The organism is Streptomyces sp. NPDC047130 (assembly GCF_040643475.1).
Taxonomy (GTDB): Bacteria; Actinomycetota; Actinomycetes; order Streptomycetales; family Streptomycetaceae; genus Streptomyces.
Genome location: NZ_JBEYUK010000001.1, coordinates 1 through 41,189, shown reverse-complemented (window position 1 = coordinate 41,189; position 41,189 = coordinate 1). Strand labels below are relative to the sequence as shown.

Sequence of the window (41,189 nt, the reverse complement as noted above, 5' to 3'; positions counted from 1 at the left end):
TCCGGAGGCGCGGACGGCTGCGGCGGGGCGGCGCGATCCGGTGGCGTGGCGGGCACCGAGGGCTCGGGCGGCGCGTCGGACCCGTGCGGCGCCTTCGGGACGGGAGGGGTGGTCGGAGGCTGGGGCTGCCCGGGCGACGCGGCGGAGGCCGGGCGCTGGGTCGGCTCGGCCGGGGGGCTGGACCCCGCCGCCTCGGGGGACGCGGCGGACCCTGGCGGCTGCGGCGGCTCCGGAGGCGTGGTCGCACCTGGCGGCTGCGGCGGCTCCGGAGGCGTGGTCGCACCTGGCGGCTGCGGCGGCTCCGGGGGCGTGGTCGCGGCCGGGGCCGGTGGGGTGGAGGGGGCGCCCGGGGGCGGCGGGCCGGGGGGCGGCCCCGCGGTCACCGGCGCGGCACAGCGCGAGCAGAAGCGTGCCCCGTCGGGCCCCGAGGTACGGCAGCTCGGGCAGAACGTAGCCATGGGCACCACCCATCCTGGAGGACCGGACTGCCCCTTCGGACACCGGGACGTACCCCGTCGGTTCCCCAACATCCGCGTCGGACAACGGCGTTGGCCGACCCCTCAGACCCGCTTGAAACCCCGGTGCAGGGCCACGATGCCACCCGTGAGGTTCCGCCAGGCGACCTCGCCCCAGCCGGCCTTGACCAGGCGGGAGGCCAGTGCCGGCTGGTCGGGCCACTCCTGGATCGACTCGGCCAGGTAGACGTACGCGTCCGGGTTGGAGGACACTGTCCGGGCCACCGGCGGGAGCGCCTTCATCAGGTACTCCATGTACACCGTGCGGAACGGGGCCCACACGGGCCGGCTGAACTCGCTGATGACCACGCGCCCGCCGGGCCTGGTCACCCGGAACATCTCGGCGAGCGCCGCGTCGGTGTCGTGCACGTTGCGCAGGCCGAAGGAGATGGTGACGGCGTCGAAGGTGTCGTCCCGGAACGGCAGCTTCGTGGCGTCCCCCGCGGTGAACGGCATCCACGGGTGGCGTTCCTTGCCGACCCGCAGCATGCCGAGGGAGAAGTCGCACGGCACCACGTAGGCGCCGGCCTCCGCGAACGGCTGCGAGGAGGTGGCCGTGCCGGCGGCGAGGTCGAGCACCTTCTGCCCCGGCCGGGCGTCCACCGCCTTGGCGACCTCCTTGCGCCAGAGCCGGGCCTGGCCCAGGGACAGCACGTCGTTGGTGAGGTCGTACCGCTTCGCCACGCCGTCGAACATCGAGGCGACTTCGTGCGGCTGCTTGTCCAGGGATGCGCGGGTCACGCCGCCCATTGTTGCAGCCGCCCTCCCGCCCGGGACCGACGCCCCGTCGGTCAGCGGCGGCGGAAGAGCAGGCGGCCGCGGAGGACGGTGGCGACGCAGGTGGCCGCGCCCCGCTCGGCGAGGGCGGCCTCGTCGGGGACGTCGAAGACCGCGAAGGTGGCGTCCGCGCCGTCGACGGCGAAGGACGGGCCGTACGCCTCGGCGGGGGCCCGCCCGGCGAGCGGGTCGAGCGAGGGCGGCCCCGCGGCTGGGGCGAGGCGTTCCCCGGTGACAGGGACGGTGACGAGGCCCACCCGGTCGACGGCGTCCAGCGCCCCCGGCCGCCGGAGGGCGCCGGCGACGGCCACCGTGCCGTGGGCCAGCATCCGCTGCACGCCGCGCCGGGCGCTCGCGGACCACCGGGCCTCGGTCGTCCCGAGGGCGGCGAGCCGTTCCCCGGCCAGCGGCGCCGTCCCCAGCTCGTCCGCCTCGCGCGGGTCCGGGTGGTAGGTGCTCTCCAGCAGCTCGGGCCCGTGGGGGTTGACCAGGCCGGGCGTGATGATCCCGGGCCAACACCGCACCCGGGCGCCCGGGCCGGCCGCCACGACCTCCTCGTACGGCCCGACTCGGGCGACCGTGCCGCCCCGCACCAGCACCGCGCCCCGGGGGACGGGCGGCCGCCGGTCCCCCGTCACCAGGAGCTCGGCGGCGTGGATGGTCAGCACCGTGGCGTCGTCCCTCAGCCCGCGTCGACGATCTGCAGCTCCGGGTGGGCGATGCCGCGCTCGATGGCCGTGGAGGAGATGTGCGAGGTGACGCGGTCGCCGTCGCCCGGGTCGTTCGCCGGGTCGTCGTGCACCACGAGGTGCTCGTAGGTGGTGGCGCGCTGCGCGGGGACGCGGTCGGCGGCGCGGATCAGGTCGATGATCTCCTGCCGGTTGGAGCGGTGGCGGGCGCCGGCCGAGGAGACCACGTTCTCCTCCAGCATGATCGAGCCCAGGTCGTCCGCGCCGTAGTGCAGCGAGAGCTGCCCGGCCTCCTTGCCGGTGGTCAGCCAGGAGCCCTGGATGTGGGTGACGTTGTCCAGGAAGAGGCGGGCCACGGCGATCATCCGGAGGTACTCGAAGAGCGTCGCCTGGGTGCGGCCCTTCAGGTGGTTGTTCTCCGGCTGGTAGGTGTACGGGATGAAGGCGCGGAAGCCGCCGGTGCGGTCCTGCACCTCGCGGATCATCCGCAGGTGCTCGATCCGCTCGGCGTAGGTCTCGCCGGTGCCCATCAGCATGGTCGTCGTCGACTCGACGCCGAGGCGGTGCGCGGTCTCCATGATCTCCAGCCAGCGCTCGCCGCTCTCCTTCAGCGGGGCGATCGCCTTGCGCGGCCGCGCGGGCAGCAGCTCGGCGCCGGCGCCGGCGAAGGAGTCCAGGCCGGCCCGGTGGATCCGGGTGATGGCCTCCTCGACGGAGACCTTGGAGATCCGGGCCATGTGCTCGACCTCGGAGGCGCCCAGGCTGTGGATGACCAGCTGCGGGAAGGCGTCCTTGATGGCCTTGAAGTGCGACTCGTAGTACTCGACGCCGTAGTCGGGGTGGTGCCCGCCCTGGAACATGATCTGGGTGCCGCCCAGCTCGACCGTCTCCGCGCAGCGGCGCAGGATGTCGTCGAGGTCGCGGGTCCAGCCCTTCTTGGTGTCCTTCGGGGCCGCGTAGAAGGCGCAGAACTTGCACGCGGTGACGCACACGTTCGTGTAGTTGATGTTCCGCTCGATGATGTACGTCGCGATGTGCTCGACACCGGCGAACTTCCGGCGGCGGACGGCGTCGGCGGCCTGGCCGAGGGCGTGCAGCGGGGCGTCCCTGAGGAGGGCGACCGCCTCCTCGGGAGTGATCCGCCCACCGTCGGCGGCACGGTCGAGCACAGACTGAAGTTCGGCCTTCTCGGTCACCGATGCGTCCCTTTCGTCAAGGGTTTGGACGGACCGCATCAGCCTACGCCAGCCCCCCGACCGCCCCACCGGAGCCTCTGGACACTCCTGCGCCACCTCCCGCCTCGTGCGCGTCGCCACTGTTCAGCGCGCCGGCCGTCCGACGGGGGGGGGAAGGTCAGGCCGCCCGGGCGGCGGCGAGGAGGGTGAGGTGGGTGCCCAGGAGGAGGGAGGGGCCGAAGGCGAACTCCGTGCGGCGGCCGGCGCGGCGGAGGGCGACCAGGGCGAGCCCCTGGAGGCCGCCGAGGAGGACGCCGAGGAAGGCGCCCAGGATCACGGCGCCCCCGCCGTACCAGCCGAGGACGGCGCCGGCGGTGAGGGCCAGCTTGACGTCGCCGAAGCCCATGCCCGCCGGGCTGACCAGGTGGAGCACCAGGTAGCCGCCGGCCAGCGCGAGGGCGCCGAGCACCGCGCCGGTCCACCGGCCCGCGTGCCCGGGCAGGAGCGCGGCGCCCCCCAGCAGCACGAGGGCGGCCCCGGCCAGCGGCAGCGTCAGCACGTCGGGCAGGCGGTGGACCCGGAGGTCGACGGCGGCCAGCAGCACGCCCACGGGGGTCAGCAGCAGCCAGACGAGGAGTTCCGGGCGCGGCCCGGTCGCGGCGGCGAGGGCCGCGCTCAGAGCGGCCGTCACCAGGGGCAGCGCCACCCCGCCTCCGCCGTACGGCCCGGCGCAGCCACCGCACCGGGCGGTGCCGAGCCAGCCGGCCAGCGCGTGCCCGTCGGGGCAGTCGGCCCGCCACGGCCGCCCCGGCTCCACCGCCAGCCGGTACGCGGGCCTCGCCAGCGTCAGCCCCGCCACCGCCCCCCACCCCGCCGCCACCAGCACCAGCAGCCACAGCTCGGTCGTCACCCACCCAGCCTAGGCCGGGAACCGGACGGGGAGGGGCCCCGGCGGGAGGCAAGGAGTCTCCGGGTTCCGGGCCGCGAGCCGCGGGCCGGGTCGTTTCCCTACGTCTCCAGCAGCTGGACCCGTACGTCGGCCGGGAAGCCTGTGGTGGGGCCGACGCGGCGGGCGAACTCCGCGACGGCGCCGAGCTGTTCGGGGCCGAAGCGGAAGTCGAGGGTGGTGAAGTACCGCTCCAGGAGCTCGGCGTCGAACGCCTCCCAGCGGGCGGCCTGCTCGGCGACCTTGGTGACCTCCTCCAGGGAGAGGTCGCGGGAGGCGAGGAAGGCCTCGTGGACGCGGCGGGTGAGCTCCGGCTCGCGCTCGAGGTAGTCGCGCCGCGCGGCCCAGACGGCGAAGACGAACGGCAGGCCCGTCCACTCCTTCCACAGCGCGCCCAGGTCGTGCACGGCCAGACCGAGCCGCGGCGCGTCGTGCAGGCTGGCCCGCAGCGCCGCGTCGCCGATCAGGACGGCGGCGTCCGCCTCCTGCATCATCGCGCCCAGGTCCGGCGGGCAGGTGAAGTACTCGGGGGTGACGCCGAAACGCTCCTGCAGCAGGAGCTGGGCCAGCCGCACCGAGGTCCGGGAGGTGGAGCCCAGGGCGACCCGGGCGCCGTCGAGCTGCTCCAGCGGGAGCTGGGAGACGATCACGCACGACATCACGGGACCGTCGCAGCCGACCGCGATGTCCGGGAAGGCGACCAGTTCGTCGGCGTTCTTGAGGAATTCGACGAGGGTGACCGGGCCGATGTCCAGGTCGCCCGCGACCAGTTTCTCGCTGAGCTTCTCCGGGGTGTCCTTGGTCAGCTCCAGATTGAGGAGCGTGCCTGTTCTCGCGAGCCCCCAGTAGAGGGGCAGGCAGTTCAGGAACTGGATGTGGCCGACGCGCGGCCGGATGCGAGAATTGTCCACATCGCGAGACTAGACCCCGTCCGGCGCAACCCGGCGCTCAGGGTGCGCCCGCGCGCGCCCGCGTACCTCGTGCCCGCGGCACGACCGGCACCACCCCCCGGTCACCCGCACGGCCCAACCCAACCGTCAACCCCGATCTGCGAGTTTTATGCACACGGGTGACGTGATCTTGCCCTCTCTTGCGTCCGGGCCCTCGCGTGCTAGGCTCGCAGCAAGTTGCAGTTTGGTTTCCCTTGCAGTACAGAGCCTGCGGAGCATGTGACCGCGGGCTCTCGTCGTTTTCAGACTTGTGCAGTTGTTTCGGACACTTGCAGGTTCTGGAGCAGGGCAACCCTTTGGGCCCAAGGAGGGCTTATGGCTACCGGAACCGTGAAGTGGTTCAACGCCGAAAAGGGCTTTGGCTTCATCGCCCAGGAAGGCGGAGGCCCCGACGTCTTCGTCCACTACTCCGCGATCAACGCGAGCGGCTTCCGCTCCCTCGAGGAGAACCAGGCGGTGACCTTCGACGTGACCCAGGGTCCGAAGGGCCCGCAGGCGGAGAACGTCACCCCGCAGTAAGCCTCCGGCTCGAAGAGAGCCCGATGCTCTGCTCCGGTTGAGTTGATTCCGGAACGAGTGCAGTACCCAAGGAGCCCCCTGCCGGCTTTCGCCGGCGTCCGGGGGCTCCTGCCTTTTTCCGGCTGCCGCCGTTGACGCGCCGCCGCCGTCCCCGCGCCGGCCGCCGCCGTGGCGGCGCTCAGGCCCGTTCGAGGATGGCCGTGACGCCCTGGCCGCCGGCCGCGCAGACGGAGATCAGGCCGCGGCCCGGCCCGTCCCGCTCGGCCAGCAGCTTGGCCAGCGTGGCGACCACCCGGGCGCCGGTCGCGGCGAAGGGGTGACCGGTGGCCAGCGAGGACCCGGCCACGTTCAGCCGGTCGCGGTCCACCGGGGCCAGGCCCCGCTTCTCCCAGGCCGCCAGCGTGGCCAGCACCTGGGAGGCGAAGGCCTCGTGGATCTCGATCAGGTCGAAGTCCTCGATGCCCAGCCCGGCCCGCTCCAGCATCCGCGGCACCGCGTGGGCCGGGGCCATCAGCAGGCCGTCCTCGCCGTCGGCGACGTCCCCGTGCACGAAGTCCACGGCGGCCGTCTCGTAGGCCGTCAGGTAGGCCAGCGGCTTCAGTCCGCGCGCCTCGGCCCACTCCTCGCTCGCCAGCAGCACGGTGGCCGCGCCGTCGGTGAGCGGCGTGGAGTTGCCCGCCGTCATGGTGGGCTCCGGCCCGTCCAGCCCGAAGACCGGCTTGAGGGTCGCCAGCTTCTCCACCGTGGAGCCGGGCCGCAGGTTCTGGTCGCGGGCCAGGCCCCGGAAGGGCACCACCAGGTCCTGGAAGAAGCCCCGCTCGTAGGCCGCGGCCAGCTTGCGGTGACTCGCCGCGGCCAGTTCGTCCTGCGCCTCACGGGTGATGCCCCAGGCCCGCGCGGTGACCGCCGCGTGCTCGCCCATGGACAGGCGGGTGCGGGGCTCGGCGTTGCGCGGGATGTCGGGGACCAGGTGGGAGGGGCGCACCTTGGACAGCGCCTTGAGCCGGGCGCCGGTGGACCTCGCCCGGCGGGCCTCCAGCAGGATCCTCCGCAGCCGGTCGTTGAGCCGCAGCGGGGCGTCGCTGGCGGTGTCGGCGCCGCCGGCCACACCGGACTCCAGCTGGCCCAGCATGATCTTGTTGGCCACGGCGACGACGGCCTGGAGGCCGGTGCCGCACGCCTGCTGGATGTCGTAGGCGGGGGTCCTGGGGTCCAGCCGGGAGCCCAGCACGGTCTCCCGGGCCAGGTTGAAGTCGCGGCTGTGCTTGAGGACCGCCCCGGCCACGAACTCGCCGACGGCGCCGGGCTCCTGGAGGTCGTACCGCTCGACCAGCCCGTCCAGGGCGGCCGTCAGCATGTCCTGGTTGGAGGCGGTCGCGTAGGGGCCGTCGGAGCGGGCGAACGGAATACGCGTACCACCGACGACGGCGACCCGCCGGGTCGCCGGGGGCTGCAGGGAATCGGTCATCTTGGCCTGCTCCTTACCTCGAGCCTGGTGCCGCCCGGGCATCGGCGGCGCTCACGCACCGGTCCAGCGACCGGGGCTTACCCATCGAGCCTTACCATCGGTAACGTTACTCCAGAGTAAGCCGAAGTAAGCCACAGCGAGCCGTCGCGGGCCTCAGCACGCCACGGCAAGCCGCCCTCGTTCGTCGAGCACCTGCCTGGGAGCCCCCACATGGCCGACCGCTATCAGAGCTTCACCCGGACCGCGCCCGGCCGCTTCCTCAGCAAGCGGCTGGGGCTGCCGCAGCCCGCCCCGTTGCGCCGGTGGTCGGCCGAGCGGCCCGTCCTCGACGGCCCGCTGCTGCACCTGACGGCCGGGAAGTCCGCCCTCGACCTCTCCCCCGTGCTCGCCCGCACCGGACCGGAGGTGCGCACCGAGGGCGCCGAACGGCCCGCCGCGGTGGTGGTCGACGCCACCGGCGTGCGGACCGTGGAGGCGCTGGCCGGGGTGCACGGCGCGCTGCACCCGGTGGTGCGCGGCGTCGCCGAGTCCGGCCGGGTGGTCGTCCTCGGGGCGCCGCTCGACGCGGGCGACCACCACCAGGCAGCGGTCCAGCAGGGCCTGGAGGGCTTCGTCCGCTCGCTCGGCAAGGAGATCGGCCGGGGCCGGACGGTCAACCTGGTCCGCCTGACCGACGCCGCCTCGGCCGAGTCCACGCTGCGCTTCCTGCTCTCACCGAAGTCCGCGTTCGTGGACGGCCAGGTGATCGAGGTCGACGAGGCCGAGGTGACCGCTCCCGAAGACTGGGACCGTCCGCTGGCCGGGAGGACGGCGGTGGTCACCGGCGCCTCCCGGGGCATCGGCGCGGCCGTGGCCGAGACGCTCGCCCGGGACGGCGCCCACGTGGTCGTGCTGGACGTGCCGCAGGCCGAGGAGGAGGCCCGCGCGCTCGCCGGGCGGCTGGGCGGCACCGCCCTGGGCCTGGACATCACCGCCGTGGACGCCGCGGACCGGATCGCCTCGGTCCTGCCGGACGGGCGGCTGGACGTGCTGGTCCACAACGCCGGGATCACCCGCGACCGCCGCCTGGTCAACATGCCCGCGGACCGCTGGAGTTCGGTGCTCGACGTCAACCTGGCCAGCGTGCTGCACACCACCGACACGCTGCTGGCGCAGGGGCTGATCCCGCGCGGCGGCCGGATCACCGCCACCGCCTCCATCGCGGGCATCGCCGGCAACTCGGGGCAGACGAACTACGCCGCCAGCAAGGCGGGCGTCATCGGCATGGTCCGGTCGCTGGCCCCGCGGGCGCTCGCCGAGCACGGGGTCACCGTGAACGCGGTGGCGCCGGGGTTCATCGAGACGAAGATGACGGCGGCGGTCCCCCTGATGATCCGCGAGGCGGGCCGGCGGATGAACTCCCTGGTCCAGGGCGGGCTCCCGGTGGACGTCGCCGAGACCCACGCCTGGTTCGCCGGCCCCGCCTCCGGCGGCGTCAACGGGCAGGTCGTGCGGGTCTGCGGCCAGAGCCTGCTGGGGGCGTGAGGACATGACCGACGCGATCGTGCTCACCCGGCCGCCCGCGCTGGCGCCGCTGCTGCTGCGGGGCGCGCTGCTCTCCCCCACCAAGCGGCCCCGCCCCGACGCCCCGTTCCCGCGGACCCGGCTGGTGCAGCCCTCGGTGCGGGCGGACGCGGGGCGGCTCGGCGCCTACCGGCGGATCTGCGGGTTCGAGGACGACGGGACGCTGCCGGTGACCTACCCGCACGTCCTGGGCTTCGCCGCCACCATGCGGCTGATGAGCGGGCGGGCGTTCCCGCTGCCGGTGCTGGGGCTGGTGCACACGTCGATCGGGATCACGCGGCACGGCGCGATGCCGGCGGACCGGCCGTACGAGATCGCGGTCGAGGTGGAGGGGCTCGCCCCGCACCGGCGGGGCACGGAGGCGACGGTCCTCACCCGGGCGCGGGACGCCGGGGAGCTGGTGTGGGAGTCCCGCAGCACGTACCTGGCGCGGCACCGGGTCCCGCCGGGCGCGGCGGGCTCCGACGGCGGGGAGCGGAGGGCGGAACCGGACGGGACGGAACAGCGGGCGGAACCGGAGGGGACGGAGCAGCGGGCGCGGGAGCGGGCGGAGCCGGAGGAGCTGCCGGCGACGGCGGAGTGGCGGCTGCCCGGTGACCTCGGCCGGCGGTACGGGGCCGCCTCCGGGGACCGGAACCCGATCCACCTCTCGGCGGCGACGGCGCGGCTGTTCGGCTTCCCGCGGGCGATAGCGCACGGCATGTGGACGGTGGCGCGGTGTCTCGCGGCGTACGGGGTGCCGGAGGGGGCGGTGGTGGGCGCCCGCTTCAAGGCGCCGGTGCTGCTGCCGGCCACCGTCCACTACGCCGAGGCGGGCCCGCGCTTCCAGCTCCGCTCGTCCGGCCACCTCCACGTCGAGGGCGACGTCGCCCCGTCCTGACCCCCGCCGCCCTGACCCGCCCGCGCCCCGCCCCGGCCCCCGCCGGCCGTCAGGGCGGGGGCGGGGTCCAGGGGCGGCCGGTGGTGAGGTTGCCGAGGCCGGCCCAGGCGAAGTTCATCAGCGTCGCGGCCGCCTGCCGGGCCGACACCCCCTCCGTCGCGTTGGCCCAGGCCGCCATCGACTCCGCCGCCCCCACCAGCGCCTCCGCGAGCCCGGCCACCTCCCGTTCCGGGAGGTCCGGGTCGCGGTGCGCGGCCCGCGCCCCCACCGCGATCAGGTGGGTCACCAGCGCGACCAGTTCCTCGCGCATCGCCGCCACCTCCGCCGCGAACGGCTCCCCGTGCGTCCGGGCCTGGACGTGCAGGACCGCCCACCCGTCGGGGTGTTCCGCGGTGTGCCGGAAGAACGCGTGGAGTCCCGCCCAGAGTTGGCGGTCGGCGGGCAGCGAGGCGTCGGCGACGCCCGCCCGGACCGCGTCCGAGAGCGCCTTGGCCTCGCGGCGGATGCACGCGGTGAACAGGTCTTCCTTGGACTTGAGGTAGAGGTACACCAACGGCTTGGAGACGCCCGCCAGTTCGGCGACCTCGTCCATGGACGCGCCGCGGTAGCCGCGGCGGCCGAACACCCGGACGGCGGCGTCCATCATCTGTCGTTCGCGCTCCGCCCGCGGCAGGCGACGGGTCCGCACCGCTCCTCCAACCATGCGGCCACCCTATGACGCCTGCCGCCGGGCGGACCCCCTCGTTCACGACGGGGCCCCGGCGGAAGGATCCGCCGGGGCCCCGAAGACGTGCGCGACGCGGCGTCAGCCCACGGTGACCTTCTCGCGGTCCCCGGTGGCCGGCTCGGCGAGCGCGTGGCGGAGCTTCTCGCCCTCGATGTCGAGGTCCGGCAGCGCCCGGTCCAGCCACTTCGGCAGCCACCACGCGCCGCGGCCCATCAGCGACATGACCGCCGGCACCAGCGTCATGCGGACGACGAACGCGTCGATCACCACGCCGACGGCGAGGGCGAAGCCGATGGACTTGATGATCGGGTCGTGGGCGAAGACGAAGCCCGCGAACACGGCGATCATGATCAACGCGGCCGCCGTCACCACCCGCGCGTTGTGGCCGAGGCCGTTGACCGTGGCCTGGCGCGGGCTGTCCCCGTGGACGAAGTCCTCCCGCATGCGGGACACCAGGAACACCTCGTAGTCCATGGCGAGGCCGAACAGGATGCCGATGAGGATGATCGGCAGGAAGCTGACCAGCGGGCCCGGCGTGTCCACGCCCACCAGGTCGGCGAGGTGGCCCTCCTGGAACACCGCCGTGGTCAGGCCGAAGGTGGCGCCGACGGTCAGCAGGAAGCCGAGGGCGGCCTTCAGCGGCACCAGGACCGAGCGGAACACCAGCATCAGCAGCAGGACCGAGAGGCCGACCACCAGCAGCAGGTAGACCGGGAGCGCGTCCGCCAGCTTCTCGGAGATGTCGATGCCGATGGCGGTCATGCCGGTCAGCGCCACGTCGGCGCCCTGGACGTCGGCCACCTTCCCGCGGATGGCGTGGACGGTGTCCTCGGTGGCCGGGTCGGTCGGGCCGGTGGTCGGGATCACCGCGACCAGCGCGGTCGTGCCGTCCTGGTTGAACTGCGGCGGCGCGACGGCCGCGACGCCCTTGACGTCCGGGATCAGCGCGGCGACGTCCTGGACGGCGGCCTTGGTGGCGTTCGGGGTGTCGGCGGAGACGACGGCCATCAGGCGGCCGTTGAAGCCGGGGCCGAAGCCCTCCGCGGTGAGGTCGTACGCCTGCCGCTCGGTGGTCTCCACGGCGGCGGTGCCGGCGTCCGGGAGCGCCAGGTGCATGTCGCGGGCGGGCAGGGACAGCACGCCCAGGCCGGCGATGCCGACCAGCAGGATCGGGATGCGCAGCTTCAGCACCAGGCGGCCCCAGGTGTACCCGAAGCCCTCCTTGACCTCCGCCTCGCCCTTCTCGGCGACCGTGCTGCGCAGCTTGCGCGGCAGGATCCTGTCGCCGGCGAAGGCCAGCACCGCCGGGAGCAGGGTGAGCGCCACCAGCACCGCGACCGCGACGGTGGCCGCCGCGGCCAGGCCCATGGCGGACAGGAACGGGATGCCGACGACGGACAGGCCGGCCAGGGCGATGACCACCGTGGCGCCGGCGAAGACCACCGCGGAGCCGGCCGTGCCGATGGCCCGCCCGGCCGCCTCGCGGCGTTCCACGCCCTCGACCAGGAACTGGCGGTAGCGGGAGGTGATGAAGAGGGAGTAGTCGATGCCGACGGCCAGGCCCAGCATCAGCGCCAGCACCGGGCTGGTGCTGTTGAGCTCCACGAAGCCGGTGAGGGCGTACAGCCCGGCCATGCCGACGCCCACGCCCACCAGGGCGTTGAGCAGCGTCATGCCGGCGGCGACCAGCGAGCCGAAGGTGATCACCAGGACGACGGCGGCGACCGCCACGCCGATCGCCTCGGTGGACCCGATCTCCGGCGGGGTCTGGGCGAGTTCGCCGCCCACCTCGACCCGGACCGAGCCGCCCTCGCCGTCGTACTCCTCGGGCAGCTCGGCGTAGGCGTCGCGCTGCTTGTCGGTGATGTCGGCGATCTCGTCCTTGAACTGGACCTGGACCAGCGCGTACCGCCCGTCGGGCGAGACGGACTGCATCTGGAAGGGGTCCATCGCGGCGACCACGCCGGGTATGCCCGCCGCGTCCTTCACGACGGGCGCGACGTCGGCCGGGGTGAGCTTCTGCTCGGAGGTGATCACCACCGTGCCGGTCGCGCCGGCGGCCTGCGGGAACTGCTTCTGCAGCGCGTCCATCGCACGCTGGGACTCGGTCCCCGGCATCCGGAACGCGTTGGTGGTGGTGCCCATGAAGGCCGCCGCCGCACCGCCCATCAGGGCGAGCAGCAGCAGCCATACGGCCACCACCAGGCCGCGGCGCCCGAAGCACGCGCGGCCCAACCGGTAGAGCAAGGTCGCCATGGGAGTGGGGCCCTTCTTCTAGTTCTTCCCGAGCTGTGGATCGTTGTCGTGAGCGGCGCCCGGACCGGCGCCCTGACGGGCGTCCTGGTCGAGGGCGGCCCGGCCGGTGTCCCGGCCGAGGGTCCGCAGCGCGCCGGTGAGCAGCGCCTCGCGGAGGACGCGGTCGTCGTAGGGCAGGTCGCCCGCACCCGTGGCGAAGACGCCGCCGAGGGCCATCGCCGCGGCGATGCGGTCGCGGGGATCGGTGGAACGCCCCGCCACGGCGTCGACCAGCCGCTCCCTGATCCCGTCGATGGTCTCGACGCCCAGGTCGGGCAGCGTGGACACGTCGGCGAGGTTGTCGAAGAGCAGCTTGATCTCGCGGCGGAACCGCAGGGTGATGTCGACGAAGGAGTGGACCGCGGTGAGCGCGGCCTCGTCGCCGTCCATCTCCCTCAGCCGGTCGTCGAGCGCGAAGACCTCGCACCCCACCGGCATCAGCAGCTCGGTGAGGATCGCCTCCTTGTTGCTGAAGTGGTAGAGCAACGACGCCTTGGAGCAGCCCACGTCGGCGGCGATGTCCGCGAGGGACGTGCCGCGGAAGCCGCGGGAGACGAACAGGCGCAGGGCGGAGGCGAGCAGGCGCTCGTGCAGACCGCTGGACGGGCGTGCCATGGCACCACGCTAACTGTCCGAACGGTCAGATCTGACCGTTCGGACAGGCGACACGGTGTGTGTTCGGTCACGGAAGCACACGGGAAGGCCCGAAGTGGACCGGAATGCGCCGAAGATGCCGATAGGCCCCCTCCGCCCGGTCGGGCGGAGGGGGCCTGTCGGCTGCTCGTCCGCCCGGCCGGCGGTGGAGGTGGACGTGGCCGGTGCGGCGGGGCGGGTGGGTCAGACGGTGGCGGGCACCGGCTCGGGAGCCCGGTCGCGGACCTCCGGCTCGTCGCCCTCGAGCGGGGACGCGGAGGCGGTGCGGTAGGCGTCGCGGTCCAGGATGTTCTCCCGCGCGGCGACCAGGACCGGGACGACCGCCTGGCCGGCCACGTTGGTGGCGGTGCGGATCATGTCCAGGATCGGGTCGATGGCCAGCAGCAGACCCACGCCCTCCAGGGGCAGACCCAGCGTGGAGAGGGTCAGGGTCAGCATCACGGTGGCGCCGGTGAGGCCCGCGGTGGCGGCGGAGCCGACGACCGCGACGAACGCGATCAGCAGGTACTCCTGGATGCCGAGCTGGACGTCGAAGATCTGCGCCACGAAGATCGCGGCCAGCGCCGGGTAGATGGCGGCGCAGCCGTCCATCTTCGTGGTGGCGCCGAACGGCACCGCGAAGGAGGTGTACTCACGCGGGACGCCCAGGCGCTCGACGACCTTGACGGTCAGCGGCATGGTGCCGACCGAGGAGCGCGAGACGAAGGCCAGCTGGATGGCCGGCCAGGCGCCCTTGAAGAACTGGATCGGGCTGACCTTGGCGACGGTGGCGAGCAGCAGCGGGTAGACGCCGAACATCACCAGCGCGCAGCCGATGTAGACGTCGGCGGTGAAGGTCGCGTACTTGCCGATGAGGTCCCAGCCGTAGGTGGCGATGGCGCGGCCGATGAGGCCGACGGTGCCGATCGGGGCGAGCAGGATGACCCACCACAGCGCCTTCTGGAGCAGCTCCAGCACCGACTCGCTGAAGGAGAGGACGGGCTGCGCCTTCTCCCCGATGGCCAGGGCGGCGATGCCGGCGACGGCGGCCATGAAGACGATCTGGAGCACGTTCAGCTCGGTGAACGGCGTGATGACGTCGGTCGGGATGATGCCCGTCAGGAAGTCGATCCAGCTGCCCTGGCTCTCCGGCTTGGCGCCGTCCTTCGGGGTCAGGCCGGTGCCGGCGCCCGGGTTGGTGATCAGGCCGATGGCGAGGCCGATCACCACGGCTATCAGCGAGGTGATCAGGAACCAGAGCAGGGTGCGGGAGGCCAGCCGGGCGGCGTTGTTGACCTTCCGGAGGTTGGTGATGGACACCAGGATCGCGAAGAAGACGAGCGGGGCGACGGCCAGCTTCAGCAGCTGGACGAACGTTCCGCCGATCTTGTCGAGCGTGGTGACCAGCCAGGTGAGGTCCTGGCTGCGGGCCAGCCAGCCCAGCAGGACGCCGAGGACCAGGCCGGCGATGATCTGGGCCCAGAAGGGCACCCGGAGCGAGCGCTTGGGCCTGCTCACGGTTTTCGTGTTCTCGGACACGGACACGGACACACTCCGACGGGGAACGCGCGGGGGCGCGGGGGGACGAGACGTGCGAGGGCGGCGCCCCGGAATCGGTCAGCAGCGCCGCGGAAGGGATCGAGCGTGTGGAACGGGCTCAGACGAGAGCCGGACACGCCGCGACCGTGCGGCGGCAGAGGTCCACATGCAGGCGCGCCACCAGCGCGAGGCGCTGAGGCGTGAAGGGCGCGGCTGCTGACGTCATGCGAATACGTTAACAGCAATGCTTTGGGAACCCCAAAGCCTTTCTTTGTGAGGCAGGACGCTCTTTCACCCCATAAATGGCAAGTGCCCCGACTCCTTGGGGGGATCGAGGCACCGAGGGGGAGTGCGGAAGCGGGTCAGTCCTCCTGGGCGCGGTTGCGCTCCAGGTTGACCTTGGCGCGCTCCATCCGCTCGACGATCCGCACCGAGGCGCGGTCGCGCTCGCCGCGCAGCACCACGAAGCTGATCGGGGCGGAGAGCACCAGCGCCAGCAGGATGATCCACATGCCGTTGGCGTCACCGACGGCGCTCGGCAGGAGACCGGCGTAGACACCGCCCCAGACGACCACGAAGCAGCCCACGAAGATGCCGAGGCGCATCAGTGTGTAGCGGAGCATCTCAAACCCACTCTTCCGTCCAACGAGCCCGACACAAAGGCACTGCCGTCCAGTGAAACACGACGGCGGACGGATCTTGTGCGCGGGGCGGGGGGACCGAAGTGCTAGGTCAGCGGCAGGTACATGGTGATGTCGTCGCGGTCGTCGCCCGGCCCGACCCGGATGGCGCCGGGGACGCGGCCGACCTCCTTGTAGCCGCAGGAGGCGTAGAAGTGCTCCAGCCCGAGGCCGCCGCGGCAGCCCAGCCTGATGGCCTCGATGCCGTCCAGGCCGCGGGCGGCGTCGGCGAGGGCGGCCATCAGGTCGCGGCCGTACCCCTTGCCCTGGTGTCCGGGGTGGACCATCACGGTGTAGGCCATGACCCAGTGCCGCATCAGCCGGTGGCTGTTGAAGGCGAGGAAGCCGGTGGCCAGCACGCGGCCCCCGGCGTCCCGGCCGACCAGCAGCCGGGCGGTGCCGTCGGCGACCTGGGTGAGCTGCTTGACCAGCGCCGGGCGGATGTCGTCACGGGTCACCGTGGGCACGAACCCGACGGCGCCGCCGGCGTTGGTCACGTCCACCCAGAGGTCGAGGATGCCGTCGCGGAGGTCCGGGGTGACGGCCGGGTCGAACGTGAAAGTAAGGGTCATGAGGCGACCTTACTTATTACCGTTCGCGCTCCTCAAGACGATTCCACAGGGCGGACACCGGGGCGGGAACCGGCAGCCGTTCCGGCCCGCGGCGGCGGTGCCGCCGTCTCCGCCGCGGGTCCGGCGAGGCGGGTCAGGACTCCTCGGGGAGCTCTCCGACGCGGTTCTCCCACTTGGTGGAGAGCACGATGGTGGTGCGGGTGCGGGACACCCCGTGAGTGCCGGAGAGCCGCCGGATGATGCGCTCCAGGCCGTCGACGTCCTTCGCGCGGGCCTTCAGCATGTAGCTGTCGTCGCCGGCGATGAACCAGCAGTCCTCGATCTCGGGCAGCTCCTTGAGCCGCTGGGCGACGTCCTCGTGGTCGGCGGCGTCGGAGAGCGAGATGCCGATCAGCGCGGTGACGCCGAGGCCGAGCGAGGCCGCGTCGACGGTGGCGCGGTAGCCGGTGATGACCCCGGCCGCCTCCAGCCGGTTGATGCGGTCGGTGACGCTGGGCCCCGACAGACCGACGAGGCGTCCCAGTTCCGCGTAGGAGGCCCGCCCGTTCTCCCTGAGAGCCTGGATGAGCTGCCTGTCCACGGCGTCCATGCGATCGATTGCCTTCCGGTGAGGTGTTCCTGCGCGAATGTGATCGATGACGTGTGCCCGGTGACGTGACCGGTAGTGCGGGGGGGGGTGGGGCGGCCGGCGGCGCCCCGGCGGGGGCGGGGGCCGGGGGCCGGCCCCGTGGCCGACGGGGGTACGGCGGTCAGCTCCCGGCGGACCTCGCCTCGCCGAGGCCGCCCTTCCACCGCCGGTAGAGCGTGTGCGGGACGCCCGCCGCGTCGAGCACCCGGCCGGCGACGAAGTCCACGAGGTCCTGGATGTGGGTGGCTCCCGCGTAGAAGGCCGGGGAGGCCGGGACGACGCTCGCCCCGGCGTCGTCCAGTGTGACCAGGTGCCGCAGCGTCTGTCCGTTGAGCGGCGTCTCGCGCACGGAGACCACCAGCGGGCGGCGCTCCTTGAGCGTCACGCTCGCGGCGCGCTGCAGCAGGTCCTTGGAGAGGCCCAGCGCCACACCGGCCACGCAGGCGGTGGAGGCGGGCACGATCAGCATCCCGCGGGCCGGATAGGAGCCGGACGAGGGGCCCGCGGCGAGGTCGCCGGCGGTCCAGTACCGGATGTCGCCCGGCGGCGGCGCGAAGGTGCCGGGCTTTCCGTCGGCGCCCCTGGCCAGCCAGGCGGACAGGTCGTCCTGCCAGTGGGCGTCGCGGAACGCGATCCCGGTCTCGTCCAGCAGGGTCAGCCGGGCCGCGCGGCTGACCACCAGGTCGACGCTCTCCCCGGCCTCGATCAGCCCGCGCAGTACCGCGGCCGCGTATGGCGTACCGGATGCCCCGGAGACCCCCACGATCCAAGGAGTCCGCCGCTTTTCCCCTGCGTTCACACCCTGAGCCTACCGGCGGGGCCCGACAGGTCCGGCAGGGGCGGGGCCGCGTCCGCCGGCCCGGGGCTACTCCCGCGCGGTGAACGTCCGGTGCGCCAGGTGCCGCACGTCCGGGTCCGGGTGACGGCGGAGCGTGCGCAGCAGGTCGCGCCACTCCTCGGGCCACTGCCCCCGCAGGCCGCCTTCGGTGGTGAGGGTGACGGCGAGGAGACCGGTGACGGTGCGGCCGTCGCCGGCCAGCCGTCGGACCGCCTCGGCCGCCCCCTCGCCGGCTTCCCCGGCGGTCCCGGGCCTCGCCGGGCGGTGGCGGGCCAGCTCGCCGGCGACCGTGACGGCCGCCTGCACGCCGAGGGGCTCCAGGGCGTCCGCCAGCTCCGACAGGGCGGCGAGGAGGACGTCCGGCCGGGCCGTGAGGTCGACCCGCCGGGAGACCAGCTGGGCGTGCTCGAACGCCAGCAGCGGCTCCTGGGCGAACAGGTCGGTGAGGGTTCGCGTGATGCCGTCGTGCCGTCCCGTCGTCCCCCACAGGCGCCGCAGCCGCTGCAGGGCGGGCAGGTCGCTCCGCTCCAGCGCCTCGTGGCCGCCCTCGGGGGTGTGCAGCAGGGAGAGCAGCCTGGTCACCGTCGTGTGGAGGACGCTGCCCTCCGCCGCCCCGCCCAGCGGGTGCGGCAGCTCCGACGCGGCGATCCCGAACAGGGCGTCCGCCGCGAACGACCAGGCGGAGATGCCCATGACGGAGCGGGCGCCGCCCACCAGGTCGCACACGGTGCGCGACAGCCGGTCGGCCATCGCCGCGTCGTGGCGCACCCAGGCGGCGAGGGTGTCGGCCGCCGAAGGAGGAAGGTCCAGGCCCGTCGTCAGGTGGGTGTCGTACGCCTCGCCCAGCAGGACGGCGAAACGCCGGCGGTGCTCCTCGGCGAACTCCCACGGCCGGAGGGCGAACAGTTCGCTCCGCACCCCCCACTCCGCGTCCCGTCCGCTGTCGGCCAGCACCTCCCAGGCGGACGCCTCACCGGCCAGCGCGGGGAGGACGCGGACGATCGCGGCGCGCACGTCCGCCTGGCTGTCCTCGGCGCCGAACGCCCCGGCCAGCAGCTCCCCCGCCTGCCCGGGCGGCAGGAACCGGGCGGCCAGGCGGGCCGCCTCCTTGCGGGAGGTCACCTTGGCGGGGCGCTGCCCGGTCAGGACCGCGCCCAGCGACGGTCCCAGGGCCGAGGGCGCGGTGAACCGGGCGGCACGCGCGGCGGCGTACACGGCCACCCGCGCGCGGTCGGTGCCGGCCTGCTCCAGCAGCACGGGCAGGGCGTCCTCGGGGCGGTCGGTCCAGGGCAGCGCGGCCAGCGCGGCCTCGGCGAGCACCACCTCCGGATCGTCGACGTGCCGCAGCGCGAGGCGGGCGCCCAGCTCCGGCAGGGGCGCGGCGGCGCGGATCACCGCGGCCCGCTCGTCCAGCGGGAGTGCGGGGTCGGCCGCGGTCCGCTCGGCCAGGCGGGCGGCGGCCCGTTGCCGGCGGGGCAGCCAGCGGCCGCCGTGGGCGAGGTCCGGCAGCGGGCGGCGGGCGTCCGGCGTCAGGAAGCGCCCGTACGGCGGCTCCTCGCCGAGCAGGACGTCCAGCAGGTCGGTGCGGCGGCGGGACAGCACCGCGAGCACGGGCGGCAGGACGGCGGCGGAGGGCTCCCGCCGCAGGAGCGCCTCGACCCGTCCGTCGCGGGTGCGCGGGTCGGCGAGCCACAGTTCGACGGCGGTGCGGAAGGTGTCGTCGTCACCGCGTTCCAGGGCGGTGACCAGGCGGTCCTGCAGCTCGGGCATCCGCCGGGCGCGGGGGCCGAGGGCGGCGGCGAGGCCGAGCAGCAGCCCGAAGTCGGCGCGGTCGGCGGCCGCGTCGAGCCAGGGGCGGAGCGTGTCCAGCACCTCGTGTTCCTGGCCGCGGCGGAGCACGCGGTGCAGGGGGCCGAAGTCGGGCGCGCCGGTGCGGCCGGTGAGCCGCTCCAGCGTGGCGAGCGCCCAGCCGCGGAGGGCGTCGGCGGCGCGCGGGGGCTCCCCCGCGGAGCGGGCTTCCGCGGCGCGCGGGGGCTCCGCGGCGGAGCGGGCTTCCGCGGCGCGCGGGGGCTCCGCGGCGGAGCGGGCTTCCGCGGCGCGCGGGGCGTCCGGCGTGGCAGGGGCGGTGGGGCCGGGGGCTGTGGCTGAGGCGGGGGCTGTGGCGTGGGTGTCGGCTGAGGCGGTGGCGGGGGCTGTGGCGTGGGCGGCGAGCACCCGGGTGGCCAGCAGCCGGAGCGCGTCCCGGGTGCCCGCGGAGGCGTCCCGGGCCTGGAGGGCGTCGGTCGCGATCGTCCGCAGCAGGGGCGCGTGGGCGGCGGTGAACACCGTGGGCCGGGCGTCGGCCAGCGCCTCCAGGGCCGCGCGCCGCACCGGATCCTGGTCGTTGCGGAGCCGGCTGCCCATGACCGTCAGCAGCTCGGTGACCGCGGCCTCGCCGCCGTCCAGGGTGGCGGCGCGCACGAACGGCGGCCAGGCCAGCTCCCGGTCGCCCGCCTCGCGGCGGCGCACGGCCGCCAGCAACTCCTCGCGGGCCTCGTCGTAGGCGCCGTGGGCGAGGGTGTCCAGGGTCTCCCACCAGAGGTCGTCCGGGTCGAACAGCGCGGCCAGTCGGCGTACCTCGGCGTGACGACGCTCACGGGGCAGCAGCGGGAGCACGTCGAGGCCCTCCCATGCGCTGCCCCCGCCGCTGCCCCCGCCCCGGGCCTCGTCGAGGAACGCCGGCCGGGCGGCCGGCGGCAGGGCCGTCAGCAGCGGCCGGATCCTGGTGGAGCGGTGCGCCCAGTGGCGGGCGAGCGCCACCAGGGACGCCCGTTCGGCCCGCACCAGCTTCCGCAGCACGCCGGGCGGGAGGGCCGGTTCCCCCCTCTCCGGCTCGCGCTCCGGGGCGACCAGCCACCGGGCGAGGCGGTCGGCGTCGGCGGTGACCAGCGCGGGGAACACGGGATGCAGCGCCACCGGGATGCTCGCCGGGCCGTGGCGCTCCAGCAGATCCATCACCCGGCCGGGACGTGCCGCGGCGAGTGCGGTCAGGGTGGGGGCGTGCTCCCGCCACCAGTTCTCGCGCTCCCTGCCGGCGCTCCGGTGGCCCGGCTCCGCGGCGAGGTGGTCCAGCACGGCGTCGGGGTGGCGGCGGGCCAGCGCCGGCCAGCTCCGCACGGCGTGCGCCAGGGCGGGAAGGTGCCGGGCGACAAAGGGGGTGGAGCAGCCTCGCAGCAGGCGGGCGGCCTCGTGGTCGCCCCACTCCTGGCGCAGGCGCGGCAGCAGGCGTTCGGCGAGCCCGGTGCGGGGGCCGGAGACGATCAGCGCGGCGAGGCGGTGGCGGAGCGCGTCCGGGGCGTCCCGGTAGGCCGCCTCGACGGCCTCGTCCGGCACCGGGAGGGTGCGGGCGGCGCGGTGCGCGTACCGGGCGACCACCTCGTCGGGGTCGGCGAGGCGTGCGGTCAGGAACGCCGCGTCCCGCCCGGCGAACGCGGCCAGCGCGGCCAGGCGGCGCTCGTAGGCGCCGCGGGCGTCGAGCTCGGTCAGCAGCTCGGCCAGTGCGCCGTCCCCCTGGCGGGCGAGGTCCCGGGCGGTGGTCGCGGTGAGGCGGAGGCCGGCCGGGAAGGACAACGGTTCCAGCGCTTCGAGCAACTGGTCGGCGGAGCTGGGCATGGGCGTGATTGTGTCCCGCCCGGTCGGGCGGGGCGAACGGATTTCGATCCGGTGCGCGGATCCGGGAACCGGACAAGGGGCGCAAAGCGTTCTGGGAGCAGGCGGTCCACCAGATCCACGACAGGGACGGGGGAGCCATGGCGGCCATCGACGGCGGTACGGGTACGGGACCCGGTGCGACGGTGTCGCGCGGGGGCCGGGCGCGGCTCGCCGGGAAGCTGATGCTGGGCTGGGTGGCCCTGCTGTGGGCGCTGGAGGTGGCCGACGTCCTGGCGGGGAACTCCCTGGACCGTTTCGGGGTGATGCCGCGGGATCCCGGCGAGCTGGTGGACGTCGTGCCCTCGGCGTTCGTCCACTTCGGTTTCGCCCATGTCGCCGCCAACACGGTCCCGCTGCTGGTGCTCGGCTTCCTCGCCGCCCTCGGCGGAATACGGCGGTTCCTCGCGGTGTGCGCGCTGATCGTGGTGGCCGACGGGGTCGGCGTGTGGCTCATATCCCCGGCCGGGGTGAACACGGCGGGGGTCTCCGGCGTGATCTTCGGCCTGTTCGGCTTCCTGCTGGTCTCCGGCTTCGTGGAGCGGCGGCCGCTGGGCGTCCTGGTCGCGGTGCTGATCACCGCGGTCTGGGGCGGTTCCGTCCTGGCCGGGCTCTCGCCGAACCAGACGGGCGTGAGCTGGCAGGGCCACCTGATCGGCCTGCTGGCCGGTGTCGCCGCCGCCTTCCTCCTGGCCCGCCGCCGACCCGTCGACGGGTGACCCCACGGGGCGCACCGGTCAGGGCGCCCCGCCTGCCCCGAGTGCCGCGGCGGGCGTCGGCCCCCGCTCCGTCCGGCCGCCGAGCGTCAACGCGTGCGGCCGCACACCGACAGGCCGAGCGGCGCGCGCCCTGCGCAGGGCGGTCACCGCCGGGCGGCCCCGCCCAGCCGCCGGGCGTCGGGAGGGGCGGCCACGCAGCACCACGTCGAGCAGCGCGCGCCCGTACCGGGTGGTGCCGACACCCGACCGTCGGGCGGACGACCGTGAGGCAGCCGCCGAACCCCGGCCCCGCCCGCCGGGCCGCCAGGCGGCAAGCACCCGGGCCACCGGGGGCGGAGACAGGCGCCAGGCAGCAGGCGCCAGGCGCCGGGCGAAGGCCCCGGGGCGTCAGAGGGTGAGGCCGCGGAGCGCCAGGTCGAGGAGGGCGCAGACGAACAGGGCGATGCCGATGAAGCCGTTGACGCTGAAGAAGGCCCGGTTGAGGCGGGAGAGGTCGTGCGGGCGGACGATGGTGTGCTCGTAGACGAACGCGCCGGCCACGATCAGCAGGCCCACCCAGTAGAAGAAGCCCGCCCCGGTGAGGAGGCCGAACCAGGCGAAGAGCGCGGTGGTGACGACGTGGCAGCCGCGGGCGCCCCAGATCGCCGCGGGGATGCCGAAGCGGGCGGGGACCGACTTCACGCCGATCTCCCGGTCCGTCTCGACGTCCTGGCAGGCGTAGATCAGGTCGAACCCGCCGATCCACACGCCCACGGCCACACCGAGGACGACGGCCTCCCAGGACCACTCACCGGTGACGGCCAGCCAGCCGCCCAGCGGCCCGATCGCCTGGGCGAGGCCCAGGATGGCCTGCGGGAAGTTGGTGAACCGCTTGCCGTAGGGGTAGACGACCATCGGGATCGCGGCGAGCGGCGCCAGCATCAGGCACAGCGGGTTGAGCAGCGCCGCCGTGGCCAGGAAGACGGCGAGCGCGACCAGCGCCCCCGTCCACGCGGTCCGCACCGACACCGCGCCGGTGACCAGCTCCCGCTGCGCCGTCCGCGGGTTCCGGGCGTCGATCTCCCGGTCGATGATCCGGTTCGCCGCCATGGCGAAGGTCCGCATGGCGACCATCGCGACGGTGACCAGCAGCAGGTCCACCCAGTGCACGGACCGGTCCACCGTGAACATCGCCGTCAGCGAGGCGATGTAGGCGAAGGGCAGCGCGAAGACCGAGTGCTCGATCATCACCAGGCGCAGGAACGCCCGCACCCGGCCGGGCCGCGACCCGGCGGGTACGGGACCGGAGGCGTCGGCGGCTTCAGCGGCGGCGGTCAAGGCCGTACTCCTTCCACCGGCGGTCGACCTTCGCCGCCGTCTCCGGATCGGACAGGACCATCTCGGGCCAGCCGCCGTCGCGGGTGTACCCCTCCTCGGGCCACTTGGCGGTCGCGTCGATGCCCGCCTTGCCGCCCCAGAACTGCTGGTACGAGGCGTGGTCCAGGTGGTCGACGGGGCCCTCCACGACCGTCAGGTCGCGGGAGTAGTCGGTGTTCCCCAGCGCCCGCCAGGCCACCTCGTGCAGGTCGTGGACGTCGCAGTCGGAGTCCACCACCACGATCAGCTTGGTCAGCGACATCATGTGGGCGCCCCAGATGGCGTGCATGACCTTCTGGGCGTGCTTCGGGTACTTCTTGTCGATCGAGATGATCGCGCAGTTGTGGAAGCCGCCCGCCTCGGGGAGGTGGTAGTCCACGATGTCCGGCACGATGATCTTCAGCAGGGGGAGGAAGAACCGCTCGGTGGCACGGCCCAGCGGACCGTCCTCGGTCGGCGGGCGGCCCACCACGATGGACTGCAGCAGCGGCTTCTTCCGCATGGTCACGCAGTCGATGGTCAGGGCCGGGAAGGGCTCCTGCGGGGTGTAGAAACCGGTGTGGTCGCCGAACGGCCCCTCCGGCAGCATCTCCCCCGGCTCCAGCCAGCCCTCCAGCACCACCTCGGCGTTGGCCGGGACCTGGAGCGGGACCGTCTTGCAGTCCACCATCTCGATCCGCCGTCCGGCGACGAACCCGGCGAACAGGTACTCGTCGATCCCGCCCGGCAGCGGCGCAGTCGCCGAGTAGGTCACCGACGGCGGGCAGCCGAAGGCGATCGCGACCGGCAGCCGCTCGCCCCGGCGGGCGGCCACCTGGTAGTGGTTGCGGCTGTCCTTGTGGATCTGCCAGTGCATGCCGATGGTGCGCTTGTCGTGGCGCTGGAGGCGGTAGAGCCCGAGGTTGCGGACCCCGGTCTCCGGGTCCTTGGTGTGGGTCAGGCCCAGGTTGAAGAACGCGCCGCCGTCCTGGGGCCAGGTGAAGAGCGCCGGAAGCTGCTCGAGGTCGACGTCGTCGCCGGTGAGCACGACCTCCTGCACGGGGCCGTCCTTCACCTTCTTCGGCGGCACGTGTGTCATGGTGCCCAGCTTCCCGAACGCCTCGCGGACCCCCACGAAACCGTGCGGAAGCTCCGGCTTGAGCAGGCCGCCGATGGTCTCGCCGATCTCCTCGTACGACTTCAGGCCGAGCGCCTTCAGCAGGCGGCGGTCGGTGCCGAAGACGTTCATCGCGAGGGGCATGGCGGAACCGCGCACGTTCTCGAAGAGCAGCGCCGGCCCGCCCGCCTTCTGGACCCGGTCGACGATCTCACCGATCTCCAGATGGGGGTCGACCTCGGCCGACACCCGCTTCAGGTCTCCGTCGCGCTCCAGGGCCCGCAGGAAGGAGCGAAGATCGTCGTAAGCCATGCCCCCCAGTATCACCGAGGGCCCCTCGGGCTCCGCGTCCGCCCCTCGGACGAAGCACTCGCCCAGCCGCTACCCTGGGTGACGTCACGGGTCGGCCTCCGCCGTCCCGCCGTCGTTGCCTGGGGGAACGCCCGTCATGCTGAGGATCCTGCCGCTGCTGCTGGTGCTGGCCCTGACCATCTACGCGTTCATCGACTGTCTGAACACCCCGGAGGAAGACGTCCGGGTACTGCCCAAGCCGGTGTGGGCCCTGGTGATCCTGCTGCTGGGCACGGCGCTGATCGGGCCGGTCGCGTGGCTGGTCGCGGGCAAGGTCCGCCACGGGGCGGGCGCCGAAGGGCGTTCGCCGGGGATGCGGGGCGGTCGGCGCCGGCGGTTCGTCGCGCCGGACGACAACCCGGACTTCCTGAAGTCGCTGGGGGACGAGTCGCGCAAGAAGCGGGAGGAGCCGCAGGACCCGTCCGACGGTGACCCGCGCGACGGCAAGCGCGACGGCAAGCGCGACGAGGACACCCCCGAGGCCTGACCCCGCCGCGCACGACGGAACCGCCCCACCACGAGCGCGCCAGAGACCGAGGAGGACCGACGCCGGTGTCCGGGACGCTCGAACTGCGGCTGCTCGCGACCTTCGAGAAGGTCGCGACCCGCCTCAGCTTCACCCGGGCCGCCGCCGACCTGTCGTACGCGCAGTCCACGGTGACCGCGCAGGTCCGCGCCCTGGAACAGGACCTCGGCGTCGAGCTCTTCGACCGCCTCGGCAGCCGCATCCGGCTCACCGAGGCCGGGGAGCGGCTGCTCCCCTACGCCCGCCGCCTGCTGGACCTCGCCGACGAGGCCCGTGCCGCCGCCGTCGCGCCCGGCGAGCCGTCGGGGCAGCTCACCGTCGGCACCATCGAGTCCCTGACGTCCTACCGGCTGCCGCCGCTGTTCGAGCTGTTCCACCACCGCTACCCGGGCATCCGGCTCTCGCTGCGCACCACCGGCGGCGACGAGACCCTGGACGCGCTGCGCCGCGGCCTCTACGACCTCGGCTTCCTGATGGAGGCCCGGACCGAGCACGCCGGGCTGGAGACGGTGGTGCTGCTGACCGAGCCGCTCGTCCTGGTCGCCGCGCCCGGCCATCCGCTGGCCGGACGGTCGCTCGCCACCGCGGAACTGCGCGGGGAGCCGCTGCTGGCCGTGGAGTCCGGCTGCGCGTTCCGCGACCTCTTCGAGGCCGAGCTGAACGCCGACGCCCCGCGGCCGGTCGCGTTCCGGGAGTTCGGCACCGTGGAGGCCACCCGGCGCGCCGCGGCGACCGGCCTGGGGATCGCCCTGCTCCCCGAGGTCGCGGTCGCCGACCTGCTGGCCGCCGGGACGCTTCAACGCCTCGACTGGCGCCCGCCGTTCACTCTCCACTCGCAACTGGCGTGGCGCTCCGGGAAGCAACTGACGCCGGCCGCGCGTCTGTTCGTGGAACGGACCCGGCAACTACTGCGGGAGCAGCGGGCTTCCGAAGGGTGACCCGCAGGCTCGCCCAGACGATCAGCGGCAGCCCCAGTGCCTGCAGCGGGCCCATGTGGTGCCCGTAGACCACCCAGTCGGTCAGCATCGCCACCGCCGGGTAGACGAAGGCCAGCACCGCGATCTTCGGCGTGGAGAGCTTGGCGTAGGCGGCGTACATCAGCACGTACATCACACCGGTGTGGAAGACCCCCAGCGCCACCAGCCAGCCCCAGGAGCCGGCCCCCGCGCCGCTCATCGCGCCCAGGTCGGCGAAGGGCAGCAGCAGCGGGATGCCGACGAGGACCTGCACCAGCGCGATCAGGTGCGGGCGCACCCCGTTCACCCGCTTGACCACCAGCGTGGCCAGTCCGTACAGCACGGCCGCGCCCAGCGCCTGACCGATGCCCAGCAGGTAGTCGCCGCCGCCCCCGGTCAGGTCGGGCGGCCGCACCCCCGAGACCAGGACCAGGCCGACGAAGGCCACGCCCACCCGGCCGAGGGTCGCGGCGGTCAGCCGCTCCCGGAAGAGCAGGGCGCCGAACACCACCACGAAGAACGGCTGCATGTGGTAGACGACCGAGGCCACCGAGATCGAGGTGTTGCCGTACGCCTCGAACAGCAGGATCCAGTTCCCGACGATGAACAGCCCCGCCAGCACGGTCAGGGCCAGGCTCCGCCGGGTGAACCCGTGCCCCCGCGTCCAGCCGCGGGCCGCGACGTAGGCGCCGAGTGCCAGCGCGCCGAACAGCACCCGGAAGAACACCACGTTGAGCGAGGAGGCCCCCGACTCGACCACGAACACCCCGATCGTCCCGGACAGCACCATGGCGGCGGTGAGCTGGGCGATCCCCTTCGTCTCTGTTGTCATGCCGCCGAAGCTACGGCCCGGGCGTCACGGAGGGCCACGCCGTACTCCGCCGGGATGCCGATGGGGCCATCGACCGAGCCGATGACCCCAGGTGGGAGCGGGTTTCCGCCACCGCAGGCGGGAGCCACCGCAGGCGGGAGCTACCGCAGGCGGGAGGAGGACAGGATCGAGAAGAGGTGCGCCGGGACCATCACCCAGGTCACCGCGGCGAGCACCACCAGGGCGATCCGCGTGGCGTCCAGGGAGCCGAGGGCGGCGTCCACCACGGCGGTGGCCAGGAGGACCAGCGAGGCCTCGATGCCGTTGGTCAGCCGGTGGATCTTGAACGCGGCGGCCACCCGGCGCAGCGTGGCGACGCCCTCGGAGCGCGGCCGGGTGGACTCGTCGTCGGCCACGGCCAGTCCGCGGCGGGCGCGGGCGACGTCCACCAGGTCGGTGGAGGCCTTCAGCAGGACGACGCCCATCGCGGTGAACAGGCCCAGCGCGACCCAGCCGTCGAAGCCGCCGCCCTCGCCCCAGCCGGCGGCCCGGAAGCCGGCGCCGGCCAGCAGCGCGGCGTCGGCCAGGTAGGCGCCGAGGCGGTCGACGTAGATGCCGGCCGCGCTGTTCTGGCCCTTCCAGCGCGCGACCTCGCCGTCGACGCAGTCGAAGAGCAGGAACAGCTGGAAGAGCACGGCGGCCAGGACCGCGCCGGTGAGCCCGGGGATCAGCAGGGCGGCTCCCGCGGCGACCCCGCAGACCACCATCGTCCAGGTGAGCGCGTCCGGGGTGACCGGCGTCCGCACCAACTGGCGCGTCACCCGCAGGGAGATCGCCCGCATGTACATCCGGCCGGCCCAGTGCTCGCCGTTGCGGCTGGCCAGCTTGGCCTGCGGCTGGCAGACCTCCCGAAGCTCCTCCAGGACCGGGGCAGCAGCCACCATCTTCACGCGTTCCTTCCACCGACGGGCTGAGAGACGGCCAGGGTAGAGGAGGCCCCCGGAACGCCTGGAGCCGCCCCCTCGGCGGGGGCGGCTCCAGGTGCGTTCCGGGGGCGGCGCGTCACTCGACGCCGGCGTAGGAGTGCTTGCCGGAGACGAAGATGTTGACGCCGTAGTAGTTGAACAGCCAGCAGCCGAAGGCGATCAGCGCCAGGTAGGCGGCCTTACGGCCCTTCCAGCCGGCGGTGGCCCGGGCGTGCAGGTAGCAGGCGTAGGCGATCCAGGTGATGAACGACCAGGTCTCCTTGGGGTCCCAGCCCCAGTAGCGGCCCCAGGCGTCGCCCGCCCAGATGGCGCCCGCGATGATCGTGAACGTCCACAGCGGGAAGACCGCGGCGTTGACCCGGTAGGCGAACTTGTCCAGCGAGGCGGCGGCGGGCAGCCGCTCCAGGACCGAGGTGGCGAACCGGCCCGGCGTGCCGCCGGAGGCCAGCTTGTTCTCGTAGGAGTCGCGGAACAGGTAGAGGATCGTGGAGACCGCCGCCACGTAGAACACCGCGCCGCAGAGGATGGCGGTGGAGACGTGGATGTACAGCCAGTACGAGTGGAGCGCCGGGACGAGCTGGTCGCTCTCGGTGTACAGCACGGTGACCGCGAGACCGAGGTCCAGCAGGACCACCGTGATCAGCGGCAGGCCCATCCAGCGCACGTTCTTGCGGAAGGCCAGCAGGACCAGGTAGACGCCGACGGCCACCGTGGTGAAGGTGATGTTGAACTCGTACATGTTGCCCCACGGCGCCCGCTGCACCGACAGCGCGCGGGTGAGCACGCCGCCGAAGGCGAGCAGGAAGCCGAGGACGGTCAGCGAGACCGCGATCCGGCCGTAGAGGTCGCCCTTCTCGTCACCGCCGTGCGCTCCGGGGCCGTCCGGGACGTCGGCGCGGGAGGAGGCCGAGGACCGGACGACGACCTCGGGTCGCTCCATCACGGCCGTGCCGCCGGCCTTCTTCACCGTGACGGCCGGGGCGGCGGAGGCGGCCGGGGCCGCCTGGTCGCCCGCCGTCAGCGCGGCGGCCGTTCGGGCCACCTTGCTGCGGCTGCCGAAGATCCACTCGAAGATGTAGGCGAAGAAGGCCAGGGTGTACACGGCCATCGCGGAGTAGATCAGCAGATTGCTGAGCTCCGCGAGACTCTCGTTGGTGCTGGCGGCGAGCGTCGTCACTTGTCAGCCCCTTCAGGGGAAGGTACGGGGGATTCTTCGGAGTCGCGGTCGGAGCCGGGATCGGAGTCGGCCCCGGAGGCGGGGTCGGCGTCGGTGCCGGAGGCGGGGTCGGCGTCGGTGCCGGTGCCGGCCTCGGAGGCGGCGGTGGGCGCCCGGTCGTGCACCAGGCCGACCAGCTCGCCGAGCTCCTGCGGCAGGCGCGCCGACTCGCTGCGGCCCAGCCCGGCCATCTCGACGACGGTCCCGCCCCCGTCACCGGGGACGGCGCGCACCCACACGCGGCGGCGCTGGATGAACAGCGAGCCGGAGAGACCGGCGATGGCGACGATCGCGCCGCCCAGCGCCCAGCCGCCGGCGGGCTGCTGCACGATCTGGAAGTTCGCCCACTCCTTGATCTCCTTCTCGAAGGTGATCGAGCCGGCGCCGTCGGGCAGCTCCATGGTCTCGCCGGGCAGCAGCATCTTCCGGAGGATGTCGCCGTTCTCGTCCTTGAACTGCTTCAGCTTCCGGTCGTCGAGCTGGTACACGTTCTGCGGGATGCCCGAGTCCACGCCCAGGCTGCCGTGGAAGCCGGCGACCGCGAGGACCGGGTACTCCAGCGCGGGGAACTGGGAGAACATCGTCCCCTTGCCCTGACCGGCGAAGGTCGGCACGAAGACCGTGGAGAAGCCGAGCTGCTCCTCCTCGCCCTTCGGGTTGCGGTAGCCGTCCAGCACCTTCACCGCGCCCTGCGAGGTGATGTTCTGGTCGATCGGCAGCATCGGCACCGGCTGGGAGTAGACGACCTCTCCCTCGCCGTCCCGCACCGTCACCACCGGCGCGTAGCCGTGGCTGGTCAGGTAGACCTTGGAGCCGCCGATCTCCAGCGGCTTGTTGACCTCGACGACCTTCTTCTTCTCCGCCCCGTCGACGCCCTCGCGGTAGGTGAGCTCGGCCTCGTAGGTCCGCGGGGTGCCGCGGTTGGGTCCGGAGGTGGCGTAGGTGGCGCGGAAGTCCTGCAGGTCGAAGCTGAACGGCTCGAGGTCGTCGTAGGAGAAGAGGCTCCCGTAGCGGAGGTCGTCGTACTGCACGGGCGTGTTGGCGAAGCCGTCGCCCTCGACGATCAGCTTGTTGCCCTCGGACTTGAACAGCTCGCCCCAGCCGAAGGCGACCAGCATCACGATCAGCGCCAGGTGGAAGGCGAGGTTGCCGAGTTCGCGCAGGTAGCCCTTCTCCGCGGCGACCGCGTCACCCACCGCGTCGACGCGGAACCTGCGGCCCTTGAGCACGCCGAAGGCCGCCTGCCGCACCTTCTCGGGCGCCTCGTCGGTGCGCCAGGTGGTGTACGCCGGCATCCGGTCCAGCCGCCGCGGGGCGCCCGGCGGCCGTCCGCGGAGCTGGCCCACGAACTGCCAGGTGCGCGGGACGATGCAGCCGATCAGCGAGACGAACAGCAGGATGTAGACCGCGGAGAACCAGACCGAGCTGTACACGTCGAACATGCCCAGCGCGTCGTAGACCGGCGACAGCGTGGTGTGCTCCTCGCGGAACTGCTCGACCTTCATCGGGTCGATGCCGTTCTGCGGGATCAGCGATCCGGGCACGGCGGCCAGCGAGAGCAGCAGGAGCAGCAGCAGCGCCGTCCGCATCGAGGTCAGCTGGCGCCAGAACCAGCGCACCCAGCCGGTGATCTCCCGGCCGGTCCAGGTGATCCACCCCCAGGGGCCGGGGGCGCGGCGGCCGCCGAAGGAGCCCGGCATCGCGGTCGACGCCGCGTCCTCCACCGGCGCGGTGGACAGCCGGGTCTGCGCCTCGGTGTCGCCCGCCTCGCCGGCCGGTTCGGTGGTCGTGGTGTCGCTCATGGATCAGATCCCCGGTGTGAAGCCGTTGGCCCAGCCCTGCATGTGCTGCACGAGCAGGTCCCAGACACCGGTGAGCAGGAGCACACCGGTCACGATCATCATGGTGCCGCCGATGCGGAGCACCCAGACGTAGTGCCGCTTGACCCAGCCGAAGGCGCCCAGCGCCTTGCGGAAGGCGACGGCGGCCAGCACGAACGGCAGGCCCAGGCCGAAGCAGTAGGCCACGGTCAGGACGGCCCCGCGCCCGGCGCTCGCCTGGTCGCTGGAGAGCGCCAGCACGGACGTCAGCGTGGGGCCGATGCAGGGCGTCCAGCCGATGCCGAACAGCGCCCCGAGCAGCGGCGCGCCCGCGAGACCCGCGGCGGGCCTGCGGTGGAAGCGGAACTCGCGCTGGGTCAGCCAGGGCATCAGCCCCATGAAGAAGACGCCCAGCGCGATCATCAGCACGCCGAGGACCTTCGACAGCACGCCGCTGTACTCCTGCAGGGTCTGCCCGAAGTAGCCGAACAGCGCGCCCGTGGAGACGAAGACGACGGTGAAGCCCAGCACGAACAGCGAGGCCCCGGCCGCCATCCGGCCGCGCCGCGCCTCCGCCAGGTCGGTGCCGGTGACGCCGGTGACGTAGGAGAGGTAGCCGGGCACCAGAGGCAGCACGCACGGCGAGAAGAAGGAGACGAGTCCGCCGAGCACCGCGATGGGCAGGGCCAGCAGCAGGGCCCCGCTCATCACGGTGCCGGTCACGTCCACGGCGAGGAGCGTCACGTCACTTCTCCGCCAGCACCGGGTCGAGCATCTCGCGCAGCTTCTCCTCGCTCTGCGCCCCGAGACCACGCGCCGCGATCCGGCCGTCCCGGTCGATGATCAGCGTGGTGGGGACGGCCTGCGGGTTGAGCGTGCCCTTGTCGAAGCGGAGCAGCAGCCGGCCCGTCGGGTCGTACAGGCTCGGATACGTGATCCCCTCCTCCTCCTCGAAGGCGAGGGCGGGCTGGACGGCGGCGTCGCGGGTGTTGATGCCCACGAACTGGACGCCCTGGTCCTTCGTCTCCTCGGAGACCTTCACGAAGTGCTTGGCCTCGGCGCGGCACGGGGCGCACCAGGAGCCCCACACGTTGAGGACGAGCACCTTGCCCTGGTAGTCGGCCGTGTCGAGCTGTCCGCCGTCCAGCGTCTCGCCCTGCAGCCGGGGAGCGGCCCGGCGCTCGCCCTTCGCGACGGTCGAGATGCCGCTGTCGCTGGTGACGAAGTTGGTTCCGCTGCCGGAGGCGGGGCCGCCGCCGTCACTGTCCGAGCCGCACGCCGACAGCAGCAGCGCGGCGGCAGCGGTGGCTGCGGCGAGCCCGGTGCGGCGGTGGCGGCGGTGCTCACGACGCTTGTGGCCAGTCATGTGAAAAGTTTCGCATGTCCGTTCCGGGGATCTTGGGGACCCCCCTCGGCCCCGCGAACCCCCACCTCAGCGGGGGTTCGCGGGCCTGCTCCGCCGGTCGGGCCTCAGGCGCCGAACGCCTTCTGGCCGCCCTTGACCGGCTTGGCGCCGGCCAGCAGGTGGGCGGGCACCAGGTCGCGGGCCGGCTCGCTGTAGCCGACGGCCACGATCCGGTCGCCCTCGTAGGTGAAGGAGGTCAGCGAGGCCAGGGTGCACTCCCGGCGCCGCGGGTCGTGCCACAGCCGCCGGCCCTCGATCGCGGACCGCACGATCCAGATCGGCAGCTGGTGGCTGACCAGCACCGCCTCGTGGCCCCGGGCGGCCGCGGCGGCGGCGTCCATCGCCGCCCGCATGCGCGCGACCTGCACGGCGTAGGGCTCGCCCCAGGACGGCTTGAACGGGTTGAACAGGTGCTTCCAGTTGCCCGGCCGCTTCAGCGCGCCGTCGCCGACCCCGAAGGTCTTGCCCTGGAAGACGTTCTCCGCCTCGATCAGCCGCTCGTCGGTGTCCAGCTCCAGCCCGTGCGCCTTGGCGATGGGCGTGGCCGTCTCCTGCGCCCGCTCCAGCGGGGAGGCGCAGACGTACGTGATGTCACGGGGTGCCAGGTGCTCGGCGACCCGGTCGGCCATCTTCCGGCCGAGCTCGGACAGGTGGTAGCCGGGCAGCCGGCCGTAGAGGAGCCCGCTGGGGTTCTCCACCTCGCCGTGGCGCATCAGGTGGACGACGGTGACGTCCTTCGTGCCGCCGGTGGACGCACTCATGCCGTGGCCTCCGCGGCGGCGCGGGCGGCGGCGGGCAGCGCGGCGGCCACCCGCTCCAGGGCGGCGTCGTCGTGGGCCGTGGACAGGAACCAGCTCTCGAAGGCGGACGGCGGCAGGTAGACCCCGCTCGCCAGCATCGAGTGGAAGAAGGCGGTGAAGCGGAACGCCTCCGCGGCCTTGGCGTCCTCGTAGTCGCGCACCGGCCGGTCGGTGAAGAACACCGAGAACATGTTGGAGGCGCTCTGCACGGTGTGCGCGACGCCCTCCTTGTTCAGGGCGTCGGTGACCATCGCCCGCAGCCGCTCCGAGGTGGCGTTCAGCTTCGCGTAGGCGGCGTCGTCGAGGAGCCGCAGCTGGGCCAGGCCGGCGGCGGTGGCGACGGGATTGCCGGAGAGGGTGCCCGCCTGGTAGACGGGGCCGGCCGGGGCGAGGTGCGCCATCACGTCGGCACGGCCGCCGAACGCCGCGGCGGGGAAGCCGCCGCCCATCACCTTGCCGAAGGTCATCAGGTCCGGGACCACGCCGTCGACGCCGAACCAGCCGGCCTTCGAGGTGCGGAACCCGGTCATCACCTCGTCGGAGACGTACAGCGCGCCGTTCTCGGCGCACAGGTCCTTCAGGCCCTGGTTGAAGCCGGGCAGCGGCGGGACCACGCCCATGTTGCCGGGCGAGGCCTCGGTGATCACACAGGCGATCTCGCCCGGGTGCGCCGCGAAGGCGGCGCGCACGGCGTCGAGGTCGTTGTAGGGCAGCACGATGGTGTCGCCGGCCTGCGCGCCGGTGACACCGGGGGTGTCGGGCAGCGCGAAGGTGGCGACGCCCGAACCGGCCGCGGCCAGCAGCGAGTCCACGTGGCCGTGGTAGCAGCCGGCGAACTTCACGACCTTGGAGCGGCGGGTGAAGCCGCGGGCCAGGCGGATCGCGGACATGGTGGCCTCGGTGCCGCTGGAGACCAGGCGGACCTGCTCCAGCGGGGCGATCCGCGCCACCATCTCCTCGGCCAGCGCGACCTCGCCCTCGCCGGGCGTGCCGAACGAGGTGCCGCGGGACACGGCCTCCTGGACGGCGGCGATCACCTCGGGGTGGGAGTGGCCCAGGATCATCGGACCCCACGAGCACACGAGGTCCACGTACTCGCGGCCGTCGGCGTCGGTGAGGTAGGGACCGCTGCCGGAGACCATGAAGCGGGGCGTGCCGCCCACGGCGCGGAAGGCGCGCACCGGCGAGTTCACACCTCCGGGCGTCACGGCTGCCGCTCGGTCGAACAGCGCCTGCGAGGCAGGGGCTTCGTAGGGGTAGGACGGAACGGTCATGGCCTGCGGCTTCTCCGGATCTCCGACTGCGGTTACGGGGGACTCCCTCAGGGTAGGCCAGCCGTCGTGACCCGACCCCGGGGCACGGGGGGTGGGCCGGTGACCCGGCCCCCGCGACGGCACCGATCCCGTCCGGAGATAACGGAGCGTGGCCTCCGCCCATCTGCGAGACTGTGACGTGAACCCCGTGCGCGTTCCTCCCACCGGGTCTTCTCCTGTGTACGTTTCGTGGGACGGCCGTGGGGGAGGTCACTGACACGATGAACGGGTGATCGGGTTGCGCGGCGGGGGCGACGCGTCCTAGAACAGCAGTCGGGTGGAGATATGCATCGCGGTGGCGGACTGGGCGAGGGGACTGGCGACCTGGGTCCTCGGCGTTCCCGTCGGGGCAGGCACCGGCGCGAGGCGGAGGAGTCGACGGAAGCGGCCGAGGCCGCGGCCCGCCGGGCGGGCGCGCAGAGTGACGGCGCCGAGAAGCCGGCGGGACCCGTGGCGAGGAGCAGCCGGTTGGGCGTGACGTACAAGTACTTCGGCGCGCCGAGCGGCGCGGCGGCCGCCCGTGTCCCGGAGACCATGCGCCCGGAGGAACTCGGCGGCGACGAGCTCGGCATGGGTGGCCTCTTCACCCGGATCAAGCCCGAGACGGTGGCCGCGATGGTCCTCACCGGCATCGAGGGCGTCCCGCTGCACAAGGTGCCGCCGCTGGAGCTGGTCGTGCTGCGCCCGCAGTACGCCGTGGTCAAGCTGCCCATGACGACCGTGGACCCGCTGCGGGGCATAGGCGAGGAGGCGGTGGGCGCGGCGGCGTTCATCTGGTCCACGGTCCCCGACCGTGGCGGCCCCCGTGACGCGTACAACGTCTACCAGCTGCTCCACGAGTGGCAGGACTTCAGCCACCGCCTCCACGAGGCGGGCCACCAGCCGTACTGCCTGGTCTGGCCCTGACCCCGCCCCGCCGCGGGGGGCCGCGGACCGGAGGGCCCGAGGGGGCCCCGCCGGTGGCGGGGCCCCCTCGTCGCCGGTGTCCCGGCGCTGTCGCACGGCAGGTCAGGCCTGCGTGCCGGCCTTCCTGCGGCGGACGGCGAGGACGGCGCCCGCGCCCAGCAGGACGGCGGCCGCACCCGCGGCGGCCGTCATCGGGAGCGCCGGGTCGCTGCCGGTGTCGGCGAGGGTGCCGGTGATCCGCTGGGCACCGCCCTGCGGCTTGGTCCGGTCGTTCTTGCCGGCCGGGTTCGGCTTGTCACCGGTCGTCGGGGCCGGCTTCGGGTCCTTCGGCGGCGTGGTGCCGGCCGCGAGGACCGTGAACTCGTAGATGTCGCCGTTGTAGTAGCAGGTGGCGTTGTCGCCCTCGTACACCGCGGAGGTGAAGGCGATGGACTCGCCGGCCGGGGCCTTGGCGCTCACCCGGATGCGGAGCTCGGCGGTGATGCTGGCGCCGTCCGGGACGTCCGTGAGGTAGCCGGCGAAGCTGCCGGTGAAGCCGTGGCCGAGCTGGAACTCGTCCGTCCAGCGGTCCTCGATCTTGAACTGGATCTCGGCCAGTCCCTCGGCCAGTCCCTCGTTGGCGTCGTACTCGACACCCAGGTCGACCCAGAGCTTGTCGAGCTCCTTGCCGGTGTCGTTGGTGACGGTCAGGGAGAAGTCGTCCCAGCCGGAGCCGGCGACGATCTTGTTGGGCAGGCCGGTGACCTTGGTCTTCAGGCCCTCGTCGATCTCGCCGTCCTCGCAGGACGGGTACTCCTCGATCGGGGCCTCCTCGACGGGGTTCTCGTCCTCGCCCGGCTCCTCGTCGTCGCCCTGGTCCTCGCCCTGGTCGCCCTCGCCCTGGTCCTCGCCCTGGTCATCGCCCTGGTCCGGGGTCTCCGGGGTGTCGCCGGGGTTCTCGGCGTCGCCGTCCTCCGGCGTGGTGCCGTCCGCGGGGTCGCCGGCCGGCGCCTCGGCGTCGTCCGCCGGGGTCTCCGGCGTGGTGTCGCCGCCGCCCTCGCCGCCGGCGGCCGGGTCCTCGGTCTCCCCGGAGCCGGTGGCACCCTCGCCGGTGCCGTCGGTGCCGCCGTCGTTCTGCGTCCGGACGGGCGGAGCGGTGTCCTCGGCGAACGCCACCGGCGCCGACAGCAGGGTCAGCGGGGCGATGACGGCCGTGGCCGCAGCGACGGCCATGGCACGGCGGAGCTTCATGTGCACCTCTTGGGGGTCGTGGAGGACCACGGGGTCGGCACCCGGACGTGGCCAGTGTTACGGGTGGTGTGACCGGCTTGTCCGACGAAAGGTTGTACGACCCCTCACGCCTTTTTCACCTGGTGCAATTCCGCCCACTCCCCCGCCGCCTCCCGGACCTCCCGCCGGCCCTGCACGGCGGCCCTGACCCGCAGGGCGACGGAGCCCGCCGCCCCCGCCGCGCCGAGCACCAGCCAGCCCGGACCCCCGGCCGGGAGGACCACGGCGGTGAGCGCCACCGTGGTCCAGGCCACCAGGCAGGCGGCCGCCGCGCTGCGGCAGGAACGGGGGCGGTCCGCCGCCCCCGCCCTCAGTTCCAGCAGGGCGGGCACGTACCAGACGTATCCGGCGAGCGCGACGGCCGCGACGCCCAGGGCGAGCACTCCGGAGGCCACCTCACCTCACCGCCTCGATCTCGCGGTCCCCGATGCCGGGGTGGTGCAGGTCGAACGCCGGCGACTCGGAGCGGATCCGCGGAAGCCGCGTGAAGTTGTGCCGCGGCGGCGGGCAGGAGGTCGCCCACTCCAGCGAGCGCCCCCAGCCCCAGGGGTCGTCCACGCCGACCGGCCGGCCGTACTTCGCGGTCTTCCACACGTTGTAGAAGAACGGCAGCAGGGACAGGCCGAGCAGGAAGGACCCGACCGTGGACACCGTGTTGAGGGCGGTGAACCCGTCGGCGGCCAGGTAGTCGGCGTACCGGCGCGGCATGCCCTCGGCGCCGAGCCAGTGCTGGACGAGGAAGGTCAGGTTGAAGCCGGCCGTCAGCGTCCAGAAGGTGATCTTGCCGAGCCGTTCGTCGAGCATCTTGCCGGTGAACTTGGGCCACCAGAAGTGGAAGCCGGCGAACATCGCGTACACCACCGTGCCGAAGAGCGTGTAGTGGAAGTGCGCGACCACGAAGTACGAGTCGGAGACGTGGAAGTCCAGCACCGGCGAGGCCAGGATGACGCCGGTGAGGCCGCCGAAGAGGAAGGTCACCAGGAAGCCGACCGCCCACAGCATCGGCGTCTCGAAGGAGAGCGAGCCCCGCCACATGGTGCCGATCCAGTTGAAGAACTTCACGCCGGTCGGCACCGCGATCAGCATCGTCATGAAGGCGAAGAAGGGCAGCAGCACCCCGCCGGTGACGTACATGTGGTGCGCCCACACGGTGACCGAGAGGCCGGCGATCGCGACCGTGGCGCCCACCAGGCCCATGTAGCCGAACATCGGCTTGCGGGAGAAGACCGGGATCACCTCCGAGACGATCCCGAAGAAGGGCAGCGCCAGGACGTAGACCTCGGGGTGGCCGAAGAACCAGAACAGGTGCTGCCAGAGCAGCGCGCCGCCGTTGGCCGCGTCGAAGATGTGTGAGCCGAACTTCCGGTCCGCCTCCAGGGCGAAGAGGGCCGCCGCCAGCACCGGGAAGACCAGCAGGATCAGCACGCCGGTGAGCAGCACGTTCCAGGTGAAGATCGGCATCCGGAACATGGTCATGCCGGGGGCGCGCATGCAGATGATCGTGGTGATGAAGTTGACGGCGCCCAGGATCGAGCCGAAGCCGGACAGGGCCACGCCCATGATCCACAGGTCGGAGCCGATGCCCGGGGAGTAGAGCTCCGAGGAGAGCGGCGCGTAGAGGAACCAGCCGAAGCTGGCGGCGCCCTGCGGGGTGAGGAAGCCGAACGCCGCGATCAGCGAGCCGAACAGGAACAGCCAGAAGGACAGCATGTTCAGCCGGGGGAAGGCGACGTCCGGCGCGCCTATCTGCAGCGGCATGATCCAGTTGGCGAAGCCGGTGAACAGCGGCATGGCGAACATCAGCAGCATGATCGAGCCATGCATGGTGAAGGCCTGGTTGAACTGCTCGTTGGAGAGGATCTGGGTGCCGGGCCGGGCGAGTTCGGCGCGCATCACCAGGGCCAGCACACCGCCGACGATGAAGAAGGCCAGCGCGCTGACCAGGTACATCGTGCCGATCTTCTTGTGGTCGGTGGTGGTCAGCCACTCGACCCAGTTCGGCCGCCGGGCGGGCGCCGGGGCGGGACCGGTGGCCGGGGCGGGACCGGTGGCCGGGGCGGGGCCGGGGGCCGGTGGTGGTCCGGCGGCGGCCTTCCGCCCGTCCGTCTGTGCTGGCTGTGCGGTGTCCACCGGGTCGTCCTCCCGAAGAGCTGGTGCGTCCGGCGGAACCGGGAAGCCGCTCCTCCGGGGGAGAGGACCGTGCCGGCCTCCCCGGTCCGCCGCCGCTCATGCTCCTGCCCGGGAACGTCCGCCCCCCAGGGCCCTGGGACCCCTGGCCGCACAGCGAAAGTCCCTGGCGGCCCGGGTCCCAGGTCCCGGGGCGCCAGGGACTTCGGTCCCCGCGGTCAGAGCGCCGGCGCCGGCTGCTCGTCGGTGGTCTTCGGCGACTCGGCGTCGTCGGACACCGGCACCTTGACCCAGACCGCCTCCGAGGGGACACCGCGCCCGTCGACGGCGGTGAGCATGTACCAGCCGGGCGGCACCAGCGACGGGTCCTCGGGCAGCGTCACCTTCACCCGGTCCCGCTCCTTGGTGAACTTCAGCGCGATCGACCGCTGCTCCACGTTGGTGACGTGGGTGAAGGAGCCCGGCCGGATCAGCCGCATCCGCTCGATCCGCCGCGCGTCGGGGCTGGCGTAGGTGGTCGACCCGCCCAGTTCGACCGTGCGCCGGGGGTCGCCGCCCAGGCGGGGGCGCCGGCCGTCCTGGTGCAGGTAGGGCGGGGTGTAGATCTCCAGCCGCTGCTCGAAGACGCCCGGCTTGGAGTCGGCCTTGTCGGAGAAGAGCGAGTCCGAGCCGAACGTCATGACCCGCCCGTCCGGCAGCAGCAGGCCGCCGGAGTGGTAGTTGCGGCCCACCAGCGGCTCCGCCGCCTCCGTGAACCGGTTCTCCGCCGGGTGGTAGATCGAGGCCTTCAGCACGTTGCTGTCGCCCTTGCCCCGGTAGTCGCCGGAGCCGTTGGTGACCAGCACGGTGTCGTCCGGCAGGATCACCGCGGACGGGTACCGGGCCTTGGCGTACAGGTCGGGTCCGGCCACGAACCGCGGGTCGTCGGCCGTGAGGTCCACCAGCCCGGTGCGCGCGGTCGACCTCGGGCTCTCGCCCACTCCCCCGCCGCCCATCACCATGTAGCGCTGCCGCTGGGCGGGCGGCAGCAGCACCGACATCGAGGTCTCCGTGATCGTCGGGTCCTCGAGCCCCGGCACCTCGGTGAACGCCCCGCTGTCCAGGTCCCACAGGCCCGGGACGCGGCCCTTGTCGGCCGGTCCGTAGCCGGCGTTCGAACCGGTGTAGAAGATCTTGCCGCTCCCGGCCAGGAAGAGCGCCGGGTAGGTCGGGAAGAACCGCGACTTGGGGAGGAACTCCCAGTCCTTCTTCCTGGGGTCGTAGACCTCGTTCTTGCCCGGGACCACCTGTCCGATCTCGTCCAGCCCGGAGACGGAGAGGACCTTGCCGTCCTCCAGCGTGGTCAGCGTCGGGTACCAGCGGGCCTCGTGCATCGGGTCGACCTTGATGTACTTCTCGGCCACCGGGTCGAACTCGTAGGCGTCCTTGATCCCCTGGAAGTCCTTCTTGTCGAAGGAGAGCTTCTGCGCGATGCCGTAGACGTTCCGCTTCTCCTTGCCCTTCAGGCCCTTGATCCGGTACTGGTCCTGGGCGCCGGTCTGGTGGCGGGGCCCGTCCTGGGTCGCCTCCACGTACACCCGGGCGGAGGAGGCGGTGACGGTCACCTTGCCGGTGTCGGGGTCCACCTCCTTCTCGGCGCGCGGCACCACGATGCCGGCCTGCGAGGTGAAGGTCTTGCCGCTCTCCTTGCCGGTGAAGAGGGTGCCCTCGGGGAGCGTCTTGGGCTTGTCGGGGTTCTCGTTGTAGACGATCATCAGGCCGCCGGCCCGCTTGACGTCGCCCTTCAGCGTCTCGTACCGCTGGGTCCCCCCGGCGACCAGCAGGTTGCCGCCGGGGAGCTGGGCGTGCCCGGCGCAGAACAGGTCGATGGGCGTCTCGACGTTCTTGAAGGTGTTCTTGACCGGGTCCCACACCACGGTGCGGAAGGTCTTGGCGTCGAACATCTTGGCGTTGTTGCCGGACCCGGCGATCAGCAGCACCTTGCCGGTGTGCAGCAGCGCGGCGTGGATGGTGTTGATCCGGAACTGCTTCGGGACGTCCACGATCCGCCAGTGGCCGCGGTCCGCCTTGTACGACGGTTGTTCGATCAGATAGGCGTGGTAGGTGCGGGTCGTGAAGTCGTAGACCGCGGGGGCGTTCAGACCGGCCAGGACCAGCACTCCCGCGGCGCCGAGAACGGTCCGGCGGATCCGCGGACGGCGGTTCGTTTCTGCCATGTGGGTGACTTCCGGAAAGGTTGGGCTGACGTTGGCTGATCCCCACCCCGGGCACACCATCTGATGGCTCATCAGATGTTGAGCTTCTGGGAGGATCGTAGGAACATCCGCTTCTCACTCTCGGCAATGAAACGCCACGGAGCGTCACGGGGCCCGTTCGGCGGTGCGGGGCGCACCGGACGCGAGAAGACGAGGAACACGCGCAGCGGCAGCAGCACCACGCCGAGGTTCATCC

At 73.1% G+C, this 41,189-nt stretch carries 36 protein-coding genes; 7 read left to right on the top strand and 29 right to left on the bottom strand.

The genetic code is table 11. The features are described from left to right. Positions 1 to 560: 560 nt before the first annotated feature. The 5 genes from ABZ836_RS00180 to ABZ836_RS00160 all read right to left on the bottom strand — a co-directional run bounded on the left by ABZ836_RS00180 (position 561) and on the right by ABZ836_RS00160 (position 5,013). Complete coding sequence (locus ABZ836_RS00180) at positions 561 to 1,256, bottom strand: demethylmenaquinone methyltransferase (RefSeq protein ID WP_356137191.1); 696 nt, start codon at positions 1,254 to 1,256, stop codon at positions 561 to 563. A 50-nt stretch (positions 1,257 to 1,306) separates the two neighbouring features. Then, complete coding sequence (locus ABZ836_RS00175; protein WP_356137193.1) at positions 1,307 to 1,960, bottom strand: hypothetical protein; 654 nt, start codon at positions 1,958 to 1,960, stop codon at positions 1,307 to 1,309. A 14-nt stretch (positions 1,961 to 1,974) separates the two neighbouring features. Further along, positions 1,975 to 3,177 (bottom strand): cyclic dehypoxanthinyl futalosine synthase, encoded by a 1,203-nt coding sequence (gene mqnC / locus ABZ836_RS00170; protein WP_356137195.1) that lies wholly within the window; start codon positions 3,175 to 3,177, stop codon positions 1,975 to 1,977. A 157-nt stretch (positions 3,178 to 3,334) separates the two neighbouring features. Continuing rightward, positions 3,335 to 4,066, bottom strand: coding sequence for an A24 family peptidase (locus tag ABZ836_RS00165; protein WP_361138018.1), 732 nt, complete (start codon positions 4,064 to 4,066; stop codon positions 3,335 to 3,337). 98 nt (positions 4,067 to 4,164) lie between these two features. Beyond that, a complete protein-coding gene (locus ABZ836_RS00160; RefSeq protein ID WP_361138016.1) occupies positions 4,165 to 5,013 on the bottom strand; it encodes a menaquinone biosynthesis protein in 849 nt (282 codons plus the stop codon). A gap of 354 nt (positions 5,014 to 5,367) precedes the next feature. Between ABZ836_RS00160 and ABZ836_RS00155 the strand changes: the two genes are divergently transcribed. Beyond that, positions 5,368 to 5,571: a cold-shock protein gene (locus ABZ836_RS00155; protein ID WP_108954893.1), complete on the top strand. Its 204-nt coding sequence runs from the start codon at positions 5,368 to 5,370 to the stop codon at positions 5,569 to 5,571. A gap of 178 nt (positions 5,572 to 5,749) precedes the next feature. Here ABZ836_RS00155 and ABZ836_RS00150 read toward each other — a convergent pair whose 3' ends face one another. After that, positions 5,750 to 7,039 (bottom strand): acetyl-CoA C-acetyltransferase, encoded by a 1,290-nt coding sequence (locus tag ABZ836_RS00150; RefSeq protein ID WP_361138014.1) that lies wholly within the window; start codon positions 7,037 to 7,039, stop codon positions 5,750 to 5,752. Positions 7,040 to 7,249: 210 nt separating this feature from the next. Here ABZ836_RS00150 and ABZ836_RS00145 point away from each other — a divergent pair, with 210 nt between their 5' ends. Both ABZ836_RS00145 and ABZ836_RS00140 read left to right on the top strand, forming a co-directional pair. Beyond that, positions 7,250 to 8,563, top strand: coding sequence for a 3-oxoacyl-ACP reductase (locus tag ABZ836_RS00145; protein WP_361138012.1), 1,314 nt, complete (start codon positions 7,250 to 7,252; stop codon positions 8,561 to 8,563). 4 nt (positions 8,564 to 8,567) lie between these two features. Then, entirely contained in the window at positions 8,568 to 9,482 is a 915-nt protein-coding gene (locus tag ABZ836_RS00140) for a MaoC/PaaZ C-terminal domain-containing protein (RefSeq protein ID WP_361138010.1), read from the top strand. Positions 9,483 to 9,531: 49 nt separating this feature from the next. On the opposite strand, the gene ABZ836_RS00135 is transcribed toward ABZ836_RS00140, so the two are convergent. From ABZ836_RS00135 to ABZ836_RS00095, 9 genes are all read right to left on the bottom strand, one after another. Then, on the bottom strand, positions 9,532 to 10,185 hold the full coding sequence (locus ABZ836_RS00135) for a TetR/AcrR family transcriptional regulator (protein ID WP_361138008.1): 654 nt from the start codon (positions 10,183 to 10,185) through the stop codon (positions 9,532 to 9,534). Between the two features lie 102 nt (positions 10,186 to 10,287). Beyond that, entirely contained in the window at positions 10,288 to 12,465 is a 2,178-nt protein-coding gene (locus tag ABZ836_RS00130; protein WP_356137209.1) for an MMPL family transporter, read from the bottom strand. An 18-nt stretch (positions 12,466 to 12,483) separates the two neighbouring features. Beyond that, positions 12,484 to 13,119 (bottom strand): helix-turn-helix domain-containing protein, encoded by a 636-nt coding sequence (locus ABZ836_RS00125; protein WP_356137211.1) that lies wholly within the window; start codon positions 13,117 to 13,119, stop codon positions 12,484 to 12,486. Between the two features lie 222 nt (positions 13,120 to 13,341). After that, positions 13,342 to 14,676, bottom strand: a complete 1,335-nt coding sequence (locus tag ABZ836_RS00120) for a dicarboxylate/amino acid:cation symporter (protein ID WP_361138511.1) — start codon at positions 14,674 to 14,676, stop codon at positions 13,342 to 13,344. A 362-nt stretch (positions 14,677 to 15,038) separates the two neighbouring features. Then, positions 15,039 to 15,299, bottom strand: coding sequence for a DUF4229 domain-containing protein (locus ABZ836_RS00115; RefSeq protein ID WP_356137213.1), 261 nt, complete (start codon positions 15,297 to 15,299; stop codon positions 15,039 to 15,041). 104 nt (positions 15,300 to 15,403) lie between these two features. Next, positions 15,404 to 15,928 (bottom strand): GNAT family N-acetyltransferase, encoded by a 525-nt coding sequence (locus tag ABZ836_RS00110; RefSeq protein WP_361138005.1) that lies wholly within the window; start codon positions 15,926 to 15,928, stop codon positions 15,404 to 15,406. Positions 15,929 to 16,061: 133 nt separating this feature from the next. Next, the gene (locus tag ABZ836_RS00105; protein ID WP_356137216.1) at positions 16,062 to 16,517 is read right to left on the bottom strand and encodes an Lrp/AsnC family transcriptional regulator; all 456 of its coding nucleotides are present in this window, start codon (positions 16,515 to 16,517) and stop codon (positions 16,062 to 16,064) included. A 160-nt stretch (positions 16,518 to 16,677) separates the two neighbouring features. Continuing rightward, positions 16,678 to 17,355, bottom strand: coding sequence for a UbiX family flavin prenyltransferase (locus ABZ836_RS00100; protein WP_356137218.1), 678 nt, complete (start codon positions 17,353 to 17,355; stop codon positions 16,678 to 16,680). A 66-nt stretch (positions 17,356 to 17,421) separates the two neighbouring features. Continuing rightward, on the bottom strand, positions 17,422 to 21,045 hold the full coding sequence (locus tag ABZ836_RS00095) for a hypothetical protein (protein WP_361138002.1): 3,624 nt from the start codon (positions 21,043 to 21,045) through the stop codon (positions 17,422 to 17,424). A gap of 137 nt (positions 21,046 to 21,182) precedes the next feature. Here ABZ836_RS00095 and ABZ836_RS00090 point away from each other — a divergent pair, with 137 nt between their 5' ends. Next, complete coding sequence (locus ABZ836_RS00090) at positions 21,183 to 21,800, top strand: rhomboid family intramembrane serine protease (RefSeq protein ID WP_361138000.1); 618 nt, start codon at positions 21,183 to 21,185, stop codon at positions 21,798 to 21,800. 387 nt (positions 21,801 to 22,187) lie between these two features. Here ABZ836_RS00090 and mqnP read toward each other — a convergent pair whose 3' ends face one another. Together mqnP and ABZ836_RS00080 are read right to left on the bottom strand one after the other, a co-directional pair. Then, positions 22,188 to 23,117: a menaquinone biosynthesis prenyltransferase MqnP gene (gene mqnP, locus ABZ836_RS00085; RefSeq protein ID WP_361137998.1), complete on the bottom strand. Its 930-nt coding sequence runs from the start codon at positions 23,115 to 23,117 to the stop codon at positions 22,188 to 22,190. Continuing rightward, on the bottom strand, positions 23,101 to 24,564 hold the full coding sequence (locus tag ABZ836_RS00080; protein ID WP_356137226.1) for a menaquinone biosynthesis decarboxylase: 1,464 nt from the start codon (positions 24,562 to 24,564) through the stop codon (positions 23,101 to 23,103). The genes mqnP and ABZ836_RS00080 overlap by 17 nt, the downstream gene beginning before the upstream one ends. Before the next feature lie 136 nt (positions 24,565 to 24,700). Here ABZ836_RS00080 and ABZ836_RS00075 point away from each other — a divergent pair, with 136 nt between their 5' ends. Next, on the top strand, positions 24,701 to 25,090 hold the full coding sequence (locus ABZ836_RS00075; protein WP_356137228.1) for a PLD nuclease N-terminal domain-containing protein: 390 nt from the start codon (positions 24,701 to 24,703) through the stop codon (positions 25,088 to 25,090). A 65-nt stretch (positions 25,091 to 25,155) separates the two neighbouring features. Beyond that, the gene (locus ABZ836_RS00070) at positions 25,156 to 26,067 is read left to right on the top strand and encodes a LysR family transcriptional regulator (RefSeq protein WP_361137996.1); all 912 of its coding nucleotides are present in this window, start codon (positions 25,156 to 25,158) and stop codon (positions 26,065 to 26,067) included. Here ABZ836_RS00070 and ABZ836_RS00065 read toward each other — a convergent pair. The 8 genes from ABZ836_RS00065 to hemL form a co-directional block, all read right to left on the bottom strand. Continuing rightward, complete coding sequence (locus ABZ836_RS00065) at positions 25,952 to 26,917, bottom strand: DMT family transporter (protein WP_361137994.1); 966 nt, start codon at positions 26,915 to 26,917, stop codon at positions 25,952 to 25,954. The two genes, ABZ836_RS00070 and ABZ836_RS00065, sit on opposite strands and share 116 nt — an antisense overlap. A 140-nt stretch (positions 26,918 to 27,057) precedes the next feature. Next, on the bottom strand, positions 27,058 to 27,837 hold the full coding sequence (locus ABZ836_RS00060; protein WP_356137332.1) for a CDP-alcohol phosphatidyltransferase family protein: 780 nt from the start codon (positions 27,835 to 27,837) through the stop codon (positions 27,058 to 27,060). Positions 27,838 to 27,958: 121 nt separating this feature from the next. Further along, positions 27,959 to 28,990 carry a c-type cytochrome biogenesis protein CcsB gene (ccsB, locus tag ABZ836_RS00055; RefSeq protein WP_361138508.1) on the bottom strand — a complete coding sequence of 344 codons (1,032 nt, stop codon included), beginning with the start codon at positions 28,988 to 28,990 and terminating at the stop codon, positions 27,959 to 27,961. 65 nt (positions 28,991 to 29,055) lie between these two features. After that, the gene (locus ABZ836_RS00050; protein WP_361137992.1) at positions 29,056 to 30,900 is read right to left on the bottom strand and encodes a cytochrome c biogenesis protein ResB; all 1,845 of its coding nucleotides are present in this window, start codon (positions 30,898 to 30,900) and stop codon (positions 29,056 to 29,058) included. A gap of 3 nt (positions 30,901 to 30,903) precedes the next feature. Then, complete coding sequence (locus tag ABZ836_RS00045; RefSeq protein ID WP_356137336.1) at positions 30,904 to 31,626, bottom strand: cytochrome c biogenesis protein CcdA; 723 nt, start codon at positions 31,624 to 31,626, stop codon at positions 30,904 to 30,906. Positions 31,627 to 31,663: 37 nt separating this feature from the next. Next, on the bottom strand, positions 31,664 to 32,284 hold the full coding sequence (locus ABZ836_RS00040) for a TlpA disulfide reductase family protein (protein ID WP_356137236.1): 621 nt from the start codon (positions 32,282 to 32,284) through the stop codon (positions 31,664 to 31,666). Positions 32,285 to 32,388: 104 nt separating this feature from the next. After that, on the bottom strand, positions 32,389 to 33,084 hold the full coding sequence (locus ABZ836_RS00035) for a histidine phosphatase family protein (protein ID WP_356137238.1): 696 nt from the start codon (positions 33,082 to 33,084) through the stop codon (positions 32,389 to 32,391). Next, positions 33,081 to 34,397, bottom strand: coding sequence for a glutamate-1-semialdehyde 2,1-aminomutase (gene hemL / locus ABZ836_RS00030; protein WP_356137240.1), 1,317 nt, complete (start codon positions 34,395 to 34,397; stop codon positions 33,081 to 33,083). Before hemL ends, ABZ836_RS00035 begins: the two co-directional genes overlap by 4 nt. Before the next feature lie 324 nt (positions 34,398 to 34,721). Between hemL and ABZ836_RS00025 the strand changes: the two genes are divergently transcribed. After that, positions 34,722 to 35,342 carry a hypothetical protein gene (locus tag ABZ836_RS00025; RefSeq protein WP_356137242.1) on the top strand — a complete coding sequence of 207 codons (621 nt, stop codon included), beginning with the start codon at positions 34,722 to 34,724 and terminating at the stop codon, positions 35,340 to 35,342. 102 nt (positions 35,343 to 35,444) lie between these two features. On the opposite strand, the gene ABZ836_RS00020 is transcribed toward ABZ836_RS00025, so the two are convergent. The 4 genes from ABZ836_RS00020 to ABZ836_RS00005 all read right to left on the bottom strand — a co-directional run bounded on the left by ABZ836_RS00020 (position 35,445) and on the right by ABZ836_RS00005 (position 40,954). After that, the gene (locus ABZ836_RS00020; protein WP_361137989.1) at positions 35,445 to 36,572 is read right to left on the bottom strand and encodes an LPXTG cell wall anchor domain-containing protein; all 1,128 of its coding nucleotides are present in this window, start codon (positions 36,570 to 36,572) and stop codon (positions 35,445 to 35,447) included. Between the two features lie 104 nt (positions 36,573 to 36,676). Next, positions 36,677 to 37,006, bottom strand: a complete 330-nt coding sequence (locus tag ABZ836_RS00015; protein ID WP_361137987.1) for a hypothetical protein — start codon at positions 37,004 to 37,006, stop codon at positions 36,677 to 36,679. 1 nt (position 37,007) lies between these two features. Then, positions 37,008 to 38,741 carry a cytochrome c oxidase subunit I gene (gene ctaD, locus ABZ836_RS00010; RefSeq protein ID WP_361137985.1) on the bottom strand — a complete coding sequence of 578 codons (1,734 nt, stop codon included), beginning with the start codon at positions 38,739 to 38,741 and terminating at the stop codon, positions 37,008 to 37,010. Positions 38,742 to 38,956: 215 nt separating this feature from the next. Further along, complete coding sequence (locus tag ABZ836_RS00005) at positions 38,957 to 40,954, bottom strand: kelch motif-containing protein (RefSeq protein WP_361137983.1); 1,998 nt, start codon at positions 40,952 to 40,954, stop codon at positions 38,957 to 38,959. Positions 40,955 to 41,189 lie beyond the last annotated feature (235 nt).

Excerpts from the sequence above, each read along its gene's own strand:
- ABZ836_RS00155 (WP_108954893.1), top strand. The coding sequence starts at position 5,368 with ATGGCTACCGGAACCGTGAAGTGGTTCAACGCCGAAAAGGGCTTTGGC.
- ABZ836_RS00150 (WP_361138014.1), bottom strand. The coding sequence starts at position 7,039 with ATGACCGATTCCCTGCAGCCCCCGGCGACCCGGCGGGTCGCCGTCGTC.
- ABZ836_RS00145 (WP_361138012.1), top strand. The coding sequence starts at position 7,250 with ATGGCCGACCGCTATCAGAGCTTCACCCGGACCGCGCCCGGCCGCTTC.
- ABZ836_RS00140 (WP_361138010.1), top strand. The coding sequence starts at position 8,568 with ATGACCGACGCGATCGTGCTCACCCGGCCGCCCGCGCTGGCGCCGCTG.
- ABZ836_RS00135 (WP_361138008.1), bottom strand. The coding sequence starts at position 10,185 with ATGGTTGGAGGAGCGGTGCGGACCCGTCGCCTGCCGCGGGCGGAGCGC.
- ABZ836_RS00130 (WP_356137209.1), bottom strand. The coding sequence starts at position 12,465 with ATGGCGACCTTGCTCTACCGGTTGGGCCGCGCGTGCTTCGGGCGCCGC.
- ABZ836_RS00125 (WP_356137211.1), bottom strand. The coding sequence starts at position 13,119 with ATGGCACGCCCGTCCAGCGGTCTGCACGAGCGCCTGCTCGCCTCCGCC.
- ABZ836_RS00115 (WP_356137213.1), bottom strand. The coding sequence starts at position 15,299 with ATGCTCCGCTACACACTGATGCGCCTCGGCATCTTCGTGGGCTGCTTC.
- ABZ836_RS00110 (WP_361138005.1), bottom strand. The coding sequence starts at position 15,928 with ATGACCCTTACTTTCACGTTCGACCCGGCCGTCACCCCGGACCTCCGC.
- ABZ836_RS00105 (WP_356137216.1), bottom strand. The coding sequence starts at position 16,517 with ATGGACGCCGTGGACAGGCAGCTCATCCAGGCTCTCAGGGAGAACGGG.
- ABZ836_RS00095 (WP_361138002.1), bottom strand. The coding sequence starts at position 21,045 with ATGCCCAGCTCCGCCGACCAGTTGCTCGAAGCGCTGGAACCGTTGTCC.
- ABZ836_RS00090 (WP_361138000.1), top strand. The coding sequence starts at position 21,183 with ATGGCGGCCATCGACGGCGGTACGGGTACGGGACCCGGTGCGACGGTG.
- ABZ836_RS00080 (WP_356137226.1), bottom strand. The coding sequence starts at position 24,564 with ATGGCTTACGACGATCTTCGCTCCTTCCTGCGGGCCCTGGAGCGCGAC.
- ABZ836_RS00075 (WP_356137228.1), top strand. The coding sequence starts at position 24,701 with ATGCTGAGGATCCTGCCGCTGCTGCTGGTGCTGGCCCTGACCATCTAC.
- ABZ836_RS00065 (WP_361137994.1), bottom strand. The coding sequence starts at position 26,917 with ATGACAACAGAGACGAAGGGGATCGCCCAGCTCACCGCCGCCATGGTG.
- ccsB (WP_361138508.1), bottom strand. The coding sequence starts at position 28,990 with ATGGCCGTGTACACCCTGGCCTTCTTCGCCTACATCTTCGAGTGGATC.
- ABZ836_RS00050 (WP_361137992.1), bottom strand. The coding sequence starts at position 30,900 with ATGAGCGACACCACGACCACCGAACCGGCCGGCGAGGCGGGCGACACC.
- ABZ836_RS00045 (WP_356137336.1), bottom strand. The coding sequence starts at position 31,626 with ATGAGCGGGGCCCTGCTGCTGGCCCTGCCCATCGCGGTGCTCGGCGGA.
- ABZ836_RS00040 (WP_356137236.1), bottom strand. The coding sequence starts at position 32,284 with ATGACTGGCCACAAGCGTCGTGAGCACCGCCGCCACCGCCGCACCGGG.
- ABZ836_RS00035 (WP_356137238.1), bottom strand. The coding sequence starts at position 33,084 with ATGAGTGCGTCCACCGGCGGCACGAAGGACGTCACCGTCGTCCACCTG.
- hemL (WP_356137240.1), bottom strand. The coding sequence starts at position 34,397 with ATGACCGTTCCGTCCTACCCCTACGAAGCCCCTGCCTCGCAGGCGCTG.
- ABZ836_RS00025 (WP_356137242.1), top strand. The coding sequence starts at position 34,722 with ATGCATCGCGGTGGCGGACTGGGCGAGGGGACTGGCGACCTGGGTCCT.
- ABZ836_RS00020 (WP_361137989.1), bottom strand. The coding sequence starts at position 36,572 with ATGAAGCTCCGCCGTGCCATGGCCGTCGCTGCGGCCACGGCCGTCATC.
- ABZ836_RS00005 (WP_361137983.1), bottom strand. The coding sequence starts at position 40,954 with ATGGCAGAAACGAACCGCCGTCCGCGGATCCGCCGGACCGTTCTCGGC.